We start from the raw sequence: 57,671 nt of genomic DNA on the forward strand, positions 1-57,671 counted from the left end.
TACTTTTTGGTATTATTTTATTATCACTATACCATTCCTTTTTTATCTTTTTTGGATTGTTTTTGATAGTTTTATTATACATTATTTTCAGGTATTCTTTTGAAAGTGGATTAGCAAGTAGTATGAAGGAGTCTAAATATAAATATAAAGTTGTTGGATGGCTTCAAGAAATAGCAAGAAATAATTTTAGTTTCAAAAAAAATACAAATTTTGATTTTGCTTTACAAAAAAATGACAAACTCACCGCTGAGTATTTAATTTATCGAGAAAAACATTTTAGCGTTATTAAAAGACAATACACACAATTAATTTTTTTCAAAATTATTATTGCAGCAGGTTTATTGTTAATTGGAGGTTATCTAGTTTTGAACCAACAAATGAATATTGGTCAGTTTGTAGCGGCAGAAATTATTATTTTGCTTGTTATAGGTTCTGTTGAAAAAATTATCGTTGGTTTAGAAACATTGTATGATGTTTTAACAGCAGTCGAAAAAATAGGACAAGTTACAGATATGTCCGTAGAAGAAAATAGTAAAGAACCCTTAAATTATTGCTATACAAACATTCAGTTAGTAACAGAAAAAATGAATTATAGATTTCCTGATACTACTGACCCAGTTTTAGAAAAAATAAATTTAACAATCGATCAGTCAGAGAAAATATATCTTGAAGGATTGAACGGCTCAGGAAAAACCACATTAATAAGAACTTTGGCTGGACTATTACAACCTACATCTGGAGCATTTTATATTAATGATGACACCTATCAAAAAATTGATTTAGATCAATATCGAACGCATATCAGCACAATCACAACTGGTGAAACACCATTTGAAGGAACTATTTTAGAAAATATTACTTTCAAAAACAAAATGATAAAACAAGAAGAAATTAAATGGGCTATCGATAGTGTGAAACTCGGTGACTATATAAAATCGTTACCCGAAGGATTAGAAACAAAAATATATCCTGAAGGAAAACAACTTTCTTCATCCAATGCACAAAAAATACTACTTGCACGAAGTATCATAAATAAGCCAAAAATACTTTTCTATGAAGATCCGCTAGATAAAATGGATACATATGCTGCCAAGGAAGTTATTGATTTCTTAACCTCAAGCGAAAACAAATGGACATTAATTGTATCTTCAAAAAATAGCTACTGGAAAGAAAAATGTACCCGAGTAATAACTATGGAAAATGGAAAAATTATCAATGATATTAAAAAATAGACTATGCTAAACATTTCAAATAAAGTCGAAATTGTTAATGATATTGAAAAATATTCAACATACAAAACACTTTCTGAAAGACCTCACTACAAGATATTAAATAAAATAATTATCGGCGTTTCTATCTTTTGCTTGATTATTTTGTTTTTACCTTGGACACAAAACATATCTGGCGCTGGCGCGGTAACTACACTCAAACCAGATCAACGTCCACAAACAATCCATACCGCTATCGCTGGTAGAATAGAAAAATGGTATGTAAAAGAAGGAGATTTTGTTAACAAAGGAGATACCATTCTATTCATCTCTGAAACGAAAGATGACTATCTCGATCCAAATTTGGTTAAAAACACGGAAAGCCAAATGAAAGCAAAAGAAATGGCGCAGATTTCTTATGGCGATAAAGTTACTACGCTCGACTCACAAATAGCAGCAATAAAAAGAGAGCGTAATTTAAAATTGGAACAAGCACGAAATAAAATTCGTCAATCAATTTTAAAAGTAACGAGCGACAGTATGGATCTTGAGGCAGTGAAAACGCAGGTAAAAATTGCAAATATTCAATATAATCGTTCGATAGCCTTAAACAAAGACGGATTAAAAGCCGTTACCGATCTGGAAGAAAAACGTTTAAAATTACAAGATGTTGATGCAAAAATCATAACACAAGAAAATAAATTATTAACAAGTAAAAATGAATTGATTAACGCAAAAGTCGAAATCAATAGAATTACCGCAGAGTATAATGAAAAAGAGCAGAAGGCAAGAAGTGACCAATTTACAGCTTTGAGCAACCAATTTGATACCGAAGCGCAAGTTAATAAACTTAAAAATCAATATGTAAATTACCAAATCCGAAACGGAATGTACTACATTAAAGCACCACAAAGCGGCTATGTCAACAGAGCTTTACAATCTGGTCTAGGTGAAACTATAAAAGAAGGCACACAAATAGTGAGTATCATGCCGTCTAAATATGATATTGCTGTGGAAACATTTGTAAGTCCAATGGATTTACCTTTAATTCACAAAGGCGAAAAAGTACGAATTTGGTTTGATGGTTGGCCTGCAATAGTCTTTTCCGGATGGCCAAATATGTCCTATGGAACTTTTGGAGGAAAAATTGTTGCCGTTGAAAATTTTATTAGCAATAACGGTAAATTTCGTGTGCTAATTGCCCCTGATGAAACAGAAGAAAAATGGCCTATTCAAGTTAGTGTAGGTTCAGGAGCGCAAACTATTGCATTGTTAGAAAATGTTCCAGTATGGTTTGAACTTTGGCGAACGCTTAATGGTTTTCCACCTAATTATTACCAACCTAAAGATTCAGGAACAAAAGATAAAAAATAATGAAATCACGCTTTTATATACTTTTCTTTTGCTGCTTTTCGCTGTTTGGACAAAACACCAATCAAAAAGAACTTACCTATAATGAGTATCTGGGCTATGTAAAAAAATACCATCCATTAGTAAAAAGCGCCAATCTTGAAATTAGTCAAGCGCAGGCAAATTTAATGATGGCACGCGGTGGATTTGACCCAAAAATTGAAGTTGATTTTGAACAGAAAAAATTCAAAGACAGCGAATATTATTCTATTTTGAATAATAGTTTTAAAATTCCTACATGGTATGGAATAGAAATAAAAGCCGGATTTGATAATAATGAAGGCGTTTTTTTAAATCCCGAAAATACAATGCCTAACCAAGGTTTGACTTCATTAGGAATTAATATACCCATAGGTCAAGGATTATTTATTAATCAAAGAATGGCAGATTTACGAAAAGCTAAAATACAACTTAGACTAAGCCAAGCGGAAAGAAATTTAATGGCAATTGCCGTGCTTTACGACGCGTCTATTGCTTACTTCAACTGGAAAAGAAATTTCAACGAAGTAAAAATGTACGAAAACTATTTAGTTAATGCTAACATTCGTTATAAAGGTATAGAAACCCTCATTAGAGAAGGCGATAGACCTGCAATAGACAGCACAGAAGCTGGTATAATCGTTAGAAATAGAAAATTGAATTTAGAAGACAGCCAACTTAAACTAGCGAAAGCAAAACTGGAACTATCTAATTTTTTATGGCTCGAAAATAATATCCCAATGGAATTGCAGGACAATATTATTCCCGAGGAAAACCTATTACTTACTGTAAACGAAACGCTTCGCACAAACGAGTTAATGGTTGCTAATCAAGATATTACCAATCATCCAAAAATAAATGCATTAGAAAACAAAGTGCAAATGCTTGATGTAGAACGAAAATTAAAGGCAAATATGCTTTTACCAAAAATAGACTTGGGTTATTCCTATCTTTCTGAGCCTAGCGCTTTTAATGACTATAAATTTCAAGATTATAAAGTGGGTTTAAACTTCTATTTTCCCCTATTTTTAAGAAAAGAACGAGGAAGTTTGAATATAACAAAATTTAAAATGCAAGACGCGCAGTTCAATCTTGACTTAGAAAGAGTGCAATTAACCAATAAAATTATTGCACAACAAACGGAGATTGCTTCTCTTGAGAAACAAAAAAAACTTATTGATGATCTTGTGAAAGACAATCAAACCATGCTAAATGCAGAAGAACGATTATTTACTTTTGGTGAAAGCTCTTTATTTTTAATTAATACAAGAGAAAATAATTTAGTTCTTGCACAAATTTCTCAGATATCAATTGAAAATCGTTTTTTGAATTCAAATGCGGAATTATTTAAAATCATGGCAAATCCTGAGTAGCTAAATCTAAAATAGTTACTTTTGCCTGCTATTTTTTTTGATGACAGCAACAAGAATGTGTAAAATTATCTTAAATGATTATCCAAAAAACAAGAGAAGAGATTGAGTTAATGCGCGAAAGTGCTCTAATTGTATCCAAAACATTAGGAATGATTGCATCAGAAATAAAACCTGGTGTTACCACATTATATTTAGATAAACTAGCAGAAACTTTTATTAGAGATCATGGTGCAGAACCAGGATTTTTAGGATTATATGGTTTTCCTAATTCGCTTTGCATGAGCCCAAACGCTCAAGTCGTTCACGGAATTCCTAATAGTAATCCATTACAAGAAGGCGATGTGATTTCAGTAGATTGTGGTGTGTTGAAAAACGGTTTTTATGGTGACCATGCCTATTCTTTCGAAATTGGAGAAGTCGCACCCGATGTAAAAAAACTATTAAAAGTTACTAAAGAAAGTTTATACATTGGAATTAGAGAATTTAAAATTGGTAATCGCGTAGAAGACGTAGGTAACGCCATCCAAAAATATACAGAGTCACACGGATATGGTGTAGTTCGTGAATTAGTTGGACATGGATTAGGAAGAAAAATGCACGAAGATCCAGAAATGCCAAACTATGGAAAACGTGGTCGCGGAAAATTGTTTGTCGAAGGAATGACTGTTGCCATTGAACCCATGATCAATATGGGAACAAAAAATATCAAACAACTTAAAGATGGTTGGACGATTCTTACTGCCGATGGTAAACCAAGCGCACACTTTGAACACAATGTGGCACTAATTGATGGTAAACCAGAGTTGCTTTCTACGTTTAAATATATTTATGATGCGCTAGGAATTGTTAGTAATGAGGAAGATGAGTTTCGAAAAAAACCATTAGTAGTATAATGAAGAAACTATTTAAGTTTATTTTAAACACCATTCCTCGGCCGATACTAATCAGATTGAGTATAGTAGTTCGTCCTATCTTGGCTTTTATGTTGAAAGGAAATCGCTTTACCGATCCAATTGACGGAAAAAGTTTCCGAATGTTTTTGCCCTACGGATATGGAAATCAGCGAAACAATGTGCTTTCTCCGAGTACACTTTCATTAGAAAGACATCGTTTATTGTGGTTGTACCTTCAAAATGAAACTGATTTTTTTCAATCTGTCCCGAAGCATCGGGATGGTTCAGATCATAATCCAAAAAGAATTAAGTTGAGAGATACTGAAATAAATTCAGTATTAAAAGTACTGCATTTTGCACCAGAACAAGAGTTTTACAAACGGTTCAAAAAACAAAAAAATATTGAATACACGACCACTGATTTACTATCTCCATTGGCAGATGTAAAAGCAGATATTTGTAATTTACCTTTTGAAGATAATTATTATGATATTATTTTGTGTAACCATGTTTTAGAACATATTCCTGATGATACTAAAGCCATGCAAGAATTATATCGCGTATTAAAACCTGGCGGAATGGGAATATTTCAAATTCCACAAGATTTATCTCGAGCAAGCACATTTTCTGATGACTCTATAATAGACCAAAAAGAACGCGCCAAAATTTTTGGTCAATACGACCATGTTCGTGTTTATGGTAGAGATTATTTTGACAAACTAAGAAACATAGGTTTTAAAGTAATCGAAGAGGATTATACAAACAAAATCGCCTCCGAATTAGTAGAAAAATATTGTTTGGCGAAGGGAGAAATTATACCAGTTTGTTATAAATAACTAAAATATAGCGATGGTTAAAAGAAATATTTTAACTTTATACCTTGTTATATTCTACTATGGTAAATAAATTTTTTCTTTCTGTATATCTTTTGTTACTATCTGTAACTTCATTTTCTCAAATCGAAAAAGAAGTTATTCCGCCCTATTATATTAAAACTGTTTCTTTCATTCAAAACAGGCAAAACATCATTCCAATAATTAGATTGGGTGAGAGTTTTCAATTTATTTTTGATGATTTACACGGGAATGAAGCCAATTATTTCTATACTTTGACGCACTGCGACTATGATTGGAAACCGTCTCAATTAGCAAAACAAGAATACATCACAGGATTTGATGACCAGCGAATTCAGGATTATACAAATTCGGTAAACGCATTACAGATATACTCACACTATCGAGTAACTTTTCCTAATGTCTTAACCAGTTTTAGAGTAAGTGGAAACTATATTATCAAAATTTTGAACGATGACAAAGAAGTAATTTTTTCAAAAAAGTTTATTTTATATGAAGAAATTGTATCCGTTCCAATGAAAGTAAGAATTGCTCGAACTTTAAATACAATTAATCAAAAACAAAATTTAGATTTCTCAGTTAAAACTAGTGCATTTATTTTTCAAAGTCCGTTAACTAATGTGAAAGTGTTGCTGATGCAAAATGGCAGATGGGACAATGCAATAACGAATATTAGACCCCAATTTACTATTGGCAACGACTTGGTTTATCGATATGATGCGGAAACGCAGTTCTGGGCTGGAAATGAATTTTTAAATTTTGAAAACAAAGACATCCGTGCAGCCAATAACAATATTGCTTACATTAATTCACTTGGCGGTTTGTATTGCGCACATTTGTATCCAAGTGTGCCTCGCGGTAAAGCACCATACACCTTCTTTCCCGACATTAACGGAAATTTCATCGTTAACAATATAGGTGCAGAAAACAATGAAATCGAAGCAGATTATGTCTGGATTTACTTCACACTCAATGCGCCTAATAATTTTGGTAATAAATCTATTTATGTAAATGGTATGTTTAATAATTTTGCAATCGGCGAAGAAAATAAAATGGAATATAATGCCGAAAAACGTGTTTTTGAAAAAGCTATAATGATCAAACAAGGATTCACTAATTTTCAATATGTACTCGCTGACTCAAAAGGAAAGATAGATGAAGAAAATGCAATTGATGGAAATTTCAACGTTACCGAAAATAACTATTTTGCATTAGTTTACTATAGAGAAAACAACCAGCGTTATGATAGAATAATAGGGAAAGGTGTTGCAAGTTCTGTCGATATAACAAACTGACAAAAATTAACATCAAATTTACCTATCAAAATTTATTTTTCGTAATTTTGACTTACTAAAAACACCATTAATGGTTACTCAAATAACACGAGGCATTAAAATTTCAGTTTTAACAAGTTTTGAAGGAACCTACTTCAAAAACCACAAGATTCACTTTGCTTTTAGTTATGAAATAACCATCGAAAATCATAGCAAAGACTCCGTTCAACTTAGTACACGTCATTGGGAAATTTTCGACTCTTTAAACAAAAAAGAAATTGTTGATGGCGAAGGAGTTATTGGCAAAAAACCAGTTTTAAAACCAGGCGAAAAACATACCTATAACTCGGGCTGTTTGTTATCTTCCCCTTTTGGTGCAATGATGGGTTATTTCACAATGATAAATTATACAACTACAAGAACCTTCCGAGTATTTGTACCTACATTCAAGTTAAGCGCGCCGTTTGCACTTAATTAGTTTTAGCCTCGCTTTCCTATCAAAAATTAAAAATTTCCTTTGTACTTTTGTATAAAACTTTATTATTCTTAAAAACGAAACTTAATTTCCCATAATTGTTCAATTTTTAAAACATTTCTACCTATGTTAAAAGGATTTTTTCACGTTCCAAAAGCAGTCAATGAACCCGTAAAATCATACGCTCCAAATTCTCCAGAAAAAAAAGCAGTTCTAGCTGCATATGAAAAAATGTGGAACGAAACAATTGATGTTCCCATTTACATTGGCAACGAAGAAATTCGAACAGGAAACACTAGAAACATGACTGCACCTCATGACCATCAACACGTTGTGGGAAAATATCATTTAGTTGAAAAAGTGCATGTTGAAAAAGCTATTGCAACGGCACTTGAAGCCAGAAAAAAGTGGGCAAATATGGCATGGGAACAACGTGCAGCTATCTTTTTAAAAGCAGCTGAGTTAATTGCTGGTCCATATCGAGCTAAGATTAATGCTGCAACGATGATTGCACAATCCAAAACTATTTTTCAAGCTGAAATTGACGCTTCTTGCGAATTGATTGACTTTTTGCGCTATAATGTAGAATTCATGACGCAAATTTATAATGACCAACCAAAATCAATTTCTGATGTTTGGAACCGTGTGGAATATCGTCCTTTAGAAGGATTTATTTACGCTATAACACCATTCAATTTTACCGCTATTGCTGCAAATCTTCCTGCAAGTGCTGCTTTAATGGGAAATACTGTAGTGTGGAAACCTAGTGATAGTCAAGTTTTCTCCGCTAAAATTATAATCGATGTTTTCAAAGAAGCTGGCGTTCCCGATGGTGTGATAAATGTAGTTTTTGGCGATCCAGTAATGATTACTGACACAGTTTTGGCTTCTCCAGATTTTGCAGGTGTTCACTATACAGGTTCCACTTTTGTGTTTAAAGAAATATGGAAAAAAATTGGAAACAATATTCATACATATAAAACCTATCCAAGAATTGTAGGCGAAACTGGTGGAAAAGATTTTATTATAGCACATCCAAGTGCGAATATAAAACAAGTTGTGACAGGAATTACGCGTGGCGGATTTGAATTTCAAGGTCAGAAATGTTCAGCTGCATCAAGAGCATATATTCCACAAAGTTTATGGCCAGCGGTAAAAGAACAATTAATTACAGATGTAAAATCGATGAAAATGGGATCGCCCGAAGATTTTGGTAATTTTATTACCGCAGTTATTCACGAAGGTTCATTTGATAAATTGGCAAGCTATATTGATCAAGCCCAAAAAGACTCTGATGCCGAAATCATTGTTGGCGGAAATTATGATAAATCCAAAGGCTATTTTATTGAACCAACGGTAATTGTAACCACCAATCCAAAATATGCTACTATGGAAACAGAACTTTTTGGACCTATAGTTACTATTTATGTTTATGAAGATGCAAAATGGCATGAGACCTTACAATTAGTGGATAAAACCTCGGAATATGCTTTAACTGGAGCCATTTTTAGTCAAAACCGATATGCAATTGAAGAAGCAACCATTGCATTACAAAATAGTGCTGGAAATTTTTATATCAACGACAAACCAACTGGTGCTGTAGTAGGAATGCAACCATTTGGCGGCGCAAGAGCATCAGGAACCAATGATAAAGCAGGCTCAATGCAAAATTTACTGCGTTGGGTTTCACCAAGAACAATTAAAGAAACTTTTGTAACACCAGAGGATTATAGATATCCGTTTTTGGGAGAATAACATTCATAAGAAATAAATATAATTTTAAAAAGTTCAAGCTAATAACTTGAACTTTTTTTATATCGTTGATATTGAATTTTTTGTATATTCGATTATCGAAAACCAACAATTAATTTTATATGAATTACTTTACTACTATTAGTGCAAATATCTTGTCAAAAATTGCAGTATTCCTTTTCTGTCTTGTTTCAACTGTAGGATTTTCTCAAGATAAATCGTTTGATTTATTAATAGACAAAACAGAAACTAAAATATTGTATGATCGAGTATTTGGAATTTCTAATGCTACCGAAGCAAGAAAATCAGAAATAAGTTCAAATTATTTTATGCAAGTGTATCATGAAATTCAACGTGCCGACTATCTTAACAGATTACCAGTACTTGAAAATTTGCAAAATGAAGCCAATCTTGGTTTTACTAAAAATCAAGTTCCATTGAGTATTTTGATAACTGATTTTGAAAAGATAAACAGTGCATCGATTGAAAATGGAGATTTGTTTTTAGACGCAAACAATCAGTTTCAACTAAAAAATAACGCTCAAAATGTTTTTGACAAACACAGTTTACATTTAATTGCTCCTTTAGTTTTGAAATCAAAATCAAGTCAAGTAACATTTGTTTTGAATGATAATTTGATTTTTAACACCACGAACAGAACTATTACTAGTATCGCTATTCAAGCAAGTGACGATGAAAACTGGAAAACAATTGTGAAAAATATTCCTTTCAAAATCAATTTCTCTGAAAACGGAAAACAAACTGTGAATTGCAAAATTACGCTATCAAATGGTGCTGTTATCTACCAGTCTTTCGTTATCACTATTGATGCTCAAAGTAGCGGAATAGCTAATAGAAACAATTCGCAGAATGTTCAGCCTAATGCTGTAACGACAATCACAGCAACAATTCCATATCAAGGTTTTGGCGAAACGGCAGCATTTTTTGGACAAGGAGAATATGAAATTTTTCCTGATACAGTTGATGGTATTTTAGACAAACCCGTCTTTCTTGTAGATGGTTTTGATCCTGGAGATAGCCGAAATATTTCAACATTATATGCTTCGCTAAATTATGGAACCAATCAAAATCTAGCAGATTTTTTGCGTTCACAAGGATTTGATATTGTATTATTAAATTTTCCAACCTACACAAGACCAAATACGACAACAGTGGTTGATGGTGGCGTGGATTTTATTCAAAGAAATGCTTTTATTCTGGTAACATTAATTAACCAAATAAATGCACAAAAAGTTGGAAATCAAAAAAACGTAGTCATTGGTCCAAGCATGGGCGGATTAATTTCTAGATATGCACTTCGTTATATGGAGATGAACAATCTTAATCACGATACACGACTGTATATTTCATTTGACTCTCCTCATCAAGGAGCAAATGTACCTATTGGCTTTCAACATTTATTCAACTATTTAGCCTTCGGTCCTGCTGGAAATGTTACTGTGCAACCTATTGTGAATGGTTTAATAAAAAGTCCTGCCGCGAGACAAATGCTAATTGATCATTTAGAAGGTCATTTACAAACAGGAAGTTTATTTGAATTTAATACTGATAGTAATTCTCTTTTACCTAATGGCGCACCCAATTTTAGAAACAATTTTCAAAACGAGTTGAATTCGATGGGATTTCCAGTAGACACAAGAAATGTCTCTATTTCAAATGGCGCTGGCAACGGAACAAATAATTACACTCCAGATTTTGAAGTTATGAATTACACTTTAAACATAACGACAACACAAAGAGCAATTATTAATCTGCGCTTTACGCCTGCTGCTAATCAAACCAATCAAGTAAGTCGCTTTAGAGGTCAACAGTTTTTAGTATTTTTCTGGATAACTGGTTTTGAAAGCCTTGCAAATTCAAGAGCTCCATCATTTACATCTGGATTAGATAGTGCGCCAGGCGGACGATTTGATATTAGTGGCTTTTCCAATGGACTTGGAACCGATCCTATTTTAACTCAGTTTTTCGATAATCTTAATGCTGATTATTTCACGTTTATACCCACTTGGAGTTCAATGGCAGTTGGAAACACAAATAATTTATATACACCGGTAACTTCTTCTACCACTACTCCATTTGCGGCTTCATCAATCCCAACGGTAAATGAAAATCACGTTACTTTAAATGCGACGAATGTAGCATTTGCATTATCCGAAATTCTTAATGGTACATTAACCACTACAAATCCTGCTTTTGAGTCACTTTGGATAAAAAATCCAGTTGCTAATAATATTGAAATTAATACCTCCTACACTATTAACAACGCCACAATTTCAATAACTGATATGCTTGGAAAAACCATTTATATTTCGAATAATAACATTATTTCAGGAACTTTGGAAATTCCGGTTTCGCTTTCAAATGGTATTTATTTACTAACTATCGGTAATGAAAACGGAAGTGTCACGAAGAAAATCGTAAAAGGTTAAAAAAGAAAAGAGGCATTTTACTCGCTGCAAAATGCCTCTTTTTTATGCTTTAAATTTCAGCGGCAAGTGTACCACTTTTTTAGTTTCAAAAAACGCATTGGAAAAAAAATCTGAAATATTGTATTCTGTTGCATTTGGAAAATCTTTGAGTTCTTCGGTTAAATCTCCACCTTTAAGATAAAGAATTCCATTTTTTAGTGTGTGCTTGTTTTGTTTCTTGATTTTATCTTTAATCCATGAGACAAAATCAGGCATATTGGTCACGGCTCTACTTACTATAAAATCATAATCACCTTTAACATTTTCAGCACGAATTTGTTCTGCTTTTACATTTTTGAGTTCTAACGCGTCCGCAACAGCTTTAACTACATTTATTTTTTTTAAAATTACATCAATCAAATAAAATCGGCTTTCAGGAAATAAAATAGCCAACGGAATTCCCGGAAATCCACCACCTGTTCCAACATCTAGTATGTAAGTTCCAGCTTCAAAAGGCTGAACTTTTGCAATTGCCAGCGAATGTAGAACGTGCTTTGTATACAATTCGTCAATATCTTTTCGTGAAATAACGTTGATTTTAGCGTTCCAGTTGTGATACAAATGCTCTAATTTTTGAAATTGTACTATTTGATTTTCAGTTAGATTTGGAAATTGTTTCAGAATTTCTTCCATAAATTGGATTTTCAACAAAAATACTACTTCCTAGTTGATAATTATGATTTGTTTATAATCTTTAAAATATTTTAATAATTATATTTACAAAAATTTTGACTAGCATATAAAATGAATACCTCATCACCTGTCTTTTCTAAAAACGACAATCTTAAATTTTTTAGAACGTTAAATTCTAGAGTTAATAATTACTTTAAAGAAAACAATATTGACAAAACTGGAAATTGGAAATTACACTTAAAAACTGTTGTAATGTTCACTATTTTCTTAACACCATACTTTATTTTACTTTCTATGCAAATGCCTATTTGGGCTTATTTACTATTAAATATTGTAATTGGAATTGGAATGGCTGGAGTTGGAATGAACGTAATGCACGATGGCAATCACGGTGCTTATTCCTCAAAGTCTTGGGTAAACAAACTCATGGGTGGAAGTATTTATATTTTAGCTGGAAATGTATACAACTGGCAAGTACAACATAATGTATTACATCATACTTATACTAACATACTCGGTCATGATGAAGATTTAGAAGCGGGTAGAATTATGCGATTTACTAAAGAAGCTAAATGGTATAGTTTTCACCGATTTCAACAATATTACTCTGTATTCCTATATGGATTATTAACTTTCAATTGGTCAATTACTACTGATTTTCTTCAAATGAAACGTTATTTAAAGCGTAATCTATCCTACGGTGAATTTAAAAAACCAGTGGTTCGATGGACAACATTGATAATTACAAAAATAATCTACTTCTCTATTTGGTTGGTAATTCCAATGGTAATGGGCATAACTTGGTATAAAGTGGTTTTAGGATTTTTAGTGATGCATTATACCGCTGGGGTTATTCTTAGCGTTGTTTTTCAGTTAGCTCACGTAGTTGAAGAAACTGAAAACCCAATTCCAGATGATAATGGTGAAATTGAAAATACTTGGGCTATTCATCAGTTGTTTACTACTGCTAATTTTGCACCGAAAAATTGGTTGATTAACTACTACACTGGCGGATTAAATCACCAGATTGAACACCATATTTTTCCCAATATAAGCCATATTCATTATGATAAAATTGGTGAAATTGTTAAACAGACCGCGAAAGAATGTCAACTGCCCTATTATGAGTTTACAACTACAAGAGAGGCAATTAAATCACACTTTAGACATCTAAAAGAACTAGGTAGAAAACCTCAATTAGCATAATTTTAAAAAACAGACGCCACTATAAGGCGTCTCTTTATTTACTATAAACACAACAACAATATGAATATTTTATCAGACAGAATTAATAATCTATCTACTTCACAAACACTTGCGATGGCAGCATTAGCAAGAGAACTAAAATCGCAAGGAAAAGACATTATCAGTTTAAGTCTAGGCGAACCTGATTTTAATACTCCTGACTTTATCAAAGATGCTGCTAAAAAAGCTATTGATGAAAACTATAGCACTTATTCGCCTGTTGATGGTTATTTAGAGCTAAAAGAAGCCATTTGTAGAAAATTTAAACGGGATAATAATTTGGATTATAAACCTTCAAATATTGTTGTTTCAACTGGCGCCAAACAATCATTATACAATATTGCACAAGTCATGCTCAATGATGGCGATGAAGTAATTCTTCCTGCTCCTTTTTGGGTTTCGTATTACGAAATAATAAAATTATCTGGTGGTGTTCCTGTTGAAGTAGCTACTTCAGTTGAAACTGATTTTAAAATTACAGCCGAACAATTGGAAAAAGCCATTACCCCAAAAACCAAAATGATGTGGTTCAGCTCACCATGTAATCCGAGTGGTTCGGTTTATAACCGTGATGAGTTAAGTGCAATTGGAAAAATATTAGAAAAACATCCTAACATATATATTGTATCAGACGAAATTTATGAACATATCAATTTCTCGGGAACATTTTGTAGCATCGGAACCATTCCAGGATTATTTGATAGAACCATTACTGTAAATGGCGTTGCCAAAGCATTTGCCATGACTGGATGGAGAATTGGATACATAGGCGCACCTGAATTTATCGCGAAAGCGTGTACCAAAATGCAAGGACAAGTAACTTCTGGCGCAAATTCTATCGCACAAAGAGCAACCATTACAGCTGTTGATGCCGACCCAAGCGTATTGAACGAAATGGTAGCTGCATTCAAAAATCGTAGAGATTTAGTAGTTGATCTTGCTAAAGAAATCCCCGGATTAAAAATTAATATTCCCGATGGTGCATTCTATCTTTTCCCAGATGTTTCCTCCTTTTTTGGAAAGACATTACGTGGAAAATTAATCAATAATGCTGATGATTTGTCAATGTATTTATTATCAGAAGCCAATGTTGCCACGGTAACTGGTGACGCATTTGGAAATCCAAATTGTATCAGAATATCTTATGCAACAAGTGAAGAACTATTAACCGAAGCTTTCAGGAGAATAAAAGAAGCTTTATCCTAAACTATGTTATTATGAAAAAATTACTTTTACTTATTTTTATGTTGTGTTTTGCCAACATGAATGCTCAAGAAAAATCTAAAGCCCAAATTGTAGAAGCTTCTTGTGGACAATGCCAATTTGGTATGAAAGAAAAAGGCGGCTGTGATTTAGCGGTTCGGATTGATGGAAAAGCCTATTTTGTAGATGGAACAGACATCAATAAACACGGCGACGCTCATGCTGCAGACGGTTTTTGTTCTACAATAAGAAAAGCTGAAGTAGTTGGCGAAATAAAAAAAGAACGTTTTGTAGCAAATTCTTTTAAGTTACTTCCAGTTGCTGCTAAAACTCCAGATCCACATGCAGGTCACAAACATTAAAAACTATAACGTCCCAAGAAATTGGGGCGTTTTTTTTTTGCGATTTTCAAAGAAATATAAATTGTATTTTTGGAAATATGAATCTGATAATGCAAAATATTGCAAAACACGTCTCACTCACTCCCGAGGAAGAATTGCTTTTTTTATCAAAAACAGAAACTAAAAATTACAAAGCCAAAACAATCTTATTAAATGCTGGCGAGATTTGTAAACACTCCTATTTTGTGAACTCGGGATTGCTGCGAAGCTTTACAATCAATGACCATATAGTTGAACATGTACTAAGTTTTGCCTGTGAAGGTTGGTGGATTAGCGACATGTATAGCTTACTATCACAAAAACAAGGAAATCTTTTTATCGAAGTTTTAGAAGATGCCGAAGTGGTCATTTTATCAAAAGAAAACCAAGAAAAATTATATCTCGAAATTCCAAAACTAGAACGTTTTTTCAGAATTTTAACAGAAAATTCATTAGTGGCTAACCAAGAGCGATTGATAAATAATCTTAGTTTATCCGCCGAAGAACGATATGAGAAATTCTGTAAAAAATATCCAACCTTAGTTCTAAAAATACCCCAAAAACAGATAGCTTCTTATATCGGCGTTACACCCGAGTTTTTTAGCAAAATGAAATCGCGCCTGTTAAAGAAATGATTTCTTAACCTACATTAAGTACTTCTCAAACCTTATCGGTATAAATTTGTATCATAATTTATTAAAAATTTTACACGATATGAAAAATACAGTTTTACATACCTCGAATTCCCGTGGTCACGCCAATCACGGTTGGTTGAATGCTTATCACAGTTTTAGTTTTGCAAGTTGGTATAATCCAGATAGAGTTCAGTTTGGTGTTTTGCGAGTTTTAAATGACGACACTATTGCTGCCGGAATGGGTTTTGGCGAACATGGACATGATAATATGGAAATAATTACCATTCCACTCGAAGGCGATTTGGCACACAAAGACAGCATGGGAAATGCCGAAACAATTAAAACAGGTGATGTGCAAGTAATGAGTGCCGGAACAGGAATTCGACACAGTGAATTCAACCCTAATGCTGACCAGCAAACAAAGTTATTTCAAATATGGTTATTCCCAAAATTGAGAAACGTAGCACCTCGGTACCAACAAATCACTCTAGACCAATCGTTACAAAAAAATAATTTCGCACAAATTTTATCGCCACATGCTGACGATGAAGGCGTTTGGATACATCAAGATGCCTGGTTTTATTTAAGTGATTTCGATAAAGATTTTTCTAAATCGCTGGCATTGAAAAAGGAAGGAAACGGATTTTACATCATGAACATTGAAGGTGAAATTGAAGTTAATGGTGAAAAATTAGCAACAAGAGATGCCATTGGATTATGGAACACAGCGCAAGTTGAAATTAAAGCTAACTCAGTTGCTAAATTTTTAGTAATGGAAATTCCGATGGAACAATAAAGGTTTCAAACAGAATTAAAAATTAAACAAAAATCCCATCTTTATTTGAAGTTAAAGATGGGATTTTAATTATTTCTTAGATTTTAAATTGAGGTTATCAAAATTGGTAACATCTATTATTTGTTCGCTATCAATATCAAAAGAAATAGTAACACTATCTCCTACAACCGATATTGGAATTTCACTAGATATTTGTGACGAACCCACAAAAATATTTGGATAATCTTTAATGGTAAAATAATAAAAACTATTTCCATTTTTCACATCACTTTGAATGCGACTAATCACGGATGAGATTGATTTTTTTGACGCTACATTAGACGGATTAATTTTGTTTCCTGCCATATTATAAACGCTTTTGAATAAAGTCAACGTTTCTCGCATAGAATTACCTACACCAACAATTGTGTAATCGTTTATCGCCACCATAGCATACATTTTTACCAATCCACCATCATCTTTTAAGGTCATGATATACGTAGGAATTCCGTTAATATTATAAGGTATAGGTAGTGACGCTTTGTAGCCTTTCTCCTGAACTTTTCCCTCCGCAGAACTTTGCGCTGCATATTCAGTGGCACCACTTTGCTTATAAAAAGTAGTCTCTTTTGTTCTAGTATCAACCAAAACAAAACCTACAGCGCTTTCATCACTCCCAACCGAAGTCAATCCAGTGTACCAATAGGATTTATTATTTTGGCCATAAACCAAGGTTAATCCTTCAGTGATTTGTAATTTATCAGTATTCGAAAAATTCCAATAGCCATTTACATATTCTCCCCAATCATTTAACTGATTTTCTATAAATGCTGCAGGTTGAATACGATCTACCCAAACAGGAGCATTTTTGATTTCGTATTGTTGGATAGCACCGGTTTGTGCATCAACAACAAGAATGCCGTTTGCATTATTTCCCGAAAAACCAATCTTCTTATCATATGTTGTAACTACCCAAAAAGGATTTCCTGCTTCATCAACTTCAAATGTAAAATCGGCTAACCCTACTGTGGCATAGCCATTAAAATATACATGTCGGTGAATTTCACTTGAAAAATAAGCAGCTGTTTGGTATTTGATTTTTATAGGTTTGTTGTTGATAGTTTGTACTAATTTTACGTCGCGCTCATTAGTTGCAGAAACCATCACATAACCAGGAGTTCCTGCAGAGTTATTGAACCATTTGAAAAAGCCTGAGTGTAATAGTGGCGCAACCCAATATAATTCGCCGTTCACTTTTTGGATAGAAAATCTTCCTAATTCAATTTGACTTCCCAAAGCTGGTTGTGAACCTATAATTTTTTCGCCTAGCAAATAAGCCAAATCTTGATCAACAACTCTAATTTTATCCATGGAAATGGGAGCAATATGTTTAGAAATTTTAGTTCCATTTTCTACTTTTCCAATCATTTGTTGGTAACTTGAAGTATGAAAAATGGTTGCTGATGTGACGAAAGAAACAAGCGTTATGTAAGCAAAAATTAACCCCACAACAATAAGCAAACCTTTGCTAGGCATTGATTTCACAATTATTTTTTTTCCCGTATTATCAACTGATAAACCAAGAGCAATAAAAAAATACAACGATAGCAATAGTAATAAAATTAAGGCTATTCCATAAAAACCATACTGAATTACTGGTAAATTTAAATAGCATAACATGAACCCAATAAAAACAAGAAAAGCAATAAGTAACGCTTTTTTCATAAGTAGATATTTTAATCTTATACGTCTATTGTCGAATAAAAAGTTACAATTATTCAAAACTATTTTACTGAGATGTTATGTTTAAAATTAGTAGTTTTGTTTTTTATATGTCAAGAACTGGAAATTTTAAATTAGAAACAAATTTTTTATGAAAGCTTATATTTTTCCTGGACAAGGTGCACAATTTACTGGAATGGGTAAAGAATTATATGAAAGTTCTTCTTCGGCGAAAGAATTATTTGAAAAAGCTAACGAAATTTTAGGTTTTCGCATTACCGATATCATGTTTGAAGGTACAGCCGAAGAATTAAAAGAGACGAAAGTAACCCAACCCGCTGTGTTTTTACATTCTGTTATTTTAGCAAAAACACTGGAAGATTTTAAGCCCAATATGGTTGCCGGACATTCGCTTGGCGAATTTTCAGCATTAGTTGCTAATGGTACTTTATCTTTTGAAGACGGCTTGAAATTAGTTTCCCAACGCGCTTTGGCAATGCAAAAGGCGTGTGAAATTAAACCTTCAACAATGGCAGCGGTTTTAAATCTTGATGATAAAATTGTAGAAGATATTTGTGCCTCGATTGATGGCGTTGTTGTGGCTGCAAACTACAATTGTCCAGGACAATTAGTGATTTCTGGCGAATATAAAGCGGTGGAAATAGCATGCGAAAAAATGAAAGAAGCTGGAGCCAAACGTGCTTTAATTTTGCCAGTTGGTGGTGCTTTTCATTCCCCGATGATGGAACCGGCAAGAGAGGAATTGGCAGCAGCTATTGAAGCTACTAATTTTTCTACTCCAAGTTGTCCTGTTTATCAAAATGTTACTGCAACTGCAGTTTCTGATGCGGCTGAGATTAAGAAAAATCTAATTATTCAATTGACAGCACCTGTTCGATGGACACAATCGGTGCAGCAAATGATAAAAGATGGCGCAACAAGTTTCACCGAAGTTGGTCCTGGAAAAGTATTAGTAGGATTGGTAAACAAAATTGACAAAGAAGTAGCAACGATTTCTGCATAATTTTCTATGGAAAATTTCACTGAAGTACTTTCTAAAATTAATACTGCCAAAGTCATTGCGCCACAAATCGATTATTCCGATTATGTAGCATTAGATTTATCTATTGATAATGAAGAATTGGCTCAATCAAATCTACAAAATGCAAAGGAATATGAATTATATATTCAACGTTTTTTAGATAGAAATAAGGCGAAAATTGCTTTTGGAGGTTATTTAGAAACTAGAAATCTTTACCAACGAAGTACTGTTTTTAAGAATTTAAATTCCGAAGAACGCAACATTCATATTGGTTTGGATTTATGGATTAATCAAACTGCTTCTATTCATGCAGCTTTGGACGGCACCATTCATAGCTTTCAGAATAATACAGCACTTGGCGATTATGGTCCAACGATAATCTTAGCACATCACCTTGAAGGTTTTACGTTTTATTCATTGTATGGCCATTTGAGTGTAGATAGCATAACCAATAAAAATGTGGGCGACGTTATAAAACAAGGACAACAAATAGGAAACTTAGGTTTACCTCCTATCAATGGTGATTATGCGCCACATTTACATTTTCAAATTATTCTAAATATTGAGAGCAATTTTGGCGACTATCCAGGCGTTTGTAATGCAGGTAAATTGGATTTTTATTCTAATAACTGTCCGAATCCTAACATACTTTTAAAAATAGATAATAATACATAACACTAAATAATATCACTATGAAAAATAAATTTTTTTACACGAAAAAAATTGCTTTACAGATTTGTTTCGCAAGTTCATTACTATTGGTATCGTGCTTGGATCAAACTAAAGAGAAACTAGACGAAGCTAAAGATGCAGTAACACAAGAAGTAACAACTTCTATCGATTCTGCCACAATAAAAGCCGAAGCAAAAATTGATAGCTTAAAAAACAAAACAAAAACTAAAGTAGATAGTTTAAAACTTAAGAGTGCTGAAAAAATGGAAGAAGCTGCAAAAAAACTAAAAGAAAGCGTAGAGAATTAAAACTAAGTCCCGATTTGTATCGGGATTTTTTATTTTAAGACTTCGCATTTTTTACCTGTTTAGCTTTTAAATTGGTAATAAAAACTCCAATTATTATGAGAACTGTGGCTATCAAAAAATCCGTTGTAATAATTTCATCGAGCAATAACCATCCTAAAAAGAGGGCAATAATGGTATTGATATAATTTAAAATCGATACTTGAAGAGCGGTAACTCTTTTTAAAGCGTAATGATAACAGAAAAAAGCAATTACCGAACCAAAAACAGCAAGATATAAAGTGGCTAAAATACTTCTCAAACTCCACTTTGACACATCCACATTGGGATAAAAAATCAAAGCTAAAAAAAACTGAATAATCGCTGCTATTGAAAACTGATAAAATAAATCTAGTGCAATGGTATCAGATTTATGCGTATTCCTTTTCATATAAATTGTTCCAACAGACCAGGCAAATATTGCTACACTCAAAAATAGAATACCCGTTTTATAATTGGGATCTAAAATAGCATCTAGGCCATCCCTGAATATAAAAACAACGCCAAAAAAACCGATTATAACACCAAAAAATCCCTTTAAATTAGGCTTTTGTATACCTACAAGCGCACTGCCTAAAAAAATGACTAAAGGTGTCAACGCGCTAAGTATCGATGTTAATCCGCTGGGCACAGTTTTTTCAGCAATAGTGGTAAAACCATTTGCCACCACAATCATCAAAACGGCAGTAATAAATTGAATTTTAAAATTGGGCCAACCTATCCACGCTAACTCTTTTTTATAGAGTAAAAAAGCAAAAACTATTACAGCTGCCAATCCTTGTCGTGAGGAAGTGATATACCACGGTGGCATAGTTTCAACAGCGATGCGAATGCCAAGATATGTTGTGCCCCAAACGACAGCAACAACAAATAAGCAAAATAGTAATTTGTAATCTGTAATTTTGGGCACTTAGTTTTTGCGAATTTTTTGTTCCCATTTCCAAGCAGAAGCTAAACTTTCTTCTAGGGATGATTGCGCTTTCCAACCCAAAACTTTATTCGCTTTATCTGTATTAGCATATGCCGATGTAATATCGCCTTCTCTCCTTCCGACAATTTTATAGGGTAATTTTTTGCCCGAAACTTTCTCAAACGCAGTAATAACTTCTAAAACTGAACTGCCTTTACCCGTTCCTAAATTAAAAGTTTCTACTTTGGCTAAATTTTGTTTGTTCAATAATCTTTGCATGGCCACAACATGTGCTTTTGCTAAATCTACTACATGAATATAATCTCGAATGGCTGTTCCATCTGGCGTTGGATAATCATCACCATAAACTGAAAGCTGCTCTCGAAGACCAATTCCTGTTTGTGTTATAAACGGCACTAAATTTTGCGGAACACCGATTGGTAATTCGCCTATTTCTGCCGATGGATGTGCTCCAACTGGATTAAAATAACGAAGTAATATTGCATTTATAGAGGAAACTTTTGCCACATCATTGATTATTTCTTCACCTATTTGTTTAGTATTACCGTAAGGAGACATTGCTGGTTGTACAGAGGCATCTTCTGTAATTGGCATTTGTTCAGCTTGACCATAAACAGTGCAAGACGAACTAAAAATAAAACTAGCCTCGGCCATTTTAGTTAATTCTTGAAGCACATATACCAATGCGTTAATGTTGTTTTCATAGTACAACAGTGGATTTTCAACGCTTTCACCCACAGCTTTAGATGCCGCAAAATGAATTACACCTACAACATCAGTATATTTAGCAAAGAAATTTTGAACGGAAGACTTATCTCTCAAATCAAGGTTTTCAAAAATTGGTTTTTTTCCAATAATGCGATAAATTCCATCCAAAACATCAATAGAAGAATTAGACAAATTATCAATAATAATGGCTTCAAAACCGGCGTTATGTAGTTCAACTACAGTGTGTGAACCAATAAATCCCAATCCACCAGTTACTAGTACTTTTTTCATAAAATTTCACTTTTTAATCGTTGTCACAGTTAACAAAATTTAGACTGAAAACCGTTTCTGAAAACTATTTAAGGTATTCTAAAACACTATCCGTTATAAACTTAATTTGCTCGTCGTCTAATTCGGTATGCATTGGCAAAGAAATAACTTCTTTTACCAACTGATTGGTAACGGGAAAATCTTCCTCTTTGTAACGCGTATCAGCATATGCTTTTTGCGAATGTAAAGGAATTGGGTAATAAATGGCACATGGAATTCCTTTGGCTAGCAAATGTTCCATCAAACCATTTCTATCAGCATCAATAATCCGTAGCGTATATTGATGAAAAACATGGCAATCGCAGATATCGCAAATGCTTGGCGCAATAATGTTTTTATGACCTTCAAATGCCCCTGAATATTTGCGTGCTGCATCTTGACGTGCTTTTCCATAAGAATCTAAAAATGGTAATTTTGCATTTAAAACTGCTGCTTGAACGCTGTCTAATCGCGAGTTGACGCCAACTACGTCATGGTGATACCTGATATACATTCCGTGATTGACGATACCTCTTATTTTATGAGCCAAATCATCATCATTAGTAAAAATAGCACCACCATCGCCATAACATCCTAAATTTTTAGAAGGGAAAAATGACGTTGAAGCTACATGACCAATGGTTCCTGCTTTCTTTTTTGTTCCATCAGAAAACCTACAATTGGCACCAATAGCTTGCGCATTATCTTCAATAACATATAAATTATGTTCGTTAGCAATTCTCATAATCGCTTCCATATTGGCAGCTCTTCCAAAAAGGTGAACGGGAACAATGGCTTTTGTTTTTGGCGTAATAGCTTTTTTTATCGCTTCAATGGAAATATTCATATTTACCATATCTACATCAACCAAAACAGGTGTAAGTTGTAACAAAGCAATTACCTCAACCGTAGCCGCAAAAGTAAAATCGGCAGTAATTACTTCATCGCCAGGTTGTAAATCCAATCCCATCATAGCAATTTGTAAGGCATCAGTTCCATTTGCACACGGAATTACATGTTTCACATCGAGATATTCTTCTAAGTTTTTCTGAAACTTATGAACTTCGGGACCATTTATATAGGTTGTAGTATCTAACACCTCTTGAATAGAAGCGTTTACAGTTGCTGCTATTTTATCATATTGACTTTTTAAGTCAACCATTTGAATTTTTCTCATTTTTCATAAATTATGAGCTGCAAAAGTAAGAAATTCTAAAGTAGAATATCCTATTCGATAAAAGAAACGTATTTTAGCGCAACAAATTTTTGAAGATGCTTTTTCTTTACAATTTCATGGTAATTTTGGCTTCACAATTGTTGAAGTTATGGGCATTTTTCATTCCAAAAGTGAAACTCTTTGTTGACGGAAGAAAAAATGTTTTTGAAATTTTACGTTCAAAAATAAATCTTCAAGATAAAACAATCTGGTTCCACGCAGCTTCACTTGGAGAGTACGAACAAGGTTTGCCGGTAATGGAAAAAATAAAAGAACGATTTCCTAGTCATAAAATCGTTTTGACATTCTTTTCACCTTCAGGTTACGAAGTTCGAAAAAAAAACACGATTGCCGATGTTACCGTTTATTTGCCTTTGGACACAAAAACTAATGCTAAAGAATTTGTAGCGACCGTACATCCGGAATTAGTGTTTTTTATCAAATATGAATATTGGCCCAATTATTTGAACGAATTGAAGAATGCAGAAATTAAGACCTACTTGATATCAGGAATTCTAAGAGAAAACCAAGCCTTTTTTAAATGGTATGGCGGATTTTATCGAAATGCATTAAAAACCTTCGATTACTTTTTCGTGCAAAATGAAAGTTCCAAAAAATTATTACAATCGTTAGGTCATCAAAATGTAAAAATTTCGGGAGATACTCGATTTGATCGAGTAGTATCGATTTTGCAACGCGATAATTCATTGCATTTTATTGAAGATTTCAAAGACAAAAAAAAGTTGGTGGTCATCGGGAGTTCTTGGCCAAAAGACGAATCATTACTTGTTAATTTTATAAATCAAGCAGATGAGAATGTAAAATTTATTATCGCACCACATATTATTAAGGCGGAACAAATTGCCGAATTGAAAAATGCTATCACAAAAAAAGTGGTTCTATTTTCTGAAATGGAAAATGAGTATTTAGCTACTTTTCAAGTTTTTATCATAGACACTATTGGCATTTTAACTAAGATATATTCCTACGCTGATATTGCCTATGTTGGCGGTGGATTTGTAAAAAAAGGACTTCACAACATTCTTGAACCGGCCACTTTTGGAATACCGATTCTCATTGGACCTGAATTTTCCAATTTTGCTGAAGTCAAAGCTTTGGTCAACTTAGAAGGTTGTATTTCTATCAATAACCAAGCGGAATTGAATAATGCCCTAACTAATCTACTTTTAAACGAAGACATTCGGTACGAAAAAGGACATATTTGTGAAACTTTTGTTCAAATGAATAAAGGCGCTACCGATATTATTTTGAGTTATTTAGAATCTTAATTCCACTCAGTACTATGAAAGCAGCAATGCTATTTTTGGGAATATTTTTTATTACAAGTACTGTTTTTTCACAAAAAAAGACAGCACAAGAAAATTGTATCATCACCAATAACAAAGATTTAAAAGTAAAAAAAATGGAAACTACACAAAAAAATGTACTCGGAACCGATTTACAATTAGCGAGTAAAAATCCTTTAACCGGTTTTTACAGAACTGGTTTTTGCTCCACCGATGAAAAAGATAGAGGCGTTCATGTGGTAGCAGCAGTAGTTACCGACGAATTTCTTAACTATTCCTTGTCTAGAGGAAATGATTTAATTTCTCCCTATCCTGCAAGCGGTTTTCCTGGCTTAAAAGCTGGCAATATTTGGTGTTTATGTGCCATGCGTTGGAAAGAAGCACTTGATGCTGGTGTTGCGCCACCTGTAATTCTTGAGGCAACAAACATAAAAGCACTGCAGTATATAACTTTAGAAGACTTAAAAAACAATCAAGTAAAGTAGAATAAATAACAACTATTTTCAAATTTGCATAATACGATGAAAATCAAAAAATGCAGCCTTTGTAATTTACCAGACACTATTTTGTTTAGAATTCAAATCGAAAAAGGAAAGACGTGGCTTTTTGTCTGTAAATTATGCTGTGAAAAATCCCAAAAATTACCCAATTATAAATATGGTGGAACTTGGAAAGGAAGTAGGCATTGATTTTCTCCCTAAATACTAGCATATGAAAGTTATATGTTGACTTAGTAAAACTATAATACCAAATGTTAAATAAAAGTTTAAGAAAACCTAAAAACAAAAATAAAATAACAAATATTGTATCTTTCACTCGATTTTAAAAATCAAAATTTACACCTAAAAAATACTAACATTACAATTATTATGAAGTACATTAAACTACTTTTCCTATTTATTTTTATCCAAACCCAAGCGCAACAAGGCGGCATGTGGATTCCGTCATTATTAAAGGGAATGAATGAAAACGAAATGAAAAATTTGGGCATGAAAATTTCTGCCGAAGACATTTATTCGGTTAACAAATCAAGTTTGAAAGATGCCGTTCCACAGTTTGATGGCGGTTGTACTGCAGAAGTTATTTCGGATAAAGGACTTATTTTAACCAATCACCATTGTGGATTTGATAATATCCAAAGTCATTCTACAGTAGAAAATGATTATTTAACCAATGGATTTTGGGCTTATAAATTGGAAGAAGAATTACCCAACAAAGATTTATATGTAACCTTTATCATCCGAATTGAAGATGTTACAGCTAAAGTTTTAGAAGGAACTTCTGAATTGACATCCGAAGCTGAAAAGCAGAAAAAAATTCAATCCAATATAAGTTTTTTAAACAAAACCTTACCTAAAGAAGCTTGGCAAGAAAACAGTATCCGCACATTTTATGACGGCAATCAATACTTGCTTTTTGTTATTGAAAATTATACAGACGTTCGATTAGTTGGCGCTCCACCGAGTTCGATTGGAAAATTTGGTTCAGATACTGATAATTGGGTTTGGCCACGTCATACGGGTGATTTTTCGTTATTTAGAATTTATGCTGATAAAAACAATCGTCCTGCAGCCTATTCCAAAGATAACGTTCCCTATAAACCAAAACACTTCTTCCCTATTTCAATAAACGGAATTAAAGAAAATGATTTTACAATGGTGATGGGTTATCCCGGAAGAACCCAAGAATATTTACCTGCTATCGCAGTAGAACAACTTGTAAATACTTTAAATCCTGTTAAAATTGAAGTTCGCGATGCAGCTTTAAAAGTGCAAGATGGCTTTATGCGAAAAGATAATGCAATCAAGATTCAATATGCTTCCAAGTATGCAGGAATCGCTAATTATTGGAAAAAATGGATTGGTGAAACCAAAGGATTGAAAAAATCAAATGCTATTGCCGTGAAAAGAAAGTTTGAAGCTGATTTTCTTGACAAAGTAAATAAAGCCGGAAAACAAGCAGAATATGGAAATTTAATAAGCGATTTTGAAAAAAATTATACCGAAATAAAAGATTATGCCTTAGCTAGAGATTTATTTACAGAAGTAGCGCTCAGAAATTCGGAACTATTACAAAACGCTTATCGTCTTTATCAGTTAGAACAGCTTTTGAAAACAAAAGGCGAACAAGCCTTTACCGACAGAAAAACAAATTTGTCTAACGGAATTGTTGATTTCTACAGAGATTATAACGCTACAGTTGATAAAAATGTTTTTGAGCAATTAATTAGTATTTATACTAAAAGATTGCCAAGTCAATTTTTACCTTCTGAATTTAAAAACTTAAATGCACCTCAATTAACGAATGACATCTATACAAATACTAAATTAACCAGCTTAGAAAACTTTAGAAGTCTACTAGATGGCGACACAAAATCAGTAATCGAAAAAATAAATGCAGATAAAGGATATCAAATTTTAAAAGCGATGGCTGATGCACATACTCAAAATGTTTTGCCAAAATTTGATGAGCTAAACCTTAAAAACATGGCTACACAAAGAACATATATGAAAGCCATATTAGAATTAAGTCCGAAATCGGATAGGATATTTCCTGATGCCAATAGCACACTCCGTGTAACTTATGGAAAAGTAAAGGGATACAAACCTAGCGATGCCGTTGTGTATGAACCTATAACCTATTTAGAAGGTGTAATGGAAAAATACATTCCAGGGGATTATGAATTTGACGTTCCAAAAAAACTAATCGATTTATACAATACTAAGGACTATGGCGCCTATTCAAGCCAAGGAAAAATACCGGTTGCCTTTATAGCTACTAACCATACAACGGGAGGAAATTCTGGAAGTCCAGCATTAGATGCCAATGGTAATTTAATTGGTTTAAATTTTGATAGAGTTTGGGAAGGAACCATGAGCGATATTTATTATTCGCCAGACATTTGCAGAAATATAATGGTAGATATTCGTTACGTTTTATTTATAATTGACAAATTTGCGGGTGCTGACAATCTAATAAAAGAAATGAAAATCATTACCAAAGGGAAAAATAGATAAATATTTTAACTTTATTTTTGGTTTTGGCACGATAGTTGCTACATGTTAAAATGAAGTTTAGATAGGTTTTTTAAAAAAAGTTAAAAAAACAATTTAACATATTAAAAAAATTATATCTTTGCCTCGAATTAATAATTAACCTTTTATATTAAGTAAGATGAAAAAAGTATTTTTAAGTTTAGCTATCGTTGCTGCATTAACTGTAGTATCTTGTAAACAAGCTGAGGCTACTGACGCTGCTGCTGCTGACACAACTGCTGTTGAAGCTGTTGACACAACTGCTGCTCCAGCTGACACAACTGCTGCTGCTCCAGCTGACACAACTGCTGCTGCTCCAGCAACTGAAACTCCTGCTGCTCCAGCTAAGTAATTTTAAATTACAGAAAAAATCAAGCCGTCCGCTATGCGAGATGGCTTTTTTTATTAAGTAAATCTAGGAATATAGAGTAATAAAAAAAGCTCCAAACTACGTTTGGAGCTTTTTGTACTCAAGGCGGGACTTGAACCCGCACGAACATTGCTGTTCACTGGATTTTAAGTCCAGCGTGTCTACCAATTTCACCACTCGAGCATCATAAGAAGTTGAGCGAAAAACGGGGCTCGAACCCGCGACCTCGACCTTGGCAAGGTCGCGCTCTACCAACTGAGCTATTTTCGCATTTACAAAATTTATTAGAGCAACACTACTTGTTCAGTAATGCGGATGCAAATGTACTATTTAAATTGAATTATACAAACCTTTTTAATTAAAAAACTTTTATAAAATCTAATCTATTGATTTGCAAAACTTAGAAAATTTACTTTTTTAATAAAATCCTTTTTAACTCATTTAATTTCATTAATGCCTCAACTGGTGTCAATGTATTTATATCTAAATTCAATATATCCTCTCTAATCTCTTCCAACAACGGATCATCGAGATTAAAGATATTTAATTGCATTTGCTGCGCCTGTTCGCCTCTCAGGCTCGAGCCATCTTTTGTATTTTTAATCTTGTTCGAAACTTCACTAGAATGACTCTTCTCAAGCTTTTTGAGTATTTTCTGTGCTTTTTGAATTACAATTTGCGGCATTCCAGCCATTTTTGCGACATGAATTCCAAAACTATGTGCGCTTCCACCTTTAACTAATTTCCTAATGAATAATACGGTATCTTTTAATTCTTTCACAGAAACATTGTAATTCTGAATTCTAGGTAAAAGTTCTGTCATTTCATTTAGCTCATGATAATGTGTAGCAAACAATGTTTTTGGTCTCGATGGATTTTCATGAAGAAATTCTGCAATTGACCATGCAATAGAAATTCCATCATAAGTACTTGTACCGCGACCAATCTCGTCAAGAAGTATTAAACTTCTGTCTGAAATATTATTTAAAATAGAAGCCGTTTCGTTCATTTCCACCATAAAAGTAGACTCACCCATAGAAATATTATCACTTGCCCCAACTCGTGTAAAAATTTTATCAACAACACCCATTCTTACTTTTTCGGCTGGAACAAAACTTCCCATTTGTGCTAGCAAAACTATTAATGCTGTTTGTCTCAAAATAGCTGACTTACCTGACATATTAGGACCAGTAATCATTATTAGCTGTTGTGTTTCTCGGTCTAAAAACAAATCATTTGGCACATATGGAATGCCTATTGGCAACTGTTTCTCAATTACTGGATGACGACCATTAGTTATTTCCAATTCAAAAGTTTCATCAAGTATTGGACAAACATAATTATTCTCTATTGCTAATTGAGTAAATGACGACAAACAATCTAATTGAGCAATTAAATTAGCATTAAGTTGTACTGGCTTGATGTAAGTAGCAATCCAACTCACTAATTGTTCAAATAATCGAACTTCAATCTGATGGATTTTCTCTTCTGCGCCAAGAATTTTGGTTTCATATTCTTTTAATTCTTCTGTAATATATCTTTCAGCATTAACAAGTGTTTGTTTTCTAATCCATTCTGCTGGAACTTTATCTTTGTGTGTATTTCTTACTTCGATATAATAACCAAAAACGTTATTAAAAGAAATTTTCAAGGATGAAATTCCCGTTAACTCGGATTCTCGTCTTTCAATTCCTTCTAAAAATTCTTTTCCTGAAAATGCTATTCTCCGCAAATCGTCCAACTCCTCATTAACACCTGTAGCTATTGCATTTCCTTTCAAAATGGCAACTGGCGCATCTTGATTAAGTGTCATATTTATTTTTTCGCGAAGCAAATCACAAGAATGCAGACTGTCGCCAATAACTCTTACCGCTTCTTGATTGCTTTCTAAAGCAAGATTTTTAATTGGTATGATAGCATCGAGAGATTCTTTTAGATAAACAACTTCTCGTGGTGAAATTTTTCCTGTAGCGACTTTAGAAATCAATCGTTCTAAATCTGAAATTTGTTTGATCTGATATTGTATTTTTTGAAGAATTTCAGGTTTATTTTTTAAAAAAGAAACCACCTCGTGTCTACTTCTAATTTTATAAATATCCTTAAGTGGCAAAGCTAACCATCGCTTTAAAAGCCTAGAACCCATTGGTGACAGTGTTCTGTCAATCACATCCAAAAGTGTTACTGCATTTTGGGAATGACTTTGATATAATTCTAAATTTCGAATAGTAAAGCGATCCATCCAAACATAAGCATCCTCAGCGATTCTTTGAATATTAGTGATATGTTGAATTTTACTATGCTGTGTTTCTGATAAGTAATACAAAATCGCACCCGAAGCAATAATTCCATCCTGCAGCTCTTCCACTCCAAAACCCTTCAGGGAATTGGTTTGAAAATGATTAGTTAAGCTTTCTGTTGCATAATCTTCCTTGTACACCCAATCTTCAAGAAAAAAAAGATTAAAGTTATCTCCAAAAAAATCCTTAAACTGTACTTTATTATTTTTTTGAATTAATATTTCACTGGGATTAAAGTTTTGTAACAATTTATCTATGTATTCATTGTTTCCCTGTGATGTTAAAAATTCTCCAGTTGAAACATCCAAAAATGCAACTCCAAGTTGTTTTTTTCCAAAATAAATTGACGCTAAGAAGTTATTTGCTTTTGATTGCAAAACCTCATCATTCATCGAAACTCCGGGTGTGATCAATTCGGTAACGCCTCGTTTCACAATAGTTTTAGTCATTTTTGGATCTTCAAGTTGGTCACAAATGGCAACACGAAGCCCAGCTTTTACTAATTTTGGTAAATAGGTATTTAAAGAATGATGCGGAAAACCTGCCAAAGCAGTTTCAGTATCTGAACCTGCACCACGTTTTGTTAAAACTATACCAAGAATTTTTGATGCTCGAACAGCATCATCACCAAAGGTTTCATAAAAATCACCTACTCTGAATAATAAACAAGCATCGGGATATTTTCTTTTTATCTCGTTGTATTGTTTCATTAAAGGTGTTTCCTTTATTGGTGTTTCTTTAGCCGACAATATCTAATGATTTAATTTTTAATGAAAGCGAATTTAAATATTTTAGAATGAAATGACATCGTAAAAAAAATTAATTTAATATTAAGTTAAAAAAAATGATGCCTTTTGCATTTTTAAATAGATTTGTACTTGAAATATTAAAAAATATTAAAATGAAAAAAGTAATACTATTCGCGGCAATCGCATTTTTTGGAATTGCAACAATCAATGCTCAAACTGTTAAGAAAGTAGCTAAAAAAGAAACCACTCAAACCATTTCAGTTACTCCTAAGGTGGATGGTGCTGCAATAAAGTTTGAAAATGAAACTATTGACTATGGAACAATTCAACACAATGCTGATGGTAAAAGAGAATTTGTTTTTGTTAATAATGGTACTAAACCATTAACGATTGAAAGCACACAAGGCTCATGTGGCTGTACTGTTCCTTCTAAACCAGAAGGCGCAATTGCTCCAGGTGGGAAAGGCACAATTGGGGTAAAATATGACACTTCTCGAGTTGGACCATTTACAAAAACTGTGACAGTTAGGTCCAATGCTGTAGGACAAGAAACCAAAGTTCTAACTATTAAAGGAACTGTTTTAGCTGATCCGGCTACAGAAGGAACTGCACCAGTAAAAAGCTAATATTTGTTAATTATAATTCAAGAAAAACTCGTCTTTTGATACATCAGACGGGTTTTTTTTTGGATATCTTTGTTACTCTTAATTACAAAAAAAATGCGTAAGCTAGAAAATAAAGAATTAGAAAGAAAATCTGTGACAGCTTTTAAAGAAGCTACAAAAACACCTATAATTATAGTTCTAGATGACATAAGAAGTCTTCATAATATCGGTTCTGTTTTTAGAACAGCCGATGCATTTTTGATCGAAAAAATATATTTATGTGGCATCACAGCAGTTCCGCCTAATAAAGAAATTCACAAAACAGCGCTCGGAGCTACTGAAACGGTATCGTGGGAATACCATAAAGAAGTAACCGACGTCATTGCAACACTACAAAAAGACGGTGTTTCGATTTTTGCCATTGAACAAGTAGAAAATGCTGTTTATCTTCAAAATTTCAAAATCGACAAAAGCAAAAAATACGCTGTAGTATTTGGAAATGAAGTGTTTGGCGTTTCTCAAAAAGCTATTGAACTTTGTAATGGTACAATTGAAATTCCGCAACTGGGAACAAAACATTCTTTAAATGTTTCCGTCAGTACTGGAATTGTGGTTTGGGATTTGTTCCAGAAAATGAATTATTAATTTAACATTTGATTCAAATTATAAATACACATTCTTTTTTATTTTTATAAAATGAAAAAGAAACTTAGATTTTTTTTAATTTTTACTTTATTACTTTTTACAAACACCCTTATTTTAGGTCAAAATGCTGCTCCAATATTAATAGCTACAGGAAATCAAATTTTTTGTCCTGGTACGCCTATTAAAATTGTAACAAGCATGACTATTACTGATACAGATGATATTGGAATTGATGCTATTTACGTTCAAATTTCCTCAGGATATTCTGTGGGAGAAGATTTATTGACACTTACAGGAATTCATCCCAGTATTGTATCCACATGGAATGCAACAACAGGAACACTATCATTAACAGGTGTATCTGGTCAACCAACTTATGTTGAATTAGTCGCTGCAATCAAAGAAATTGAATTTTCATCCAGCGCAATTAATCCATCAGGAATAAGAAATTTTTCAATAGCTGTTGGTCAGGCCAATTATCTTCCTTCGAACGGGCATTATTATTTATATGTTCCAAACGTGGGAATATCTTGGTCAAATGCGCGAATTGCTGCCCAAGCTAGCACATATTATGGACTACAAGGATATTTAGCTACTTTAACATCGGCAGAAGAAGCTCAAATTGCAGGCGAACAAACAACTGGTGCAGGATGGATCGGCGGAAGTGATGAGGCTAACGAAGGCGTTTGGAGATGGATGACTGGTCCAGAAGCTGGTACTGTTTTTTGGAATGGCAACATCTCTGGATTTAGTCCTAATTTTGCTTTTTGGAACAATGGCGAACCGAATAATTCTAACGATGAAGATTATGCGCATATCACGGCCGTTGGAGTTGGAATTCTTGGTTCTTGGAACGATCTCACGAATGTTGGTGAGGCAAGCGGAGTTTATCAACCAAAAGGTTACATCGTAGAATATGGTGGTACTCCAGGCGATCCTGTCTTGCAAATTGCAACCAGTACAACTTTATTGATTCCTTCTATACAGCCTGTTGCAACTTATGGTGTTTGCGAGAATGACAGTGTTATTTTAAACGCTGCTGCAATAAATGGCGTTGTCAATTGGTATGCAAATCCTAGTGGCGGATTACCTTTAGCTACAGGAAATCAATTTACAACACCTACTTTGAGTAATACAACTATCTACTATCTCGATGCTTTTGAAGCTGGTTGTACAACAGGCACAAGAGTTCCGTTAACTGTAAATAGTATTGAAAAACCATTGCTTACCGTAACATCTCCAATTAGTTTTTGTGAGTCTGCCTCGGGCGTTTTATCCGCTTCAACTACTTCGGGAACAGTCAATTGGTTTACAAATTTTACTGATAATTCACCCATTGCCACAGGAACTACTTTTACGCTACCTCAACTTTTAACTAGCATAAACTATTATGTACAAGCCAACAACAATAATTGCCTCTCGCCACGAGAACAAGTTTCAATTATTGTTATTCCCAAACCTGTTTTACTCAATGATGTTCAACTCAATATTTGCGAAGGAAGCACTTTAAATTTAAATGCCGAAAGCATTGAACCAAGCTATTTATGGTCAACGGGCGAAACCACTGAACAAATTGCTGTTAGTTCGCAAGGACAGTTTAGTGTACAAGTTACTAATTCCTTTAATTGCTCGGCAACAAGATTTTTTGATGTTACTGTAAATGCGACTCCAGTTATTTCAGAAATAATAACAAATCAATCAAACGCTACAATAGTAACCACAAACGAGGGTGATTTTCAGTTTTCTATAAACGGAATTGATTATCAAAATTCTAATTCATTTCAAAATTTACAAGGTGGAAACTATGTTGGGTATGTTTTTGAAACAAATGGATGTGGATTTGACGAAAAACCGTTTTTTGTGATTTCCTATCCTGATTTTTTTACACCAAATGGCGATGGTTATAATGATACTTGGACAGTAAAAGGTGTGTTTAATGTCTCAAATGCTGAAGTTTCAATTTTTGACAGATTTGGAAAACTAATTGCCATTTTGAATGCTGCAAACCCAGATTGGGACGGCACATTGAACGGACAATTTTTACCTTCTACTGATTATTGGTTTATAGCAAAAATTGATAATAATACACCAAGCAAAAAAGGACATTTTACGCTAAAACGATAGGTCTATTTAGAAATTTTATTTTGGATTTCATCTAGAATGTAGATGTAGTCTTTTTGATTATTCAAAAAATCTTTATCGGACACATCTATAATTAACACATTTAAATCTTTTTGTGATTTGATATAATCTAAATATCCGTTATTTATTTTCTCCAAATATTCTGCTGGTATTTCTTGCTCATAACTTCTACCACGTTCTTTAATATTTGACAAAAGTCGTTCGGTATTTTGATACAAGTAAATGTATAAATCAGGTTTCGGCATTTCTTTATAAATAATGTCGAACATGGTTTTATATAAACGAAATTCATCTTCGGCTAAAGTAACTTTTGCAAAAATCAACGATTTGAAAATATGATAATCGGCAACAATAAAATCCTTAAACAAATCAAATTGCGCTAAATCATCTGTAATCTGTTGGTATCTGTCGGCTAAAAAAGACATCTCTAATGAAAAAGCATAGCGGTTTTGATCTTGATAAAATTTTGGCAAAAACGGGTTATCGGCAAAACGCTCTAAAACGGTTTTTGCATTAAAATCTTCGGCTAGTTTATTAGTCAATGTAGTTTTTCCGGCGCCGATATTTCCTTCAATGGCTATGTAATTAAAATGATCAAGTTTAATTTGAGCCAAAGGTGTTTCTAATCTTTGAATTATTTTACAGTTGCTTTTGTCCTCTGAAAGAACCAATAACTCATGTAAGTATTTTTGCAAAATAGGATGACGCCAATCTAAGTTCAAATCCTGCATTGGTAGTAGAACAAACAAGCGATTTTGCATTTCAGGATGTGGTACTTTTAGCTTTTCAGATGCAATTATTTCTTCATCAAAAGCAATTACATCAATGTCAATTATTCTTGCTTGGTAACCTTCTGCATCTTGACGAACTCTTCCTAAAGCTTCTTCAAGTAACAAACATTCGTCTAAAACTTGATGTGCCGATTTATTAGTATTCAAAATCACCGCACAATTATAAAATTTTTCGCTTTCAAAACCCCAAGATGGCGTTTCATAAAGTTTAGAAACTTTAATAATAGTTCCTATTTCTTTATGCAAACAAACAATACAACGCTCTATATTTTCTAGGCGATTCCCTTGGTTTGTTCCTAACGATAAAATGACTTGGTGTTGCCTATTCATAAGAAGCACAAATTAACTAAAACTATTTCAGAATAATTGTAAAAATAGACACACTGTTGATAACAATTTCTCAACAAGCGTTCTTAATTAAGTAACAAATCTTAATTAAAATATAATTTATTTACTAATAAAAGGCACTACTTTTGTGTGATACATCGTTTATAAATTTGTCTTATCATGGGAAAGAAAATAATAAAAATACTTGGAATAATTTTATTGTTAGTGGTTGTTTTGGCCTTTGCGATTCCCTATTTTTTTGAAGACCAAATCAAAGCAAAAATTCTAACTTCTATCAATGAAAAAGTGGACGCAAAAGTTGTATTTGCAGATGCTGATTTGAGCTTATTCAAAAATTTTCCTAATGCTAGCATCACAATTAATAAACTCTCCATCATTAATAAAGCGCCATTTGAAGGCGATACTCTGGTTTCGTTTGAAGAATTAAATCTAAAAATGTCTATCAAAGAGTTGTTTAAAGGTGAAAACGAACCTATAAATATTGACGGTATTTCGTCTAAAAATGGTTTGATTAATATCATTTTTAATAAAGATGGTTTAGGAAATTATGATATTGCGTTAAAAGATAAAGGACAAGAAACCGGAAAAAACAAACCACTTTCGTTGAAAATAAAAGAATATGCTATCGAAAACTTTACCTTTAAATATTATGATGAGAAGTCAAAAATCAAAATGGTTCTTGATAGTATCAACCACGAAGGAACGGGCGATTTTGCAAAGTCTAATTTGGATTTAGTTACAAAAACCACCGCCAAAATTTCTCTCGATATGGACAAATCGAATTACCTGAATAATGTTCTCGTTTCACTAGATGCTATTCTTGGAATTGATTTAGACAAAAGCAATTACACATTCAAAGAAAACAAAGCAAAAATCAATGCTTTGCCGTTAGAATTTGATGGTTTTATTCAATTGGTTGATGCAGGACAAGACTATGATTTAAAATTTAAAACGCCAACTTCTTCCTTCAAAAACTTCCTCGGATTGCTTCCAGTTCAATATGCAACTAATTTAGATAATGTGAAAACTAGCGGTGATTTTACCGTTGTAGGTTTTGCAAAAGGATTGTATTCTGAAACTTCTGTTCCAAAATTCAATATTGAAATTGCATCCAACAATGCTTCTTTTCAATATCCTAATTTGCCAAAAGCGGTTCGCAATATTATCATTGACACTAGAATTATAAATGAAACTGGCGCGATGAAAGATACGTATGTCAATTTGAATAAACTATCATTTCAAATAGACCAAGATGTTTTTAATGCCAAAGCCAATATTAAAAATATTTCTGAAAATGCTATGGTAAATGCTGTCTTAAAAGGAACAATTAATCTGGCAAACGTTACCAAAGCCTATCCAATTAAGTTAGACAAACCACTTACCGGAATTTTAAAAGCTGATGTGACAACAGCATTCGACATGCAGTCTGTGGAAAAAAGTGATTATGCATCTATCAAAAATGCGGGAACAATTGATTTAGCCGGATTTAATTATACCGACGAAAATGGCAAAACCATGAAAATTAGTCGTGCTTTAATGGCGTTTAATCCATCGATGGTAAACTTGCAGCAATTTAATGCTACAACAGGAAAAAGTGACATGGCAATAACTGGTGTTTTAGAAAATTTCTACGGATTTATATTCAAAAATCAAGAACTAAAAGGAAATTTTAATCTGAATTCTGTTCAATTTGCAGTTGCTGATTTTATGACAACCGATAAAAAAGTAGAAACTGAAAAAACGCCGTCCGAAGCGATGAAAATTCCAGCTTTTTTAAATTGCTCTTTAACAGCAAAAGCCAACACCGTTTTATATGATAATTTAACATTGAAAAACGTATCTGGAAAAATCATTATCAAGGATCAAAAAGCGACGTTGCAAAACGGTAAAACTGACATTTTTGGTGGTGGAATTACATTTAACGGAGACATTTCTACTAAAGAAAAAACGCCAAAATTCCACATGGATTTAGGATTGAAAAATGTAGACATCATGCAAACTTTTACGCAATTAGAAATGATGAAAAAGATTGCACCAATTGCTGGAATTATCAACGGGAAACTGAATTCTACCATTAAACTTTCGGGCAACCTTGACGAGAAAGAACTGACACCTGATTTAAAAAGTTTATCAGGAGATTTGCTCGGCCAATTATTATCGACTACTGTAAACTCAAGTAACTCGGAACTGTTAACTGCTTTGGATAATAACCTGAACTTTATAGATTTGAGTAAACTTAACCTTAACGATTTGAAAGCAGCAATGACTTTTAAAGACGGAAAAGTAAATATAAAACCCTTTGACATCAAATACCAAGATATAAAAGCTACCGTAGGCGGAACGCATGGTTTTGACCAAATCATGAATTATAACGTGAAGTTAGATGTTCCTTCAAAATATTTAGGTAAAGAGATTAACAATTTAATTTCAAAATTATCGGCAACCGATGCCAAAAAATTTGAAACAATTCCTGTAAATGCAATTTTAAGAGGAAGTTTTAGTAAACCAACGGTAACAACAGATGTAAAACAAGCTACTACAACATTGGTTAACAATTTAGTAAAACAACAAAAAGAAAAACTGATAAATCAAGGTACAAACTCCTTAAATTCAATTATTTCGAATGCTACAAAACCAAAAAGTGACACAACAAAAACTGATGTGAAAAAAGATGTAAAAACCAAAGCAAACGAATTATTGAATGGTTTGTTTAAAAAACCTAAAAAAGCCGAACCAAAGCCGACTACAACAACTCCGCAATAAAAAGTTGCCACTAATTCACAAATTTAAAATCAAGTTAAATCTGTGAAGTAGTGGCTAAATAATTGAACCTACAAAGAAATCTTCACGACATAACCTTCAAAAGTGCGAACATTAAAAACCGTTCCGTCTTCAAAAAGCAAATATTGGCCTTTAATTCCTGTCAGTTTTCCAGAAAAATTGGGCGATTTATCAAGATTTAAGCTCGTGACTTTTGTTGGATATTCTAAAACAGGATACTCTAATTGATACAAATCCTCTTTATCAGCATGGTAAAACTCTTGAACTTCTCTTGGAATTAAATATTTAAGACTTGCTTTTTCCTTCAATAAATCAACTATTGGTCCCGAAGTCTCGGGATTCATTTTGAGCATTTTTTGCCAGTTGGTTTTATCGGCATAATGGCTCTTGAGCGCTACTTCGGTAATTCCTGCTAAATATCGATTAGGAACTTCCACAATAGGAATTGCTTGAATTGCACCTTGATCGATCCATCGTGTTGGCACTTGTGTTTTTCTAGTTACGCCTACTTTTACTTCGCTCGATAAGGCCAAATACACTATGTGTGGTTGCAATTGCACTTTTTTTTCATACTCCAAATCCCTGTCTTCAATATCTAAATGCGCAGTAGAAAGCTCGGGTTTCATAATCCAGTCGCCTGCCGAAGCCGAACTCATAAAACAATCGTAGCAAAATCCTTGACGAAATATTTTTTTCTTTTTGCCACAATTCAAACATTGATACCCTTGAAAATTGATTTCTAATGATTTATCTAAAAGTTGATTGAGATGTAAAAAACTATTTTCAAATACCAAGTAATACTGAATTGGTGTTGCAAATTCAGTTTGCATTTTGGTGAGAACGCCTTCGTATATCATAATTAAAAATATAATTTTTTCTAAAGATAGAAACTCCTATATATTTGTAGAAATTAAATCAATATTTTATCAGCAAATGAAGTTTTTTTTACTGTTATCACTTTCATATCTCTTTAGTTTGACAACTGCTTTCTCGCAGCAATATAAACCAATAGATACTGCAGACATGACATTGCGCACAGAAAATGTTTTGCGTTTTGAATTAAAAACAAAAGAATATTTAAGTTTTGTAAAAGAAAAATATAGTTCCAAGTATAGCACAAAAATTGCTGATGATTTCAAAGGTTTCTCCAAAGATTTTGTAAAAGAGATTAATGAGGGCAGTTTTGTTTTTGATAAAAAAATCAACGGATACGTTCAAGATGTTTTAACAAAGCTTCGTAAAAACAACCAAAATATTCCTGATAATATTGATATTCTCATCGCAAAAACCAATTCACTCAATGCCTATTGTTTGCCCAATAATACGTTTGTTTTAAACATGGGATTATTTTATTGGCTTGATAACGAAGAGCAATTGGCAGCAGTACTTTCTCATGAACTAGCGCATAAAATTTTAGAACACAGCACTGAAAATAAAAAAAAGAAAATCGAACAATTGAGTTCAAAGCAAACAGCAAAAGAGTTAAAAACTGTTGAAAAAATAAAATATGGAAAATCAGATTATGCCTTTGAACTTTTTAAACAAAAACTTTACACAACTCAAGAAGAAGCTCGTAAACATGAATTTGAAGCCGACTCCTTGGGCTTTGTAATTTTTAAAAAATCAAGCTATTCTCAATCTGAGTTTATCAACGCGCTCAATTTGATGGTTCGCTATGATACGATCAAGCCTAAAGGTCTTAAAATTGAGATTTACAGAAAAATGTTTGACTTACCCAATCAAAAATTTGACGAAAAATGGATGCTAAAAGAAGACTTTAGCAGTTATAATTACAATTTATTTACCGAGAAAATCGACAAAGATTCCATTAGTTCACATCCTGAAACTGTAGATAGAATTGCAAGACTAAAAAAGTTATTTCCCGAAACCGAAATTAAAACAGACAATGTTAAAAGTGAATCATTCGACGAAATTTCAACCATAGCTGGATTAGAAATTGTTCCAAATTTATACAATACCGAAAACTATGGCAGTGCTATTTACGCGTGTTTGCTTTTTTTACAAACAGAAACCAAGTATGAGGAATACTATAAAAAATGGCTAGGATACTGCTTTTCAAAAATTTATGATGGGCGAAAAAATTATAAACTCAATCGCTATTTGGAACGAATAGATCCAAAAGAGCAATCAGAAAGTTATCAGCAATATCTAAGTTTTGTTTGGAATTTAAGACTTAACGAGATCAAGGAAATTGCGGATTTTTATTCCAAATAGTTAGTAATTTAATCGTTCTAAACGGACTTCATTGTGCTTATAATCTTTATTATACTCGCGCAAAAGCACATATCCTTCTTTTGCTAAAGATGGCACAATAAAGAAATCTTTTTTAGATGAAATCACAATTTTTTCTTGATTGAAAACGCCATTTTTTATGGTATTAATATACAGATTCCAGTTCTTTTTTGAAGCGCCATCATCTTTTTCATAGTCACGATAAAAAAACACCAAATCCTTATCATTATTTAAATATTGTGAAAAAAGATAGTCGCTTGTTTCATTAACCGATTTTGCTTTTTCAAAAATTTTAACTTCGTTTATATCAAAATTGATATCTGTTTTAAATAAAATTAAATCGGTTGCTACACTTCTGCCATAATTTCCATACTTAATTTTCTCAAACATTATGTTAACAGTGCCGTCGGCAAGAATATAAACATCGCGAATGGCAAGAAAGAATGAACCACTCAAGCCACCATTTCTTTCGATTTTAATGTTTGTTTTAGTGAGTGCATCTGTATATTTTAAAATCTCGAACGTTCCTGTGTTTGTTTTTTTATCAAAAAGAAAACGGTAAAACCCTATTGCACCATCGGAGCGATTTTTTTCATAGCTTCTACCCAAAAAAACCAATTTATCATCAAAAACTTTTTTGTTCCCCACAGAATAACCGTTAGCGTCTCTTAAATTATAGACATTATTTAAATCAAACGCATCAAAATTAGTGATTGGAATTTCCACTATAATATTACCTGTCTTAATGTCCAAACGCAAGAATTTCATACTTGTTATTTTTGACTTTTCGTAAAAAGTTTGCACCATATAAAGATTTTCTTGGTCAAAGTTTAGCACAGATGTATTTTCAAATTGTTTCTTTTTTAAATCCTTATTAAATTCATAACGCCAAATTTCCTTATTGTCTTTGTCAAATTTAATGTAACTATTATCACTAATTTTATCATTATCAATATAATACTCATAAACTAGATAAGTTCCATCTTCCATTATAACAACATCCGATTTGTATTTTACATCCTTTTTACGCTCTTCTTTGGCGTCTTTTTGCATGTCTCGAAAAGTCTGTTCTTTTGGGCAATCTGAAAATTTGTTGTCTTTAAAACAAATTTCATCGGATAAAGAAATTTCATTTTTTTCCAAATTGATTTTACGAGTCTGTGGCATTTTTTGGTCTTTATAATTCCAAATACTTGCCGCAGAATAATCAATATTAGGTCGAAGCTCTATTTCTCTTTTGTGATTGATGCGAGTTACATTATAGTTCGCCACATATTTTTCTGTTTCAAAAACCTTGTTTGCTACTTTGTTGAGATTTTTGTCTAGAATAACATACTCCATTTTTTTAGTAAACTTATCTACCAAACCATAATCATAATAAACAATGTATCCAAAAAGGGCATCATTCTTTTCATAAATTCCTGTTGAGCCAGCATACGTTCCTGTTGACAATAATGCTAAATCACTAGATTGTGCAGCAGAATTTAAAAAAAAACACAAAAAGGAGATTAGGATATATTTTTTCATTTGATAATAAATTACTGAAGATTTTTTACAATTATACAAATTTATGAGCTTTCTACAAGAATAGTTTTTCAATTTAGCGTTTTTACTACGTTTTTTTAATCAACATATCTGGCGCTAATTAGCACTATTGTTAACAACTTATACTATTTTTACTATATTAGCGTTATCAATTAACCATATTACTAAACTTTATAACCATGAAAAACCTCCTTAAAGTTATTTTACTAGTTGTTGCTTTTGCAACCTTATCCTTTGTTTCTTCGAATAAAGAAACGATTACTGTGGTGATTGATGCGGGTCATGGTGGTCATGATTTTGGTGCCAATCATGAGGAACATTTTGAAAAAGATTTAGTTACATCAATTTCAAAAAAAATTGTAGCGATGAATAGTGATAAAAATATTGAAATTCTTTTCACTCGCGATGATGATCAATTTTTAGGTCTGTCAGAAAGAACGAACTATATCAATAAAGTAAAACCCGATTTAGTGATTTCATTACATGTGAACAAAAACAAGAATGCCTCTACCAATGGTTTTGAAATTTACGTTTCAGATCAATCTGTTGCTTACAAAAAATCAAGTGAACTGGCTCAAAAACTTGTAACTGGACTTGAAAAAAACACACCATTACAAAATCGCGGTGTAAAATTAGCTCCGTTCTGGATTTTAAAAAAATCTGAAGTTCCTTCGTTGGTACTCGAATTGGGTTTTTTATCTAACGAAAATGACAGAAAGTATATTACTAGTGAAGATGGGCAAAGCAAAATAAGTCAAGCAATTATAGATTTTATTGCAACCCTGAATTAAAAATATTTACGCTCTGTTGTTCATAAATTGTAGTATAAAATGCCAATACCATTAATAAATTCAATTGCATCATGGGTTTTAAAACAGCGCATTCATCAAATTGAGTTGTTTTTAAAATACCCTAATGAAGTTCAGGACGAATTGCTAATGAATTTAATTCGTCAGTGTGATGAAACCGTTATTGGAAAAAAATATGACTTCGAGAGTATTAAATCTTATGCTACTTTTGCCGAAAGAATTCCGGTTTCTTCTTATGAAGATTTAGAACCTATGATTGAGGAAACCCGCAAAGGATATCAAAATATTTTTTGGAATACGCCGATTAAATGGTTTGCTAAATCTAGTGGAACCACTAATGCAAAAAGTAAATTTATTCCGGTGAGTAACGAAGCGCTTGAGGATTGCCATTATAAAGGCAGCAAAGATTTACTGTGCATGTACTTGAATAACAACGAAAACTCAGAAATGTTTTTGGGTAAAAGTCTGCGTCTTGGTGGCAGTTCACAGATTTATGAAAACAACAATACTTTCTTTGGCGATTTATCAGCGATTTTAATTGAAAACATGCCAATTTGGGCAGAATTTAGTAGCACACCAAGCAATAAAACTTCCTTGATGAGCGAATGGGAAAGCAAGCTCACCGCCATTATCAATGAAACTAAAAATGAAAATGTAACCAGTTTTGCTGGAGTTCCATCGTGGATGTTAGTTTTATTGAATAAAATTTTGAACGAAACAGGCAAAGACAATCTTTTAGACTTGTGGCCCAATTTAGAAGTCTATTTTCATGGTGGAGTAAATTTTGAACCCTACAGAGAACAATATCAAAAAATACTACCCAGTTCCAATTTTAAATATTACGAAATATACAATGCTTCCGAAGGTTTTTTTGCCATACAAGATTTAAATTATTCCAGCGATTTGTTGCTGATGTTAGATTATGGGATTTTCTATGAATTTATTCCGATGGATACTTTTGGCACGGCTAATCAAAAAATTATTCGCTTGGCCGATGTGGAATTGTTTAAAAATTATGCGGTTGTCATCACGACCAATGCTGGATTATGGCGGTATATGATTGGTGATACCGTTCGATTTACGTCGTTAAACCCATATAGAATAAGAGTATCGGGACGAACTAAACATCATATTAATGTTTTTGGCGAGGAATTAATGGTTGAAAATACCGATAATGCTATTGCCAAAACCTGTTTTGCGCTCAATTGTGAAGTAATTGATTACACTGTTGCGCCCATTTTTATGGAAGGAAAAGAAAAAGGTGCACACGAATGGATGATTGAATTTAAAAAACATCCCGAAGATTTGGATTTATTCCAAAAAACATTAGACGAAAACATTCAATCTTTAAACTCTGATTATGAAGCTAAGCGCTATAATAATATGACTTTAAATCAATTGAAAATTAATATTGCGAGAGAAAATTTATTTTATGATTGGTTAAAAGACAACGACAAACTTGGCGGACAACATAAAATTCCGCGTCTTTCAAACCAACGAGATTATTTGGAACAATTGAAAAATATGAATGTTGCTGTTAAAAATTAAAAGTCATGAAAAAACTCCTAATCCTGTTTTTTCTAATTGGCTTTTTATCCTCTTGCGGACCAAAAAGACTGGGTTGCGGACCAAATAGGTGTTCTACTGAAAAAACATTAAAACAAAATAATGTTTGCTAAATTAGCTTTTTTTGTAACATTTTGAATGAGATAAAGTCTTACTGATAATCATCAATCAAAATTAATCAAAAAATGAAATCATTCTTAACGCTAACATTTATTGTAGCAACAAGCATTTCCTTTGCACAACAAACAAAAACTCAAAACGACAGTTTACAAAAAACCCCAAATGAGTTAAAGGAAGTCACCATTACCCAACAAAAAAAACTTATTAAAGTAGAATCAGACAAAACAACAGTATCTGTAAAAGATAACCCAATGTTGAGTACTGGAAATGCTTTTGACGCAGTTAAAAAAATGCCAGGTGTAATTGCTGCACCAACCGGTGGTTTGTCTCTCAACGGAAAAGGAGTCGCTATTTATATTGATGGTTCACCAAGTACTCTAAGCGCAAGTGATTTAGAAAATTATTTGACCTCTTTACCAGCAAATGCTATTGAAAAAGTAGAGCTAATTTATAATCCTGGTGCAGCCTTTGATGCCAATGCAAGTGGTTCAATTATTAATTTAGTTACAAGTACTAAAAGATTGAAGGGTATTAATGCAAGTTTTAACATGAACTATAATTTCAATAAATACCAAAAACCAAGTCCACAAATTTTATTGAACGGGAAAGAAAAAAACTTAAGTTGGCAAACAATGATAGGCTATAATTATATAGAAAGTGAACAAAAATCGAATAACGGTCAAACTTTTACATCATTTAATCCTTCAAAATTTTTAAATCAAGAAAGGCTGACAGTTTCAACAAATAGAAACTTTTATGCCCGATTTGGAACTAATTATAGATTGAGTAAAAGGTCTAATTTGTTGCTTAATTATAATGCAACAGTATCTAATGACCATAATGTTTTTAATTCTCTAACATCAGGAAGCGAAATTTTAGATTATTTTAACAACGGAATTGCAAAAACAAAATCCAATAACCAAGAAATAAGTTTACAATTCAAAACTAAATTAGACACATTGGGAACGACTCTTGATGTTATAGGTTTCACCAATGTTTTCAATAGAAACCCGAATGTAAACTCTAATGCGGTAGAAGGTTCAAATACAAGTTTTAATAATTTTGCAAATGATTTTGGACTTCTTAATTATTATTTAAAATATGATTTTGTCATTCCGTTTGAAAAGTGGAAAATGTCAGTAAATACGGGTGGAAAATTCAATACGCTAAAAGTAAATAATACAGGAAGATACAATCTTAACAGTCCAACAACGGATATTATTGACTTTGATTATACCGAAACTAATCTTGCATTTTATGCCGAAGCGCGAAAAAAAATAAAGAAATTTAATTTTACTCTCGGCCTTAGATTAGAGGATTTTAAAGTAGATAGAATAGGTGTTATTGACGACATCGCAACCAATATCAATCTTACAAATCTAAATTTATTTCCGACATTTAATGTATTGTATGAAATTACAAACGATGTTAACGTAAGTGCGTCCTATTCCAGAAAAATACAACAACCAAGTTATGGCGTGCTAGACCCAAATGGTGGAAATTTTGATCAATATAACCAAGCCACTGGAAATTTACTTTTAAATCCTTCTTTTTTCGATAATTATGAATTACGATTTTCCGCATTACAATTTATACAACTAGGCGCAAATTATACCGTTGTAAAAGATCAAAATTTATTTATTTTTAGTGCTGAACCACAAGAACTTGTAAGCACACAAACTTTCCAACAATTTGATAGGTTTAGAACGATGAGTGTATATGCTAATTTTCCTATTCCACTTGACTACATTTTTAAAGGGAAAGAAGAGTTTAATAAAAGAATGTCCAATCTTGACAAAATGAATTATGTTTTCCTGAACATTAATTATATAAAAAATGTAACCGATGGTGCTAATTTTTCATTTGACACAAAACCAGTTTGGAATTATGCTGCTCAAGCTCAAATACTCTTGCCATGGAACATAAAAAGCGGATTGACCTATTTTATTTTACCAGCAAATGGCGTTTGGGAGATTTATAAAATCACCAAGCCAATTCAACAGTTTGACATTTCATTGACGAGAGATTTTATGAACAAAAAACTTAAAGTAGGAATTCATGCTTTTGATTTATTCAACCAAAATGAAATAAATGCGATTGTTTCTTCGACCAACTTGGAAACTAACTTTTTTGAAAAAAATGACTCACGAGTATTTCGCATTTCATTGACGTACAATTTTGGAAACTTAAAATTAGAAAAAGAGGACACTACAATTGAGGTAGAAAAAGCCAGAAGTGCTGGTGGATTGGTAAAATAACCTTCTATCCAAATGAATAATCCCACTTTTGTTGGATAAAAAAGTGGGATTATTAGAAGCGAATTAAAAATTAATTACGACGCAATTTCCAATCGTTTTAATAAATTTTTGGTTAAAGCATCATGTGTATAATCAACATCAATATGCAGTTTCTTTTCATCTGAACTTGGTAATTCATACATCGCATCAGTTAAAATAGCTTCACAAAGTGAACGTAAACCTCTTGCCCCAAGTTTGTATTCCAAAGCTTTATTGACAATATAATCCAAAGCTTCATTTGAAATGCTGAATTTAACATCATCCATTGCAAATAATTTTTCATATTGTTTAATCAGAGCATTTTTTGGTTCAGTTAAAATTGCTCTTAAAGTAATTGCATCTAACGGATCCATATGAGTTAGTACTGGAAGTCGACCAATAATTTCGGGGATTAATCCAAAATCTTTGATATCTTTTGGAATTACATATTGCAGTAAGTTTTCTTTATCTATGTTATCTGTATTTTTCGAAGTACTGTAGCCCACCGCAGTTCTATTTAATCGTTTTGAAATTATTCTTTCAACACCATCAAAAGCGCCACCAGCAATGAACAAAATATCCTTTGTATTGACCTCGATAAACTTCTGGTCGGGATGTTTTCTTCCACCTTTTGGCGGAACATTTACAACAGTTCCTTCTAATAATTTCAACAAGGCTTGTTGCACACCTTCTCCTGAAACGTCACGAGTAATCGACGGATTATCGCTTTTACGGGCAATTTTGTCTATTTCGTCAATAAAAACAATTCCTCTTTCGGCTTTTTCAACATCATAATCAGCAGCTTGTAGTAATCGTGTCAATATACTTTCTACATCTTCACCCACATAGCCAGCTTCGGTTAAAACTGTTGCATCGACAATTGCTAATGGGACGTCAAGCATTCGCGCAATACTTTTGGCTACCAGTGTTTTCCCTGTTCCTGTTTGACCCACCATGATGATGTTACTTTTTTCAATTTCAACATCTTCTTCATTTTGTAGCTGCATCAATCTTTTGTAATGATTATACACAGCAACTGACATGACCTTTTTGGTTTGGTCTTGTCCAATGACATATTGGTCGAGGAATTTTCTAATTTCTTTGGGCTTTTTTAAAACTAAATCATTGGATTTCTTTTTTAAAGTTGTAGAGCCTTTAAGTTCTTCTAACACTATTCCATGCGCTTGCTCGATGCATCTATCGCATACGTGTGCATTGATTCCAGCAATCAATAAATTGGTTTCTGGTTTTTTTCTACCACAAAATGAACATTCTAAAATTTGTTTTGCCATTTTTATAAGTTGACAGTCGCAGTTATCAGTCGCAGCTACATTACTGTAAACAAGGACTAATTGCTGACAACTAGATTTATCTTCTTAATACTTCATCAATCATTCCATATTCTTTAGCCTCATCTGCAATCATCCAATAATCGCGTTCAGAGTCTTTGTGCACTTTATCAAAAGTTTGTCCTGAATGATGGGATATAATTTGATATAATTCATCTTTTAATTTCAACATTTCTTTCAAATTAATTTCCATATCAGTAGCGACACCTTGTGCTCCACCAGAAGGTTGGTGAATCATCACTCTTGAATGAGGCAATGCAGAACGTTTTCCTGCTGCACCTGCACAAAGTAAAACTGCACCCATTGAAGCTGCCATTCCTGTACAAATTGTTGCAACATCTGGCTTTATATATTGCATAGTATCATAAATCCCCAATCCAGCGTAAACACTTCCTCCTGGAGAATTAATATAAATTTGAATGTCTTTTGAAGCATCAACACTTTCTAGAAATAATAATTGTGCTTGGATAATATTTGCCATGTAATCGTCAACACCTGTCCCAAGAAATATAATTCGATCCATCATCAAACGTGAAAAAACATCCAATTGTGAAATATTCAATTGTCGTTCTTCAATTATGTATGGCGTCATACTACCAACAATTTTATCGTAATACATGCTATTTACACCGTGATGCTTAGTTGCAAACTTTTTAAATTGCCTTGCCATTTCGAGCGCAGCTTTAGGGTCTTTTCCGTAGTTCATTTTTAATTTTATGTTAAAAGTTTAAAGCTTTTTTATACATAATTATTTATGTCAAAGTTCATGCCTACTAATTTATGGTGACATAATGACAAAAAAATTAAAGCGCCAAAATCGAATAAATTTTTGACGCTCAAATATAATAATTTTTCTAATTAAATTTAATCATTAAAAATAGTGTTAATTTCAAAGGTTTTTATTTAAACTTCTTTTAAAATTATGACATTATTTAGTACTCAATTCACCATACATCGCTTTGATAAAATCTTCATAGGAAACTTCTTTTATTTTTGCTTTTACTTTATCCTTATAAAGATGTAGCATTTTTTCACTCATTACTTGTTCTGACAATCGCTTTACCTCATCTTGATTTGACATAACGCGTGCCACAATACCTTGAACATCTTCATCTGTTGGATTTAATTGCCCGAATTGTGCCATTTGCTTTTTGATTACTTCAGAGGTATAGCTTTTTAAATCTTCAAAAGTGATTTGCAAGTTATTCTCTTGCATTACTTTTCCTTCAATCAACTGATAGCGCAAACCGTTTTCAGATTTTGAATATTCAACCTCGGCTTCTTCAGCAGAAAATGGATTTTCTCCCGCAGTTTGTATCCATTTTTTTAAGAATTCCGAAGGCAAATCAAATTTAGTAGTAGTAATTAAAAATTCAGTGACATCATTCAAGAATTTTTGGTCTGCTTGTTGTGTGAATTGTTTTTCAAGGTCTTCTTTAATCTTTGCTTTCAACTCTTCAACTGAAGTAATCACTTTTGGTCCAAATAATTTATCAAATAACTCTTGATCTAAAACAGCTGGCTCGTGAGCTGTAACCTCGTCTATAGTAAAAGTCACATCAACATCCAAACCATGAACCTCATCATGACCAATAGCTAAGAAATCCATTAGCTTATGATCATCTTCAAATAATCCTTTAGTATTGAGCGAAATAACATCGCCTACTTTTTTTCCGATAAAACTTTTAGCTACATTTTTGTCAGCAAAAACATCTAAAGATAAAGTTGTTCTATTGTTAATCCCTTTTTCTTCATTAGCAAAAATACCCGAAACATCATTTCCTTCTTCAACAGTATCTTTCGCAATGAGTTTTCCATATTGTTTTTGAATGTGAGTAACCTGATCGTTGAGCATTTTATCATCAGCCACAATTTTATAGTGCACCAAATCATTATTTGCGCTTAAATCTACGGAAAATTCTGGTGTTAACCCTAACTCGAATTCAAATTTATAATCGTCAACATCCCAATTAAAATCTTCGGTTACTTTTGGCAGTGGATTACCAAGAATATCTAATTTTTCTTCAACTAAATATTTATTTAAATTTTCTTGCAGTAATTTATTTACTTCTTCGAGCAAAACTGCTTTACCATATTGCTTTTGTATTAAACTCATAGGTACAGCACCTTTTCTAAAACCAGGAATTGCAGCATTTTTTCGATAATTTGCCAAAACTTTTTCTACTTTATCTGCATAATCAGATTTAGATATTTCAACCGTAACTACAGCATTTATTGCGTCTACATTATTTCTTGTGATGTTCATTTCTTGTGTTTTTTACATACTAAAATTGGGTCGCAAAATTATAACATTTAAACAACCCAACCAAGTTTTTATTTTGACGCAAATTTAAAATCTATTTTGCGTCTCCCATGATTTGATAAACTAGTGATTGTGATAGAGATAATATAATACTAAAAAGCATCGCAGTCCAAAAAGAATGTACACTAAAACCTTCAACAAAATGATCACAAACTAAAATCATCAATGCGTTAACAAATAACAAAAATAATCCCAAAGTGAAAATTGTAACTGGAATAGTTAGTAAAACTATAATTGGTTTAACAAAAAAATTTAACAAACTTAAAACAATAGCAACCGATAATGCAGTTGTAAATTCGTCCACTACAACACCCTTCAAAAAGTAAGCAATTACCATTACCAATAGTGAAGTGATTAAAATTTTTAATATGGTTTTCATACTATATAGTTAAAAAAATTTTAATTGCTAAAGTATCAAAATATTTCTATATTTGTGGTTACTAATCTTTATAAAAATTTATTTATGAAAAAACTTTTACTTTCTATTTTAGTGCTCGGAGCATTCAGCGCAAACGCACAAACAACTATTTTTGCTGAAAACTGGGATGGAGTTGGCCCTGGTGTTGCAGGATGGACACTTTATAATGTTGATGGTAGAACTCCGGTTGGACCAGAAGGAACAGCGGGAGAAGCCTTATCATTTTTAATTCAAGATGCATGGAACGTTTTGTCATTATCAGATATACAAGGAGCAAATTCTGAATTTTTAGAATATCCAGCAGCAGCAACAGGAATGGCTAACAACATTATTGCAAGTAACTCCTGGTATACGCCAATCGGAGTGGCTAATGACTGGCTTGTTTCACCATTGATTACAGTTCCTACAGGAGCAACAAACATTACTTTAACATGGGCTGCAACAAGTTTGGGATCTGAACAATTTCTAGAAGATTATAGAGTTTTACTTTCTCCTACCGGTGGGAATGCAGTTGCAAATTTTACAAATTTGTTGATAGATGTAAATAATGAGTTAAGCTCTGGTAATTTCCGAACTCAAATTTTGAACAATAATCTTGCGGGAACATCCTTCAGAATTGCTTTTCAGAATGATGGAAACGACCAATATGTAATGTTCCTTGATAATATTAGAGTATCAGCTAACCTTCCATTATCAAATGGTGACTTTTTCTCAAGTAAATTTAGCATATACCCTAATCCAGCAAACAACGTCGTTTCGATTTCGAATTTTGATAATATTATGCTAAATGAAATTATCATTACTGATGTTAATGGAAGAATTGTTGTGAAAAACAAATACAGCAATGTATCACAAACTGAAGTAAATGTTTCTGAATTAACTTCTGGAGTTTATTTTATGAATATTGATACTGATTCTGGTAGAGCTACTAAAAAGTTTATCAAAAACTAATTACATTAGATATCTAAATTTAAAATCCCTTTTGAAATTCAAAAGGGATTTTTTTTATTTTAAAAAGTTACTTGTTTCTTGAAAAAATGCTTTCGGATTTTCGGCATGTAACCAGTGACCAACATTTGGTATTGTTGCTAATGTAAATTCAGGAAACTGTTTCTCTATAGCTTCCAAATCTGATTTTAAAATATAATGCGAATTTCCACCACGAATAAACAAAGTGGGTTTATCATAATGGTATCCTTCAGGAAGAGCTTCGCCAATCGTTTCAATTTTTTCATTAAAAACAGGTAAATTAAAACGAAATGCTAACTGTCCTGGTTCTTTCCAATAAAGGCTTTTCATTAAAAATTGTCGTGTGCCAAAATCAGGAATAAAAGGATATAAAATTTCTTCCACCGCTGCTCTATCAGGTTTTAACACAAAATCTACAGCATTCAAACCCGCTAAAATATCTTGATGATGCGGTGCATAATATTTTGGACCAATATCAGCTACAATTAATTTTTCTACTAAAGCAGGATAAGTTGTTGCTAAAAGCATGGCTACTTTTCCTCCCATCGAATGCCCAATTATGGAAATTGAATTTAAATAATGATGCTTGCAATATTCTAAAACATCATTAGCCATTACCTGATAATTAAATTCATCAGAATGAAAACTTCTCCCATGATTGCGCAAATCTATCATATGAACCTGAAAACCTTCCTTTGCATAGAGCGAACCAAAAGATTTCCAATTGTCAGACATTCCAAGAAAACCATGAATAATCAAGAGTGGCTTACCTTCACCTTCTATTTTAGAATACAACATCTATTTTAATTTTTGCAAGTACATATTTACGACATTATCCAATCCTAAGTACAGCGACTCACAAATTAGCGCATGACCAATCGAAACTTCTAACAAATTTGGAATATTATCTTTAAAAAATTTAATGTTATCTAAACTTAAATCATGACCTGCATTTACGCCCATTTGTAATTCATTGGCTAAAATAGCCGCATCTGTGTAAGGTGTAATACTTTCTAAATTACCAAGATCATATTGATGTGCAAATTCTTCGGTATATAATTCTATTCTATCTGTTCCTGCTTTTTTCGCACCTTCTATCATCTGTAAAACCGGATCGACGAATATTGAAGTTCTAATTCCATTACGCTGAAATTCCTGAATTACATCCGCAAGATACGACTGATTTTTAACTGTATCCCATCCAGAAGTAGACGTAATTGCACCGATGGCATCAGGAACTAACGTCACTTGAAGTGGTTTACATTCCAATACTAAATCAATAAAATTATGCTGCGGATTACCTTCTATATTAAATTCTGTAGTTACAACTGCTTTCAAATCGCGCGCATCTTGATAACGAATATGCCTTTCATCTGGTCGTGGATGAATAGTTATTCCTTGTGCGCCAAATTTTTGAATATCTGTAGCAACCTGTAACAAATTGGGGACATTTCCGCCGCGTGCATTCCTGAGGGTTGCTATTTTATTAATGTTAACGCTTAATTTTGTCATATAGATTTACAGTGTATTTGTTATTATTAAAAACTGATAGCAAAAATACAAAGTTAAACTAAGTCCTAATCTCCCAAATTTTGATTATTTTGCAATCGCTTAAACTAAAACTGCATGAGATATCTTTCTGAATATATCAATAATGATTTTAAACCCTTTTCTTGCCAAGAAAAAGTGGCTGAAATTCAGGATTTTTTTGCTGATTGTAATTTTTCACATTTTCCAGTTTTACAGGAAGGAATTTACATGGGTTGTATTTCTGCTGTTGATGCTGAAACTTTTGATGCAGATAAAAGTATCACTGATTATCGTTACGCGCTTGAAGGTTTTTTTGTGAGAGAAAGTATGATTTGGCTTGATGTTTTAGAGATTTTTGCAAGAAATAATGCTACTATAGTCCCCATTCTTAATGATGCTAACAGCTATCTTGGATATTATGAAATTACTGATGTCATCAAGTTTTTAAATGAGACTCCTTTTTTGAAAGAAACAGGTGGGATTTTAGTTGTTGAAAAACCAATTTTAGACTACTCAATGAGCCAAATCGCTCAAATTGTCGAGAGTAATAACGGAAAACTATTGGGTGTTTTTGTTTCTGAAGCTAGCACTGAAAAAATTCAAGTGACTATAAAGATGACGCTTGGAGCTATGAATGACATTATCCAATCTTTTCGCAGGTATAATTATGAAATTATTTCTGAGCACCATGAAGATGATTACTTAAATAACTTGAAAGAACGTTCAGAATATTTGGATAAATATCTAAATATGTAATTTAAAATACAGATTTAGTAACACGGACTTACAAATTGAAAAAAAGAAACACATGAAAGTTGCCATCTTCGGACAATATTATCAAAACGATACACGACCCATTATTAAAGATATTTTTGTTTTTTTTAATAGAAATAGTGTTGAGATGGTCATTGAAGAAAAGTTTTTGAAAATACTGTACGAAGAGAAAATTGTTGAAAAACAATATAACACTTTTTGCTCTCATAGTGATTTAGACAGTAGCTTTGATATATTAATAAGTATTGGTGGAGATGGAACTATTTTGAGAGCTGCAACTTTTGTTCGCGACTCTGGAATCCCCATTTTGGGCGTAAACGCTGGAAGATTGGGTTTTTTAGCCAAAGTACAAAAGGATAATATTGCCTTGTTTCTTCAAATCTTATTAGAAAAAAAATACACTATTTCAGAAAGAACACTTTTAACACTAGATTGTTGTCCTAATGATAGCACTATTGATATCAATTTTGCAATGAATGAAATATCAGTAAGCAGAAAAGATACCACATCAATGATAACCATTGAAACTTATTTGAATAACGAATATCTTAATTCCTATTGGGCTGACGGCTTAATAATCTCAACTCCAACAGGTTCCACAGGATATTCTCTAAGCTGCGGTGGCCCCATTTTAACTCCTGATGTAAAAGGTCTAGTTATAACTCCTATCGCACCACACAATCTTAATGCAAGACCTTTAGTTATTCCTGATGATATTGAAATCAAACTCAAAGTGTCAGGAAGAGAAGAACAATATTTAGTTTCTTTAGACTCAAGAATTACTTCGGTCAATAATAATGCCGAATTACTAATTAAAAAAACTCCCTTTCAAATAAAAATGGTTGAAATAGCTGATGAAACTTTCTTGAAAACCCTAAGAAATAAGTTGCTTTGGGGAGAAGACAAACGAAATTAGAAAAAAACAGCTATCTTTTATACTACTTTTCTAAAAAAATCGTTTTTTAGATTACAAACTCAACCAAGTATCATAATTCACTGTACTTCATTTATTTAACAGAAATACATCTTTGATGCTAATTAAGAAGTCAGAATTATTATATTTGCACGCTATTTTCAATTTGATGAAAAAGATTTTAGTACTATTTTTTTGTTTTATTTTCCAAAATGTAATGAATGCACAAATCAATGAATTGGGTGTGTTTATAGGCGGAAGTAATTTTATAGGAGACGTTGGTAAAACAAATTATGTTTCTCCCAACGAAATAGCACTTGGTGTCTTGTATAAATGGAATAAAAGCCCAAGACATTCGTACAGATTTTCTTATACGCAGTCGACAATTTCAGGTAATGATTTAGACTCCGAGGTGTTAGCAAGAAATAGCAGAGGATATCAATTTAAGAATAGCATTAAAGAGTTTTCTGCTGGAATGGAATTTAATTTTTTTGATTTCAATTTGCATGAAATTTTACAACGAAAGATAACGCCTTATGTTTATACCGGAATTAGTTATTTCATTTATGATGAACTATACGTTATCAATGGTGAAACAGAAAAAGATTATACGGCGAGCACATTTGCCATACCCATGATTGTTGGTGTAAAAAGTAATGTTTTCGAAAATTTCGTTCTTGGGATTGAAGTTGGAGCAAGGTATACTTTCACTGATAATTTAGACGGAAGCTTACCTAAAAATCAAAATTTAGCGCCATTGCAGTTTGGTAACATAAATAGTAAAGATTGGTATGTGTTTACAGGAATTACACTTACCTATACTTTTACTGAAAAACCATGTTACTGCGCAAATTAATAAAATGAGCTTACTAGATACTATAAATAAAGACAACTTACCAAAGCATCTCGCCATAATAATGGACGGAAACGGTCGTTGGGCGAAGCAAAAAGGGCTATTAAGAGCATTTGGCCATGAAAAAGGCACAAAATCAGTTAGAATAACCGTTGAAACCTGCGCAAAACTAGGAATTGAAAACTTAACACTCTATGCTTTTTCAACCGAAAATTGGAACAGACCAAAATTAGAAGTTGATACCTTGATGAATCTTTTAATATCTTCTCTCAAAAAAGAATTCGATACACTTCAAAAAAATGACATTCGTTTAAACTGCATTGGCAATATAGATTTATTACCCAATAAAGCAAAAAAAGAACTACTAACCGTAATAAGCAATACCAAAGATAATAAACGAATGACCTTGACCTTAGCATTAAGCTATGGCTCAAGAGAAGAATTATTACATGCCATAAAAATTATAAGCCATAAAGTTAAAAATAATATAATTTCAGTAAACAATATTGATGAATCGATTATAAATCAGCATCTTTACACGCATGATTTACCTGATGTAGATTTAGTGATTAGAACCAGCGGTGAACACCGGATAAGTAATTTCTTGTTATGGCAAATTGCCTACGCAGAATTTTATTTTACCGATGTCCTTTGGCCTGATTTTAATGAAAATGATTTATACGAAGCTATTATAAGCTATCAAAAAAGAGAACGCAGATTTGGAAAAACAAGTGAACAAATTAAATAAATTTTCAGTGCAGATAAAAAAGTCAAAAATAATTCTAATCATCTTATTATTAGGAACTATTTTTAATTTACAAGCCCAAGAAAGACTCCCTTTTGACCAAGGAAAAAAATATTTTTTAGCTGATGTTAAAGTAAATGGCAAAATCAGTTATAACGAACAAACCGTCGTTACTTTTTCTAGTTTAGAAAGAGGACAAACTATTACTGTTCCTGGTGAACAAATTACTAATGCAATAAAAAAATTAGGTAAACTTGGTCTGTTTAGTGACATCGATTTTTATGTGAATAAAATAGAAGGCGACAGCATTTGGCTTGACTTGGATATTGTAGAATTACCTAAACTGAAAGAAGTTAAATTTAATGGTGTTAAAAAATCTAAGGTAGAAGGATTGATAAAAGAAAATGCTTTAACAAAAGGTAAGATCGTTAACGAGAATTTAATTACTACCACAAAAAATTATATTGAAAACAAATACAAAAAAGACGGCTACTTTAATACTAAAGTTTTCATAACCAATACGCCAGATACAACCGATGGAAATCAGGTGAAGATGTTAGTCAACATCGATAAAGGCAGCAAACTTAAAATTAAGAATATCACCTTTGAAGGCAACGAAAAATTTACTGACAAAGC

The 57,671-nt window shown here is 32.7% G+C and carries 50 protein-coding genes and 2 tRNA genes (2 of these 52 running past the window's edge); 35 read left to right on the forward strand and 17 right to left on the reverse strand.

Annotated features, from left to right (window positions below; genetic code table 11):
- From WFZ85_RS01850 to WFZ85_RS01890, 9 genes are all read left to right on the forward strand, one after another.
- Positions 1 to 1,232 carry the 3' portion of a peptidase domain-containing ABC transporter gene (locus WFZ85_RS01850; protein ID WP_342694578.1) on the forward strand. The gene continues 433 nt to the left of window position 1, outside the view, so the window shows 1,232 of its 1,665 coding nt (coding positions 434–1,665); the start codon falls outside the window, past its left edge; it ends in the stop codon at positions 1,230 to 1,232.
- A 3-nt stretch (positions 1,233 to 1,235) separates the two neighbouring features.
- Complete coding sequence (locus WFZ85_RS01855) at positions 1,236 to 2,582, forward strand: HlyD family secretion protein (RefSeq protein WP_342694579.1); 1,347 nt, start codon at positions 1,236 to 1,238, stop codon at positions 2,580 to 2,582.
- Complete coding sequence (locus tag WFZ85_RS01860; RefSeq protein WP_342694580.1) at positions 2,582 to 3,970, forward strand: TolC family protein; 1,389 nt, start codon at positions 2,582 to 2,584, stop codon at positions 3,968 to 3,970. The genes WFZ85_RS01855 and WFZ85_RS01860 overlap by 1 nt, the downstream gene beginning before the upstream one ends.
- Positions 3,971 to 4,044: 74 nt before the next feature.
- On the forward strand, positions 4,045 to 4,863 hold the full coding sequence (gene map / locus WFZ85_RS01865; protein WP_342694581.1) for a type I methionyl aminopeptidase: 819 nt from the start codon (positions 4,045 to 4,047) through the stop codon (positions 4,861 to 4,863).
- Positions 4,863 to 5,699, forward strand: coding sequence for a class I SAM-dependent methyltransferase (locus WFZ85_RS01870; protein ID WP_342694582.1), 837 nt, complete (start codon positions 4,863 to 4,865; stop codon positions 5,697 to 5,699). Before map ends, WFZ85_RS01870 begins: the two co-directional genes overlap by 1 nt.
- Before the next feature lie 59 nt (positions 5,700 to 5,758).
- Positions 5,759 to 7,012, forward strand: coding sequence for a type IX secretion system plug protein (locus WFZ85_RS01875; RefSeq protein ID WP_342694583.1), 1,254 nt, complete (start codon positions 5,759 to 5,761; stop codon positions 7,010 to 7,012).
- 70 nt (positions 7,013 to 7,082) lie between these two features.
- Entirely contained in the window at positions 7,083 to 7,469 is a 387-nt protein-coding gene (gene apaG, locus WFZ85_RS01880; RefSeq protein ID WP_342694584.1) for a Co2+/Mg2+ efflux protein ApaG, read from the forward strand.
- Between the two features lie 123 nt (positions 7,470 to 7,592).
- Entirely contained in the window at positions 7,593 to 9,221 is a 1,629-nt protein-coding gene (gene pruA / locus WFZ85_RS01885; RefSeq protein ID WP_342694585.1) for an L-glutamate gamma-semialdehyde dehydrogenase, read from the forward strand.
- Between the two features lie 119 nt (positions 9,222 to 9,340).
- The gene (locus tag WFZ85_RS01890; protein ID WP_342694586.1) at positions 9,341 to 11,668 is read left to right on the forward strand and encodes a T9SS type A sorting domain-containing protein; all 2,328 of its coding nucleotides are present in this window, start codon (positions 9,341 to 9,343) and stop codon (positions 11,666 to 11,668) included.
- Positions 11,669 to 11,710: 42 nt separating this feature from the next.
- On the opposite strand, the gene rsmG is transcribed toward WFZ85_RS01890, so the two are convergent.
- Positions 11,711 to 12,340 carry a 16S rRNA (guanine(527)-N(7))-methyltransferase RsmG gene (gene rsmG / locus WFZ85_RS01895; RefSeq protein WP_342694587.1) on the reverse strand — a complete coding sequence of 210 codons (630 nt, stop codon included), beginning with the start codon at positions 12,338 to 12,340 and terminating at the stop codon, positions 11,711 to 11,713.
- A gap of 111 nt (positions 12,341 to 12,451) precedes the next feature.
- Between rsmG and WFZ85_RS01900 the strand changes: the two genes are divergently transcribed.
- From WFZ85_RS01900 to WFZ85_RS01920, 5 genes are all read left to right on the forward strand, one after another.
- Positions 12,452 to 13,546, forward strand: a complete 1,095-nt coding sequence (locus WFZ85_RS01900) for a fatty acid desaturase family protein (RefSeq protein ID WP_342694588.1) — start codon at positions 12,452 to 12,454, stop codon at positions 13,544 to 13,546.
- A 60-nt stretch (positions 13,547 to 13,606) separates the two neighbouring features.
- Positions 13,607 to 14,791: a pyridoxal phosphate-dependent aminotransferase gene (locus WFZ85_RS01905; RefSeq protein WP_342694589.1), complete on the forward strand. Its 1,185-nt coding sequence runs from the start codon at positions 13,607 to 13,609 to the stop codon at positions 14,789 to 14,791.
- A gap of 11 nt (positions 14,792 to 14,802) precedes the next feature.
- Positions 14,803 to 15,150, forward strand: coding sequence for a DUF6370 family protein (locus WFZ85_RS01910; RefSeq protein ID WP_342694590.1), 348 nt, complete (start codon positions 14,803 to 14,805; stop codon positions 15,148 to 15,150).
- An 89-nt stretch (positions 15,151 to 15,239) separates the two neighbouring features.
- Entirely contained in the window at positions 15,240 to 15,803 is a 564-nt protein-coding gene (locus WFZ85_RS01915) for a Crp/Fnr family transcriptional regulator (RefSeq protein WP_461782265.1), read from the forward strand.
- A gap of 79 nt (positions 15,804 to 15,882) precedes the next feature.
- The gene (locus tag WFZ85_RS01920; RefSeq protein ID WP_342694592.1) at positions 15,883 to 16,599 is read left to right on the forward strand and encodes a pirin family protein; all 717 of its coding nucleotides are present in this window, start codon (positions 15,883 to 15,885) and stop codon (positions 16,597 to 16,599) included.
- Between the two features lie 69 nt (positions 16,600 to 16,668).
- Here the strand turns inward: WFZ85_RS01920 and WFZ85_RS01925 are convergent, their stop codons facing one another.
- Positions 16,669 to 18,303, reverse strand: a complete 1,635-nt coding sequence (locus tag WFZ85_RS01925; RefSeq protein WP_342694593.1) for a hypothetical protein — start codon at positions 18,301 to 18,303, stop codon at positions 16,669 to 16,671.
- A gap of 148 nt (positions 18,304 to 18,451) precedes the next feature.
- Here WFZ85_RS01925 and fabD point away from each other — a divergent pair, with 148 nt between their 5' ends.
- The 3 genes from fabD to WFZ85_RS01940 are packed head-to-tail and all read left to right on the forward strand — an operon-like array spanning position 18,452 to position 20,322.
- Positions 18,452 to 19,324 carry an ACP S-malonyltransferase gene (gene fabD, locus WFZ85_RS01930; RefSeq protein WP_342694594.1) on the forward strand — a complete coding sequence of 291 codons (873 nt, stop codon included), beginning with the start codon at positions 18,452 to 18,454 and terminating at the stop codon, positions 19,322 to 19,324.
- 6 nt (positions 19,325 to 19,330) lie between these two features.
- A complete protein-coding gene (locus tag WFZ85_RS01935; protein WP_342694595.1) occupies positions 19,331 to 20,017 on the forward strand; it encodes a peptidoglycan DD-metalloendopeptidase family protein in 687 nt (228 codons plus the stop codon).
- Between the two features lie 17 nt (positions 20,018 to 20,034).
- A complete protein-coding gene (locus WFZ85_RS01940; RefSeq protein ID WP_342694596.1) occupies positions 20,035 to 20,322 on the forward strand; it encodes a hypothetical protein in 288 nt (95 codons plus the stop codon).
- A gap of 34 nt (positions 20,323 to 20,356) precedes the next feature.
- Here the strand turns inward: WFZ85_RS01940 and WFZ85_RS01945 are convergent, their stop codons facing one another.
- From WFZ85_RS01945 to WFZ85_RS01955, 3 genes are all read right to left on the reverse strand, one after another.
- Positions 20,357 to 21,268 carry a DMT family transporter gene (locus tag WFZ85_RS01945; protein WP_342694597.1) on the reverse strand — a complete coding sequence of 304 codons (912 nt, stop codon included), beginning with the start codon at positions 21,266 to 21,268 and terminating at the stop codon, positions 20,357 to 20,359.
- On the reverse strand, positions 21,269 to 22,288 hold the full coding sequence (gene galE / locus WFZ85_RS01950) for a UDP-glucose 4-epimerase GalE (protein WP_342694598.1): 1,020 nt from the start codon (positions 22,286 to 22,288) through the stop codon (positions 21,269 to 21,271).
- 64 nt (positions 22,289 to 22,352) lie between these two features.
- On the reverse strand, positions 22,353 to 23,483 hold the full coding sequence (locus WFZ85_RS01955; RefSeq protein WP_342694599.1) for a DegT/DnrJ/EryC1/StrS family aminotransferase: 1,131 nt from the start codon (positions 23,481 to 23,483) through the stop codon (positions 22,353 to 22,355).
- 95 nt (positions 23,484 to 23,578) lie between these two features.
- On the opposite strand from WFZ85_RS01955, the gene WFZ85_RS01960 reads away from it, so the two are divergent.
- From WFZ85_RS01960 to WFZ85_RS01975, 4 genes are all read left to right on the forward strand, one after another.
- A complete protein-coding gene (locus tag WFZ85_RS01960) occupies positions 23,579 to 24,811 on the forward strand; it encodes a 3-deoxy-D-manno-octulosonic acid transferase (RefSeq protein WP_342694600.1) in 1,233 nt (410 codons plus the stop codon).
- 14 nt (positions 24,812 to 24,825) lie between these two features.
- The gene (locus tag WFZ85_RS01965) at positions 24,826 to 25,314 is read left to right on the forward strand and encodes a DUF2237 family protein (RefSeq protein ID WP_342694601.1); all 489 of its coding nucleotides are present in this window, start codon (positions 24,826 to 24,828) and stop codon (positions 25,312 to 25,314) included.
- Positions 25,315 to 25,698: 384 nt separating this feature from the next.
- Positions 25,699 to 27,846: a S46 family peptidase gene (locus WFZ85_RS01970; protein ID WP_342694602.1), complete on the forward strand. Its 2,148-nt coding sequence runs from the start codon at positions 25,699 to 25,701 to the stop codon at positions 27,844 to 27,846.
- Between the two features lie 157 nt (positions 27,847 to 28,003).
- A complete protein-coding gene (locus WFZ85_RS01975) occupies positions 28,004 to 28,216 on the forward strand; it encodes a hypothetical protein (protein WP_342694603.1) in 213 nt (70 codons plus the stop codon).
- A gap of 115 nt (positions 28,217 to 28,331) precedes the next feature.
- On the opposite strand, the gene WFZ85_RS01980 is transcribed toward WFZ85_RS01975, so the two are convergent.
- The 3 genes from WFZ85_RS01980 to mutS form a co-directional block, all read right to left on the reverse strand.
- Positions 28,332 to 28,417: transfer RNA gene (locus WFZ85_RS01980), tRNA-Leu, on the reverse strand.
- Between the two features lie 14 nt (positions 28,418 to 28,431).
- Positions 28,432 to 28,504 (reverse strand) — tRNA-Gly (locus tag WFZ85_RS01985).
- Between the two features lie 139 nt (positions 28,505 to 28,643).
- Positions 28,644 to 31,280, reverse strand: coding sequence for a DNA mismatch repair protein MutS (gene mutS, locus WFZ85_RS01990; RefSeq protein WP_342694604.1), 2,637 nt, complete (start codon positions 31,278 to 31,280; stop codon positions 28,644 to 28,646).
- Positions 31,281 to 31,432: 152 nt separating this feature from the next.
- On the opposite strand from mutS, the gene WFZ85_RS01995 reads away from it, so the two are divergent.
- From WFZ85_RS01995 to WFZ85_RS02005, 3 genes are all read left to right on the forward strand, one after another.
- Positions 31,433 to 31,906 carry a DUF1573 domain-containing protein gene (locus WFZ85_RS01995; protein WP_342694605.1) on the forward strand — a complete coding sequence of 158 codons (474 nt, stop codon included), beginning with the start codon at positions 31,433 to 31,435 and terminating at the stop codon, positions 31,904 to 31,906.
- A 93-nt stretch (positions 31,907 to 31,999) separates the two neighbouring features.
- Positions 32,000 to 32,530 (forward strand): RNA methyltransferase, encoded by a 531-nt coding sequence (locus WFZ85_RS02000; protein WP_342694606.1) that lies wholly within the window; start codon positions 32,000 to 32,002, stop codon positions 32,528 to 32,530.
- Between the two features lie 51 nt (positions 32,531 to 32,581).
- The gene (locus tag WFZ85_RS02005; protein ID WP_342694607.1) at positions 32,582 to 34,654 is read left to right on the forward strand and encodes a T9SS type B sorting domain-containing protein; all 2,073 of its coding nucleotides are present in this window, start codon (positions 32,582 to 32,584) and stop codon (positions 34,652 to 34,654) included.
- A gap of 2 nt (positions 34,655 to 34,656) precedes the next feature.
- Here WFZ85_RS02005 and folK read toward each other — a convergent pair whose 3' ends face one another.
- Positions 34,657 to 35,793, reverse strand: coding sequence for a 2-amino-4-hydroxy-6-hydroxymethyldihydropteridine diphosphokinase (folK, locus tag WFZ85_RS02010; protein ID WP_342694608.1), 1,137 nt, complete (start codon positions 35,791 to 35,793; stop codon positions 34,657 to 34,659).
- A 177-nt stretch (positions 35,794 to 35,970) separates the two neighbouring features.
- Here folK and WFZ85_RS02015 point away from each other — a divergent pair, with 177 nt between their 5' ends.
- Complete coding sequence (locus WFZ85_RS02015) at positions 35,971 to 38,574, forward strand: AsmA-like C-terminal region-containing protein (RefSeq protein WP_342694609.1); 2,604 nt, start codon at positions 35,971 to 35,973, stop codon at positions 38,572 to 38,574.
- Positions 38,575 to 38,642: 68 nt separating this feature from the next.
- On the opposite strand, the gene WFZ85_RS02020 is transcribed toward WFZ85_RS02015, so the two are convergent.
- Positions 38,643 to 39,449: a DUF2797 domain-containing protein gene (locus tag WFZ85_RS02020; protein ID WP_342694610.1), complete on the reverse strand. Its 807-nt coding sequence runs from the start codon at positions 39,447 to 39,449 to the stop codon at positions 38,643 to 38,645.
- A 76-nt stretch (positions 39,450 to 39,525) separates the two neighbouring features.
- Here WFZ85_RS02020 and WFZ85_RS02025 point away from each other — a divergent pair, with 76 nt between their 5' ends.
- The gene (locus WFZ85_RS02025; protein WP_342694611.1) at positions 39,526 to 40,827 is read left to right on the forward strand and encodes a M48 family metallopeptidase; all 1,302 of its coding nucleotides are present in this window, start codon (positions 39,526 to 39,528) and stop codon (positions 40,825 to 40,827) included.
- Here WFZ85_RS02025 and WFZ85_RS02030 read toward each other — a convergent pair whose 3' ends face one another.
- Entirely contained in the window at positions 40,828 to 42,372 is a 1,545-nt protein-coding gene (locus WFZ85_RS02030; protein WP_342694612.1) for a hypothetical protein, read from the reverse strand. It abuts the gene before it with no gap.
- A gap of 197 nt (positions 42,373 to 42,569) precedes the next feature.
- On the opposite strand from WFZ85_RS02030, the gene WFZ85_RS02035 reads away from it, so the two are divergent.
- The 3 genes from WFZ85_RS02035 (at position 42,570) to WFZ85_RS02045 (ending at position 47,143) form a co-directional block, all read left to right on the forward strand.
- Complete coding sequence (locus WFZ85_RS02035) at positions 42,570 to 43,181, forward strand: N-acetylmuramoyl-L-alanine amidase family protein (RefSeq protein ID WP_342694613.1); 612 nt, start codon at positions 42,570 to 42,572, stop codon at positions 43,179 to 43,181.
- 39 nt (positions 43,182 to 43,220) lie between these two features.
- Complete coding sequence (locus WFZ85_RS02040) at positions 43,221 to 44,747, forward strand: GH3 auxin-responsive promoter family protein (protein WP_342694614.1); 1,527 nt, start codon at positions 43,221 to 43,223, stop codon at positions 44,745 to 44,747.
- Between the two features lie 203 nt (positions 44,748 to 44,950).
- A complete protein-coding gene (locus WFZ85_RS02045) occupies positions 44,951 to 47,143 on the forward strand; it encodes an outer membrane beta-barrel family protein (protein ID WP_342694615.1) in 2,193 nt (730 codons plus the stop codon).
- A 74-nt stretch (positions 47,144 to 47,217) separates the two neighbouring features.
- Here the strand turns inward: WFZ85_RS02045 and clpX are convergent, their stop codons facing one another.
- The 4 genes from clpX to WFZ85_RS02065 form a co-directional block, all read right to left on the reverse strand.
- Positions 47,218 to 48,453, reverse strand: coding sequence for an ATP-dependent Clp protease ATP-binding subunit ClpX (gene clpX / locus WFZ85_RS02050; protein WP_342694616.1), 1,236 nt, complete (start codon positions 48,451 to 48,453; stop codon positions 47,218 to 47,220).
- Positions 48,454 to 48,529: 76 nt separating this feature from the next.
- Positions 48,530 to 49,216 (reverse strand): ATP-dependent Clp endopeptidase proteolytic subunit ClpP, encoded by a 687-nt coding sequence (gene clpP, locus WFZ85_RS02055; RefSeq protein WP_342694617.1) that lies wholly within the window; start codon positions 49,214 to 49,216, stop codon positions 48,530 to 48,532.
- Between the two features lie 222 nt (positions 49,217 to 49,438).
- Positions 49,439 to 50,776 carry a trigger factor gene (tig, locus tag WFZ85_RS02060; RefSeq protein WP_342694618.1) on the reverse strand — a complete coding sequence of 446 codons (1,338 nt, stop codon included), beginning with the start codon at positions 50,774 to 50,776 and terminating at the stop codon, positions 49,439 to 49,441.
- Between the two features lie 91 nt (positions 50,777 to 50,867).
- Entirely contained in the window at positions 50,868 to 51,212 is a 345-nt protein-coding gene (locus WFZ85_RS02065) for a phage holin family protein (RefSeq protein WP_342694619.1), read from the reverse strand.
- 84 nt (positions 51,213 to 51,296) lie between these two features.
- Here WFZ85_RS02065 and WFZ85_RS02070 point away from each other — a divergent pair, with 84 nt between their 5' ends.
- Complete coding sequence (locus tag WFZ85_RS02070) at positions 51,297 to 52,202, forward strand: T9SS-dependent choice-of-anchor J family protein (RefSeq protein ID WP_342694620.1); 906 nt, start codon at positions 51,297 to 51,299, stop codon at positions 52,200 to 52,202.
- A gap of 54 nt (positions 52,203 to 52,256) precedes the next feature.
- Here the strand turns inward: WFZ85_RS02070 and WFZ85_RS02075 are convergent, their stop codons facing one another.
- Together WFZ85_RS02075 and WFZ85_RS02080 are read right to left on the reverse strand one after the other, a co-directional pair.
- Entirely contained in the window at positions 52,257 to 53,018 is a 762-nt protein-coding gene (locus WFZ85_RS02075; protein ID WP_342694621.1) for an alpha/beta fold hydrolase, read from the reverse strand.
- The gene (locus tag WFZ85_RS02080) at positions 53,019 to 53,732 is read right to left on the reverse strand and encodes a pyridoxine 5'-phosphate synthase (protein ID WP_342694622.1); all 714 of its coding nucleotides are present in this window, start codon (positions 53,730 to 53,732) and stop codon (positions 53,019 to 53,021) included.
- A gap of 114 nt (positions 53,733 to 53,846) precedes the next feature.
- On the opposite strand from WFZ85_RS02080, the gene WFZ85_RS02085 reads away from it, so the two are divergent.
- The 5 genes from WFZ85_RS02085 to WFZ85_RS02105 form a co-directional block, all read left to right on the forward strand.
- Positions 53,847 to 54,506, forward strand: a complete 660-nt coding sequence (locus WFZ85_RS02085; protein ID WP_342694623.1) for a CBS domain-containing protein — start codon at positions 53,847 to 53,849, stop codon at positions 54,504 to 54,506.
- Positions 54,507 to 54,558: 52 nt separating this feature from the next.
- Positions 54,559 to 55,440, forward strand: coding sequence for an NAD kinase (locus WFZ85_RS02090; protein ID WP_342694624.1), 882 nt, complete (start codon positions 54,559 to 54,561; stop codon positions 55,438 to 55,440).
- Between the two features lie 166 nt (positions 55,441 to 55,606).
- Positions 55,607 to 56,293: a type IX secretion system protein PorG gene (gene porG / locus WFZ85_RS02095; RefSeq protein WP_413789722.1), complete on the forward strand. Its 687-nt coding sequence runs from the start codon at positions 55,607 to 55,609 to the stop codon at positions 56,291 to 56,293.
- 4 nt (positions 56,294 to 56,297) lie between these two features.
- Positions 56,298 to 57,038, forward strand: a complete 741-nt coding sequence (locus WFZ85_RS02100; protein ID WP_342694626.1) for an isoprenyl transferase — start codon at positions 56,298 to 56,300, stop codon at positions 57,036 to 57,038.
- Positions 57,039 to 57,045: 7 nt separating this feature from the next.
- Positions 57,046 to 57,671: the beginning of a BamA/OMP85 family outer membrane protein gene (locus WFZ85_RS02105; protein WP_342694627.1), read on the forward strand. It continues 2,062 nt past the right edge of the window; the window shows 626 of its 2,688 coding nt (coding positions 1–626); it begins with the start codon at positions 57,046 to 57,048; the stop codon falls past the right edge of the window.

This window comes from Flavobacterium aureirubrum (genome assembly GCF_038739835.1).
Classification (GTDB): domain Bacteria; phylum Bacteroidota; class Bacteroidia; order Flavobacteriales; family Flavobacteriaceae; genus Flavobacterium; species Flavobacterium aureirubrum.

Coding starts and splice junctions, on each gene's coding strand:
- WFZ85_RS01960 (WP_342694600.1), top strand. CDS start 23,579: ATGCTTTTTCTTTACAATTTCATGGTAATTTTGGCTTCACAATTGTTG.
- WFZ85_RS02035 (WP_342694613.1), top strand. CDS start 42,570: ATGAAAAACCTCCTTAAAGTTATTTTACTAGTTGTTGCTTTTGCAACC.
- WFZ85_RS02030 (WP_342694612.1), bottom strand. CDS start 42,372: ATGAAAAAATATATCCTAATCTCCTTTTTGTGTTTTTTTTTAAATTCT.
- WFZ85_RS01915 (WP_461782265.1), top strand. CDS start 15,240: ATGCAAAATATTGCAAAACACGTCTCACTCACTCCCGAGGAAGAATTG.
- WFZ85_RS02005 (WP_342694607.1), top strand. CDS start 32,582: ATGAAAAAGAAACTTAGATTTTTTTTAATTTTTACTTTATTACTTTTT.
- WFZ85_RS01900 (WP_342694588.1), top strand. CDS start 12,452: ATGAATACCTCATCACCTGTCTTTTCTAAAAACGACAATCTTAAATTT.
- WFZ85_RS01940 (WP_342694596.1), top strand. CDS start 20,035: ATGAAAAATAAATTTTTTTACACGAAAAAAATTGCTTTACAGATTTGT.
- WFZ85_RS01965 (WP_342694601.1), top strand. CDS start 24,826: ATGAAAGCAGCAATGCTATTTTTGGGAATATTTTTTATTACAAGTACT.
- WFZ85_RS02015 (WP_342694609.1), top strand. CDS start 35,971: ATGGGAAAGAAAATAATAAAAATACTTGGAATAATTTTATTGTTAGTG.
- clpP (WP_342694617.1), bottom strand. CDS start 49,216: ATGAACTACGGAAAAGACCCTAAAGCTGCGCTCGAAATGGCAAGGCAA.
- folK (WP_342694608.1), bottom strand. CDS start 35,793: ATGAATAGGCAACACCAAGTCATTTTATCGTTAGGAACAAACCAAGGG.
- WFZ85_RS01910 (WP_342694590.1), top strand. CDS start 14,803: ATGAAAAAATTACTTTTACTTATTTTTATGTTGTGTTTTGCCAACATG.
- WFZ85_RS01870 (WP_342694582.1), top strand. CDS start 4,863: ATGAAGAAACTATTTAAGTTTATTTTAAACACCATTCCTCGGCCGATA.
- WFZ85_RS01905 (WP_342694589.1), top strand. CDS start 13,607: ATGAATATTTTATCAGACAGAATTAATAATCTATCTACTTCACAAACA.
- porG (WP_413789722.1), top strand. CDS start 55,607: ATGAAAAAGATTTTAGTACTATTTTTTTGTTTTATTTTCCAAAATGTA.
- rsmG (WP_342694587.1), bottom strand. CDS start 12,340: ATGGAAGAAATTCTGAAACAATTTCCAAATCTAACTGAAAATCAAATA.
- fabD (WP_342694594.1), top strand. CDS start 18,452: ATGAAAGCTTATATTTTTCCTGGACAAGGTGCACAATTTACTGGAATG.
- WFZ85_RS02080 (WP_342694622.1), bottom strand. CDS start 53,732: ATGACAAAATTAAGCGTTAACATTAATAAAATAGCAACCCTCAGGAAT.
- apaG (WP_342694584.1), top strand. CDS start 7,083: ATGGTTACTCAAATAACACGAGGCATTAAAATTTCAGTTTTAACAAGT.
- WFZ85_RS02045 (WP_342694615.1), top strand. CDS start 44,951: ATGAAATCATTCTTAACGCTAACATTTATTGTAGCAACAAGCATTTCC.
- WFZ85_RS01920 (WP_342694592.1), top strand. CDS start 15,883: ATGAAAAATACAGTTTTACATACCTCGAATTCCCGTGGTCACGCCAAT.
- galE (WP_342694598.1), bottom strand. CDS start 22,288: ATGAAAAAAGTACTAGTAACTGGTGGATTGGGATTTATTGGTTCACAC.
- WFZ85_RS01925 (WP_342694593.1), bottom strand. CDS start 18,303: ATGAAAAAAGCGTTACTTATTGCTTTTCTTGTTTTTATTGGGTTCATG.
- WFZ85_RS01975 (WP_342694603.1), top strand. CDS start 28,004: ATGAAAAAAGTATTTTTAAGTTTAGCTATCGTTGCTGCATTAACTGTA.
- WFZ85_RS02000 (WP_342694606.1), top strand. CDS start 32,000: ATGCGTAAGCTAGAAAATAAAGAATTAGAAAGAAAATCTGTGACAGCT.
- WFZ85_RS02075 (WP_342694621.1), bottom strand. CDS start 53,018: ATGTTGTATTCTAAAATAGAAGGTGAAGGTAAGCCACTCTTGATTATT.
- WFZ85_RS02085 (WP_342694623.1), top strand. CDS start 53,847: ATGAGATATCTTTCTGAATATATCAATAATGATTTTAAACCCTTTTCT.
- WFZ85_RS02065 (WP_342694619.1), bottom strand. CDS start 51,212: ATGAAAACCATATTAAAAATTTTAATCACTTCACTATTGGTAATGGTA.
- WFZ85_RS02070 (WP_342694620.1), top strand. CDS start 51,297: ATGAAAAAACTTTTACTTTCTATTTTAGTGCTCGGAGCATTCAGCGCA.
- WFZ85_RS01875 (WP_342694583.1), top strand. CDS start 5,759: ATGGTAAATAAATTTTTTCTTTCTGTATATCTTTTGTTACTATCTGTA.
- clpX (WP_342694616.1), bottom strand. CDS start 48,453: ATGGCAAAACAAATTTTAGAATGTTCATTTTGTGGTAGAAAAAAACCA.
- WFZ85_RS01860 (WP_342694580.1), top strand. CDS start 2,582: ATGAAATCACGCTTTTATATACTTTTCTTTTGCTGCTTTTCGCTGTTT.
- WFZ85_RS01935 (WP_342694595.1), top strand. CDS start 19,331: ATGGAAAATTTCACTGAAGTACTTTCTAAAATTAATACTGCCAAAGTC.
- WFZ85_RS01955 (WP_342694599.1), bottom strand. CDS start 23,483: ATGAGAAAAATTCAAATGGTTGACTTAAAAAGTCAATATGATAAAATA.
- WFZ85_RS01855 (WP_342694579.1), top strand. CDS start 1,236: ATGCTAAACATTTCAAATAAAGTCGAAATTGTTAATGATATTGAAAAA.
- WFZ85_RS02090 (WP_342694624.1), top strand. CDS start 54,559: ATGAAAGTTGCCATCTTCGGACAATATTATCAAAACGATACACGACCC.
- WFZ85_RS01995 (WP_342694605.1), top strand. CDS start 31,433: ATGAAAAAAGTAATACTATTCGCGGCAATCGCATTTTTTGGAATTGCA.
- pruA (WP_342694585.1), top strand. CDS start 7,593: ATGTTAAAAGGATTTTTTCACGTTCCAAAAGCAGTCAATGAACCCGTA.
- WFZ85_RS01970 (WP_342694602.1), top strand. CDS start 25,699: ATGAAGTACATTAAACTACTTTTCCTATTTATTTTTATCCAAACCCAA.
- WFZ85_RS02040 (WP_342694614.1), top strand. CDS start 43,221: ATGCCAATACCATTAATAAATTCAATTGCATCATGGGTTTTAAAACAG.
- tig (WP_342694618.1), bottom strand. CDS start 50,776: ATGAACATCACAAGAAATAATGTAGACGCAATAAATGCTGTAGTTACG.
- WFZ85_RS01890 (WP_342694586.1), top strand. CDS start 9,341: ATGAATTACTTTACTACTATTAGTGCAAATATCTTGTCAAAAATTGCA.
- WFZ85_RS02100 (WP_342694626.1), top strand. CDS start 56,298: ATGAGCTTACTAGATACTATAAATAAAGACAACTTACCAAAGCATCTC.
- WFZ85_RS02020 (WP_342694610.1), bottom strand. CDS start 39,449: ATGATATACGAAGGCGTTCTCACCAAAATGCAAACTGAATTTGCAACA.
- WFZ85_RS02025 (WP_342694611.1), top strand. CDS start 39,526: ATGAAGTTTTTTTTACTGTTATCACTTTCATATCTCTTTAGTTTGACA.
- map (WP_342694581.1), top strand. CDS start 4,045: ATGATTATCCAAAAAACAAGAGAAGAGATTGAGTTAATGCGCGAAAGT.